Source organism: Pantoea sp. UBA5923, assembly GCF_002431095.1.
Lineage (GTDB): Bacteria > Pseudomonadota > Gammaproteobacteria > Enterobacterales > Enterobacteriaceae > Pantoea > Pantoea piersonii.
The window spans coordinates 883-57,890 of sequence record NZ_DJDN01000043.1 but is presented as its reverse complement, the minus strand read 5'-3'; the positions used below and the strand labels follow the sequence as shown (position 1 = coordinate 57,890).

Here is a 57,008-nt window from a genome sequence, read left to right as displayed (position 1 = left end):
ATAGCGGCACGCCTTTTCGCTGATGCGCGTCAGGGTGGACTCCCACTGCGCCGTCATATCGGGACGCGCCGCCAGCTCCGGCAGCGAATGGATCAACGCCCGCCCCGCAGGGGTTGCGTTGATATAGCGCCCATTCTTTACCAGGAACGCGCGGCGGAACAGCAGCTCGATAATCCCGGCGCGCGTGGCCTCCGTTCCTAAACCATCGGTCGCACGCAGCACTTTCTTTAATTCTTTATCCTGTACAAAGCGGGCGATGCCGGTCATCGCGGACAGCAGCGTCGCGTCGGTAAACGGGCGCGGCGGCTGGGTCTGCTTCGCCAGTACCTCGCCACGCTCGCAGAGCAGTTCATCATTCTTCGCCACAACCGGTAGCGGCGTACCGTCATTCTCCTCGTCGCGCTCTTTGCTGCCCAGCAGCGCGCGCCACCCCGCCTCGGCAAGAAAGCGCGCTTTGGCGACAAACTTGCCGCCCGCGATATCCAGCTCGATCACGCATTTGCGAAAGACCGCGTCGGGACAAAACTGCATCAGATACTGGCGCGCGATCAGGGCATAGACGTTCTGCTCGTTCTCCGTCAGCCGCACCGCGCTGGCGCGGGCGGTAGGGATAATGGCGTGGTGGGCATCGACCTTTTTGTCATCCCAGCAGCGGTTACGGCGATCGGCGCTAAAGTCGTCCGGCGGCGTCATCGCGCCCGCATGCGCCTGAATCGCCTTCAGCACTGCGTGACGACCGGCGAAATGCTCTTCCGGCAGATAGCGGCAGTCAGAACGCGGATAGGTGATCAGCTTATGGGTTTCATAGAGCTTCTGGCAGGTATCCAGCACCGTTTGCGCGCTCAGTCCGTAGCGCTTCGCCGCCTCAATCTGCAGGCTGGAGAGCGAGAAAGGCAGCGGCGCGCCCTCGCCTTCGCGCTTATCGTTATAGCTGGTGACGAGAGCAGGCTGACCTGCGATGCGGGCGACAACGTGATCCGCCAGCGCGCGGTGCAGCAGACGCCCCTCCTCATCCTGCCAGGGTTCGCAGGCGTCGCTGGGCACCCAGCTGGCGACAAAGCGCTGCTGATCCGGCGTCACGATATGGGCTTTTACTTCGAAGTAATCCCTGGGAATGAAGTTCTCAATCTCTTCATCGCGGCGCACCACCAGGCCAAGAACCGGCGTCTGTACGCGGCCGACCGACAGCACGCCGTCATAGCCCGCGTTGCGTCCCAGCAGCGTCCAGGCGCGCGTCATATTAATGCCGTAGAGCCAGTCGGCGCGCGCACGCGCCAGCGCCGAGACGCACAGCGGAATAAATTCGCGGTTTTCGCGCAGGCGGCTTACTGCCCGCTCCACCGCCTGCGGATTGAGGTCATTAATCAGGCAGCGCTGGACGCGGCTGCGTTTTTCCGCCGGTAACTGCAGATAGTCCAGCACTTCATCCACCAGCAGCTGCCCTTCGCGGTCGGGGTCGCCAGCATGCACCACCTCGCTGGCCTGCTTTAGCAGCTTCTCAATCACCTTAAGCTGCTTTGCCACCGAGGGACGCGGCTGTAACTGCCATTTTTGCGGGATAATCGGCAGGTCAGCCAGCGACCAGCGTGCGTAGCGGCTGTCGTAGCTGTCCGGCTGCGCCTGCTCCAGCAAATGCCCGACGCACCAGGTAACGACCTGATCGTCGCCGCAGGAGATAAAGCCTTCGCCGCGACGGTGGGGTTTGGGCAACACATCGGCGATCGCGCGGCCAAGGCTGGGTTTTTCCGCAATAAACAAACGCATGGGTCAGAAAGATCCTTAACTTCAGGCTATGAGGGTCATTCGGCTAACGCGACAGAGGCGCTGCGCTATCTTAGACGTTTCCTGATACGGAGGTAAGCTCTGGCGGGCCACTTCTGGATCGGTCGCACAGGATCCGCGCAACCCGCTCAGCTGTCATATTACGAGAGGAACAGTCAGCTAGAAATAGCTGACGAAAGGCGTGGTGTCGGGATGAACCACGGTAGTGCTGGATTTTAACTGCGGCGTGCCAAGGTAGAGGAAGCCGACGATAGCGTCCTGTTCACGGCAGTTGAAAGCGCTGCGCACGCGCGCATTGTCGGTCCAGGGGCCGCTGCGCCAGATGCCGTTGAAGCCCTGCGCTGCCGCTGCCATCTGCATTGCCATCACCGCGCATCCTGCTGACACCACCTGCTCCCAGCGAGGCACCTTGGGATGCTCTTCGCAATGGGCGATAACGGTGATAATCATCGGCGCGCGGAACGGCGAGCGCGCGGCTTTATCAATCGCTTTATCATCCAGCTGCGCCTCGCGCGCCGCCTCTTCCAGCAGCGCGCTCAGACGATCGCGCCCTTCATTCTCAACGATCACGAAGCGCCACGGCTGCAGCGTGCCGTGATCCGGCGCGCGCATCCCGGCCCGGATAATGTTTTGCAGACTCTCGCCGGCAGGCGCCGGCTCGGTCAGACGCGATGCCGAGCGACGATTGACCAGTAATTCAAGTGCATCCATGGTTTTCTCCTGATGTCATAACGCGTTGGCTAATCCTGGCACAGGCTGATCTTTTGTAACAGTCCGCCGCGATTTCCTGCTGACATTTTCCACGCCGCTCTTTAGGATGAGGGCGTCATGGAAGGCGGAGCCGCGCGGCGACCGCTTTCCGCTAGCGAAAATGGAGAGTCTGATGCGCACATTGTGGCGAATTATTGCCGGTCTGTTCCGATGGACATGGCGAGTGCTGAATTTTATCAGGGAGTTTATTCTCAATCTGTTCCTGATCTTCTTAATTCTGGTTGGCGTCGGCATCTGGCTGCAGGTCAGCGGTTCCGGCAGCAGCTCAACGCCGCTGCAGCAAGGCGCGCTGAAGGTCGATCTTACCGGCGTGCTGGTAGATAAGCCTTCGGTCAGCAATAAGCTGAGCAAACTGGGACGTCAGCTGCTTGGCGCGAGCAGCGATCGCCTGCAGGAGAACTCGCTGTTTGATGTGGTCGATGCTATCCGTCAGGCGAAGAGTGATAAAAATATTACCGGCATGGTGCTGGATCTGCGCGAATTTGCCGGTGGCGATCAGCCCTCTCTGCAATATGTCGGCAAAGCGCTGCGCGAGTTCCGCGACAGCGGCAAGCCCATTTTTGCGCTGGGCGACAGCTATAGCCAGGCGCAATACTATCTCGCCAGCTACGCCAGCAAAATCTACCTTTCTCCGCAGGGCACCGTCGATCTACACGGCTTCGCCACCAACGGCCTCTACTATAAGACGCTGCTGGATAAGCTGAAGGTGAATTCCCACGTCTTCCGCGTTGGCACCTATAAATCAGCGGTCGAGCCTTTCCTGCGTGACGATATGTCGCAGGCGGCGCGCGACGCCGACAGCCGCTGGGTTGGTCAGCTCTGGCAGAACTACCTGAATACCGTGGCGGGCAACCGTCAGATTACGCCGGAACAGCTCTTCCCTGGCGCGGCGGCCGTTATCGCCGGGCTTGAGGCGGTGAACGGCGATACAGCCAAATACGCGCTGAATAACAAACTTGTGGATGTGCTGGACAGCCGCGCAGCGGCCGATCAGGAGCTGGTGAAAACCTTCGGCTGGGATAAAGCCAGCAACGACTATCACAGCGTCAGCATCTATGACTACAACGTTAAACAGCCGACCCAGCAGGATGGCAATATCGCGGTCGTGATGGCGAGCGGCGCGATTATGGACGGCGAGGAGACCCCCGGCAACGTCGGCGGCGATACCACCGCCTCGCAGATCCGCGATGCCCGTCTCGATCCTAAAATCAAAGCGATTATTCTGCGCGTCAACAGCCCTGGCGGCAGCGTAACGGCGTCTGAAGCGATCCGCGAAGAGCTGGCGGCGGCGCACGCGGCCGGTAAGCCCGTCGTCGTCTCTATGGGCGGCATGGCGGCCTCTGGCGGCTACTGGATCTCGACGCCAGCAGATTATATCGTTGCGAACCCCAGCACCCTGACCGGTTCAATCGGTATTTTCGGCGTGATCAATACGCTGGAAAACAGTCTGGACAGCATTGGCGTGCATACGGATGGCGTCGCCACTTCGCCGCTGGCGGACGTGGCCTCTACCAAAGCCTTGCCGACCGAGGTGCAGCAGCTGATGCAGCTGACGATTGAAAACGGCTACCGCAACTTCGTCGGTCTGGTCGCCGCATCGCGTCATAAAACGCCGGAGCAAATCGACGCTATCGCGCAGGGCCATGTCTGGACCGGCAGCGATGCGAAAGCCAACGGTCTGGTGGATGCGCTGGGCGACTTTGACGACGCCGTGAAAAAAGCGGGCGAACTGGCGAAGGTCGCGAAGCCGCAGCTTACCTGGTATCAGGATCAGCCCGGCATGTTCGATATGCTGCTTAACCAGGTCAGCGCCTCGGCGCAGGCTGTGCTGCCGACGACGCTGAAAGCCTGGCTGCCTGCGCCGATGCTGGATGTGATGAGCGCCATGAAGCAGCAGCCTGGCCTGCTGAATAACCTGAACGATCCGCAAAATCGCTATGCGTTCTGTCTGAACTGCGGCGAAGTGCGATAAAGCTCGCAGCCCGGTCGTTGACCGGGCTGCTTTTCCCCTGCTTTCCCCTTATACTGCGCGTTTTACGGCAAGTCTGAGTTTGTGATGCAAAAGAAAAATATCTATGTCGCCTATACGGGCGGCACTATCGGCATGCAGCGCTCTGCGCAGGGTTATATACCGGTCTCAGGTCATCTGCAGCAACAGCTGGCAAACATGCCGGAGTTCCACCGCCCTGAAATGCCCGATTTCACTATTCATGAATACGATCCGCTGATTGACTCCTCTGATATGACGCCTGAAGACTGGCAGTCGATCGCGGAAGATATTCGACAAAATTATGATCGCTACGATGGATTTGTTATTCTGCATGGAACCGATACCATGGCGTTCACCGCCTCTGCGCTATCGTTTATGCTGGAGAACCTGGCGAAGCCCGTAATCGTAACCGGCTCGCAGATCCCGCTGGCGGAGCTACGTTCCGATGGGCAGCAGAACCTGCTTAATGCGCTCTACGTTGCGGCGAATTATCCCGTTAACGAGGTATCGCTGTTTTTCAACAATCAGCTTTATCGCGGCAACCGCACGACTAAAGCGCATGCGGACGGCTTTAACGCTTTTGCGTCGCCGAACCTCTCTGCGCTGCTGGAGGCGGGCATCCATATTCGCCGTCTGAATACCCCGCCCGCACCGCAAGGCCAGGGTCCGTTGAAGGTGCATACCATTACGCCTCAGCCTATCGGGGTTGTCACTATTTATCCGGGTATTTCGGCGGATGTGGTGCGTAACTTTTTACGTCAGCCGGTTAAGGCGCTCATTTTGCGCTCCTATGGCGTCGGCAATGCGCCGCAGAACGCCGAGTTCCTTGCCGAGCTGCAACAGGCCAGCGAGCGCGGCATCGTGGTGGTTAACCTGACCCAGTGTATCTCTGGCAAGGTGAATATGGGCGGTTATGCGACCGGCAACGCCCTTGAGCATGCAGGCGTTATTAGCGGATTTGATTTAACGGTTGAAGCCGCGCTTACCAAGCTCCACTTTTTACTGAGTCAGGAGCTCTCCTGCGATCAGATTCGCGCCAGAATGCAGCAAAACTTGCGCGGTGAACTGACCGAAGACTAATTACGGAGCCACCTGTTATGAAGCAGGCCCTCATTATCATTGATATCCAAAACGACTTTTGCCCGGGCGGTCCGATGGCCGTGCACGAAGGCGATATGACCGTACCGGTCGCTAATCGCTATGCGCGGGAATTTCGCGCCCGAGGCGAATATGTGCTGGCGCTCCAGGACTGGCATCCGTCCAACCATGGCAGCTTCGCATCGGTGTCCGGCGAGCCGGTTTATACGCTGGGCGAACTGAACGGGCTGGCACAGATCTGGTGGCCGGATCATGGCATTCAGGGCTCTGCTGGCGCCGAGCTTCATCCCGGCCTCGATCGCAACCTGATCGACGCGGTGTTTCATAAAGGTCAGGATGTCGATGTTGACAGCTACAGCGCTTTTTTCGACAACGGTCATCGCCGCAAAACCGAACTGGACAGCTGGCTGCAGGCGCGCGGCATCACCCATCTGGTGATGCTGGGGATTGCAACGGACTACTGCGTGAAATACAGCGTGCTGGACGCGCTGGAGCTGGGCTACCAGGTGACCGTGGTGAAAGAAGGCTGCCGCGGCGTGAATCTCAGCCCGGAAGACAGCGATATCGCTTTCGCCCAGATGAAGGCGCAAGGCGCCGTACTGATTTAACTAAATACAATAAGGCCGACGCAACGTCGGCCTTATGCTTAGTGCAGGTTGATACGCGTAATCTCAGTGTCGATGCCGAACTCTTCCTTCAGCTCTCTCTTCGATTTCGTCACCATCTCGCCGCCTTTGCCGATAGTCATATGCTGCGGCGCTTCGTTATGGCGCGCCTGGTAGAGCATAACCAGTTGCATGCAGTTTTCACGTTGCTCCTGGGTCAGCGCCACACCGTCAGGCCATTTGCCGGTTTCTACCGCCGTCGCCAGGCGTTCATACACCTCTGGCGTCATAGCGTCGAGCATGGTTTCAAGCTGTTGCTTCATCTTTTACCCCTGCGTTTCGTCGCCCTGTTCGTCGGTGAAACTCAGCGACGCCGAGTTCACGCAGTAGCGCTCGCCGGTCGGCTGCGGGCCATCTGGAAAGACATGTCCCAGGTGGGCATCGCAGTTGTTGCAGCGGATCTCAATGCGGTGCATACCGTGAGAGTCATCTTCCAGGTAGCGAATCGCGTCGTCGCTGACTGGCTGATAGAAACTCGGCCAGCCGCAGCCGGAGTCATACTTTGTCTCCGAGAGAAACAGCGGCGCGTTGCAGACCAGACAGTGGTAGATGCCTTCCTGTTTATTATGCAGAAGCGCGCCGCTGAAAGGCGGTTCAGTGCCGCGATGCTGGGTAACATAGCGCTGCATTTCAGACAATTGCGCAATTTTTGCTTCGGATGCGGTTTCTTTAGCCATTTGAGTGGTTCCGGAGAGTGTCATTCTGAAAAAATCGACTAATATTCTAACAAACGAATAACATTGCCGGGGCTTTTTTCGTGCTTAGTCGTCAGACTTCTCTTTCGCAGCGTAGATTTGTGACCGCGATCACCTTTTGCTAATGCTATCCCTTTATATTCAGCTCTCGGGTTTTAGCATCATCTCAACACGTTTGTTGCGCAAGCGGTTGCGCAACAAATTATTCCTGTCATGCGGATTGACCTGTCGCAACTATTGACACGATTCCGCTTGACGCCTGGTAAGGTTTTTGTAATTTTACAGCCAACCTTTTATTCACTAACAAATAGCTGGTGGAATATATGACTATCAAAGTAGGTATCAACGGTTTTGGTCGTATCGGCCGTATCGTTTTCCGTGCTGCTCAGCAGCGTTCTGACATCGAAATCGTTGCGATCAACGACCTGTTAGACGCGGACTACATGGCTTACATGCTGAAATATGACTCAACGCACGGCCGCTTCAACGGCACCGTTGAAGTGCAGGACGGCGCGTTAATCGTTAACGGCAAAAAAATCCGCGTTACCTCTGAGAAAGACCCGGCTAACCTGAAGTGGGACGAAGTAGGCGTTGACGTTGTTGCTGAAGCGACCGGTATCTTCCTGACTGACGAAACCGCACGTAAACACATCACTGCTGGCGCGAAAAAAGTCGTTCTGACCGGTCCGTCTAAAGACGACACCCCGATGTTCGTTCGCGGCGCTAACTTCGACAAATATGCTGGCCAGGACATCGTTTCTAACGCATCCTGCACCACCAACTGCCTGGCACCGCTGGCGAAAGTTATCAACGACAAATTCGGCATCGTCGAAGGTCTGATGACGACCGTTCACGCGACTACCGCTACTCAGAAAACCGTTGACGGCCCGTCTCACAAAGACTGGCGCGGCGGCCGCGGCGCATCTCAGAACATCATCCCGTCTTCTACTGGCGCAGCGAAAGCCGTGGGCAAAGTCCTGCCGGAGCTGAACGGTAAACTGACTGGTATGGCGTTCCGCGTACCTACTCCGAACGTATCTGTGGTTGACCTGACCGTACGTCTGGAAAAAGCGGCTTCTTACAAAGAAATTTGTGAAGCGATCAAAGCTGCTGCAGAAGGCGAGATGAAAGACGTGCTGGGCTACGTGGAAGACGACGTGGTTTCTACCGATTTCAACGGCGAAGTGCTGACTTCTGTATTCGATGCCAAAGCAGGTATCGCGCTGAACGACAACTTTGTGAAACTGGTTTCCTGGTACGACAACGAAACCGGCTACTCAAACAAAGTTCTCGACCTGATCGCGCTGGTTGCTAAATAAGCATACCGGTCACGACAGACAATAAGGGCGACTTCGGTCGCCCTTTTTTATCGTAGCAACAGGAAGGATTCGGTTATGCAAGATAAAATTTTCTCCCTGCCGGTGGTGAAGCAAATTACCCCCTATCTCTCGCAGCGCCAGCTTGGCGATTTGCCGGTTATCGTGGTGAGCCATCCCCAGGTTCGTGCTGCGATAACCCTCCAGGGCGCGCATCTGATCGCCTGGCAGCCGAGCGGTGAAAAGCCGGTTATCTGGCTGAGCGAAAAATCGCTTTTTTCAGCGGGTAAAGCCATTCGCGGCGGCGTACCAATTTGCTGGCCGTGGTTTGGCCCGGAAGGCGAACCGGCCCACGGTTTCGCCCGTAATCAGCCCTGGACGCTCTCGGCACACGATGAAAATGACGAGAACGTGATGCTGACGTTTGTGCTGGAAAGTACGGCGCAGACGAAAAAGCTATGGCCGCATGACTTTACCCTTTTCGCCCGTTTCCGCCTGGGCAAGCATTGTGAAATCGAGCTTGAAGCACACGGCGACTTTACCGCTACCGGCGCGCTGCACACCTATTTCCAGGTGGCCGATATCTCTGGCGTTGAGGTGAGCGGACTGGGCACACGCTTTATTGACAAGGTGGACAATAACAGCGAACAGGTCTCGAGCGGCAAACAGACCTACCCAGGGCGCATTGACCGTGTCTTCACGCAGCCGGAAGATTGCTCGCTGATTCACGATAAGCAGGGACAGCGCATTATCGAGGTCTATCACCATCATCACAGCGATGTGGTTACCTGGAATCCAGGCGTTGAACTCTCCTGCAGCATGGGGGATATGGCGAATGACGGCTATAAGACTATGGTTTGCGTAGAGACGGCGCGAATCAATAAGCCGATGCGCAGCGCAGGTGAAAAACCGGCGCGGCTGGCGACCACTTTCCGCCTGCGGCAAAAAGCTTAAAATCTTTCAGGCAAGTCTGGAAGCTAAGGAGTGGGTGACACGGACTGAAGAGCAAAGCGTCCCGCGCCAGGGATGGCGCGGGCCGAGCGGGCAAGGATGCCTTGAGCGACTTTGCGATCGGTCCGTGTCATCCACGACAGCCCTGTACCGGCAGAAATTATGCTTTTGCCTGAACTTTACACCACATCCAGCGCCAGCTTATGTTGCGGCGGCGGAAAGGCCTGGTTGATGCGCGCCAGCTCTTCATCGCTCAGCCTGATCTGCAGCGCGGCCGCATTCTCCTGAACATGCGCCAGCGAGCTGGCCTTGGGAATCGCGATAACACCCTCGTTACGGATAACCCACGCCAGCAACAGCTGCGCTACGCTAATGCCCTTCTGTTGTGCAATCTCCAGCAGCGTAGCGTCAGAGAAGAGTGCCTGACGCAGCCTTCCCGCCTGCGCCAGCGGACAATAGGCCATCACCGGCATTTGATGTTGCTGACACGCCGGCAGGAGATCGAATTCAATTCCGCGCGAAGCGAGATGATAGAGCACCTGATTGGTGGCGCAGGCTGCGCCGCCCGGCTCGCTCAGCAGCTCCTGTAAGTCGTCGACGTCAAAATTAGAGACGCCCCAGCGCAAAATTTTGCCCTGCTGCTGTAGACTCTCCATCGCGCGGATCGTCTCCTCAAGCGGCACATTGCCCCGCCAGTGCAGCAGATAAAGATCCAGCCGGTCTGTGCCGAGCCGCTTCAGGCTGCGCTCGCAGGCATCCACCGCATCCACTTCGCTTGCGTTCCATGGATAGACTTTAGAGACGACAAAAGCGCTGTCGCGTCGTCCACGCAGCGCCTCGCCCACGACCTCTTCCGCCCCGCCTTCCGCGTACATCTCCGCCGTGTCAATCAGGGTTAATCCTGCATCCAGCCCCGCCTGCAGCGCAGCGACCTCTTCACGGCGACGCGCGGCTTCCTCGCCCATATACCAGGTGCCCTGACCAATAGCGGGTAGTCGTGTGTGGTCATCAAAAGCGATCGCTTTGTCCATCTTTTACTCCTGCATCGAATCAGGGCACCAGAATGGTGCCATGGTTAAAATTCCGCCCCATAACGGTGACGTCAGAAGGTATAGCTGATACCTGTCCAGAGCGTGGTCTGCCCGCTTTTGTCGATCATCGGGCTGTCTTTGATCTCGCTATCGAAGCGGGTATAGCGGCCCACCAGGCTGGCGTTCCACTGTGGCGAAATTTGATAGCTTGCGCCCAGCTCGACGTAAGGCGACCAGCTGTCGTCAGGCTGATAGCGGTTAATGCCGGTACGCGCAGCTTCATGGCTGGAGACGCCATAATAGTAGCGGTTCTGATTTGCGCTGTTCCACATGGCGCCAATGCCAGGCGTCAGGCTAAAGTCGCCGAACTCGAAGCGATAGAGGTAGGTCAGATCCCAGATAATGCCGTTGCTGTTGTTCAGCACATCGCCCAGCAGCGCCGTACGAAGGATGCCCCAATCTGCCATATGGCTGTAGGTGGCGCCGCCCATCAGCGTCATACGACGCTTATCGAGGTCTTTCATATCGCCCAGATCGTTATCGCCCGGATCGTACTCCTGCGGCGAACCCAGCAGCGTCAGCGAGAGCTGGTTTTGCGGATCCTTCCACAGGTAATAGCCGCCCTGCAGGCTGTGGAACCAGAAGTTATCGCCTTCATAATTGATAACCGGAAGCGGTAAATAGCGATCCTGTCCGCCACGATAGGGAGACTGGGCGTAAATCACTGATGCGCCTAAAGAGAAGGTTTCAGCAGCAGCGGTATTAGCAAAAAAAAGAGCACAAATAATCGCGCCAGGCGCTTTAAGTTTGAAATGGTTCACAATTTATTTCTTCCATAAATATAAAAATCACTACGAAGTTTAACGATTTTTGCTCGCCTGTTTAACCATTATCTGAGGTGCTCTTTTGCAGAGCGGCTGAAAGCGGCACATCTGCCGGATTCTACTCTCTTTTCCCTTTGGTTGACGCAAGCCTGGCTTTGCAACAATCTGACTTTGTTATTGATATATCGCCAGATAACAAAATTATGCGGAGGAAATTTCCTAAATGCCTTCTACAGTTAAGAGTAAGCCGTAAGACTTTATACGAGCAGAGTGACCATAAGAAGTGTGTACCCCGATAACAATACATCAGGTTGGCATAAGGGTTGCTGTACTCAAATGAGAATATCTTCCGGGAGCTGCATGAGCCTTTAATTACGCTCCTTTACCTGTGCTAAAAATGAAAGGACGGGCATCGCTATGAATATATTCGATCACTATCGTCAGCGTTATGAAGCTGCCAAGGACGAAGAGTTCACACTGCAGGAATTCCTTGCTGTCTGTAAGCAGGATCGCAGTGCATACGCCAACGCCGCAGAGCGACTTTTAATGGCTATTGGTGAGCCAGTAATGGTCGATACTGCGCAGGAGCCACGCCTTTCCAGAATCTTCTCTAACCGTGTGATTGGCCGCTACCCGGCCTTCGAAGAGTTCTATGGCATGGAAGAAGCTATAGAGCAGATCGTTTCCTATCTGAAACATGCCGCTCAGGGTCTGGAGGAGAGAAAACAGATCCTCTATTTACTGGGGCCGGTAGGCGGTGGTAAATCATCGCTGGCGGAGCGTCTGAAAGCGCTGATGCAGCGCGTGCCGATTTACGTTCTGAGCGCCGACGGCGAACGCAGCCCGGTTAACGATCATCCGCTCTGCCTGTTTAACCCGCAGGAAGACGCCAACATTCTTGAAAAAGAGTACAACGTGCCGCGTCGTTACTTAGGCACCATTATGTCCCCCTGGGCCGCTAAACGGCTGCATGAATTCGGCGGCGACATTACTCGCTTCAAAGTTGTGAAAGTCTGGCCGTCGATTCTTGAGCAGCTGGCAATCGCGAAAACCGAACCTGGCGACGAAAACAACCAGGATATCTCCGCGCTGGTGGGTAAAGTGGATATCCGCAAGCTTGAAAACCATGCGCAGAACGATCCCGATGCCTATGGCTATTCCGGCGCGCTGTGCCGCGCCAACCAGGGCATTATGGAATTCGTCGAGATGTTTAAAGCGCCGATTAAGGTGCTGCATCCCCTGCTGACGGCGACGCAGGAAGGCAACTATAACGGTACGGAGGGGATCTCCGCGCTGCCGTTTAACGGTATTATCCTGGCGCACTCCAACGAATCGGAATGGGTCACCTTCCGCAACAACAAAAACAACGAGGCGTTCCTTGACCGTGTCTATATCGTCAAGGTGCCTTACTGCCTGCGGGTTTCTGAAGAGATCAAAATCTACGAGAAACTGCTTAACCACAGCGAGCTGGCTACCGCGCCCTGCGCGCCCGGCACGCTGGAAACGCTGGCCCGCTTCTCTATTCTGTCGCGCCTGAAAGAGCCGGAAAACTCCAGCATCTATTCAAAAATGCGCGTTTATGACGGCGAAAGCCTGAAGGACACCGATCCTAAAGCCAAATCCTGGCAGGAATATCACGACTACGCGGGCGTGGATGAGGGTATGAACGGCCTCTCGACCCGCTTCGCGTTTAAAATTCTGTCGCGCGTCTTTAACTTCGACCATACCGAAGTGGCGGCGAACCCGGTTCATCTCTTCTATGTGCTGGAGCAGCAGATTGAGCGTGAACAGTTCCCGCAGGATCAGGCTGAGAAGTATCTGGAGCACCTGAAGGGCTATCTGATTCCGAAATACGCCGAGTTTATCGGCAAAGAGATTCAGACCGCCTATCTGGAGTCCTACTCTGAATATGGCCAGAACATCTTTGACCGCTATGTGACTTACGCCGATTTCTGGATTCAGGATCAGGAGTACCGCGATCCCGATACCGGACAGCTGTTCGACCGCGAGTCGCTGAATGCGGAACTGGAAAAAATCGAGAAACCGGCCGGGATCAGCAACCCGAAAGATTTCCGAAACGAGATTGTGAACTTCGTGCTGCGCGCGCGCGCGCAGAACAACGGTCGCAATCCTAACTGGACCAGTTACGAGAAGCTGCGCACCGTGATTGAGAAGAAAATGTTCTCTAACACCGAGGAGCTGCTGCCGGTTATCTCGTTCAATACCAAAACCTCCACGGATGAACAGAAAAAACACGACGATTTTGTCGATCGCATGATGGAGAAAGGCTATACCCGCAAGCAGGTGCGTCTGCTGTGCGAATGGTATCTGCGCGTGCGCAAATCGTCATAATCACACCGCGTAAGCACGTTGATGCGCTGGCATTAATACCCATAAGGTCGGGCCGTAGCCCGACCTGCTTACAACGTTTGGGGGAGTTTTATGGCCTACTTCATCGATCGGCGACTCAACGGCAAGAATAAAAGCGCAGTCAACCGACAGCGCTTTTTGCGCCGTTACAAGTCGCAAATCAAACAGTCTATCTCGGAGGCCATCAATAAGCGTTCGGTAACCGACGTTGAAAGTGGCGAATCCGTCTCGATTCCCGTTGATGATATTAACGAACCGATTTTCCATCAGGGACGCGGCGGCAGTCGCCATCGCGTTCATCCGGGCAACGACCACTTTGTGCAGAACGACCGTATCGAGCGGCCTCAGGGCGGCGGCGGCGGCGGCGGTCAGGGCAACGCCAGCCAGGATGGCGAAGGCCAGGATGAGTTTGTTTTCCAGATCTCCAAAGATGAGTATCTCGACCTGTTGTTTGAGGATCTGGCGCTGCCGAATCTGCGTAAGAACCAGCATCGTCAGCTCAACGAATATAAAACTCATCGCGCTGGCTACACCTCTAACGGCGTGCCCGCCAATATCAGCGTGGTGCGCTCGCTGCAAAACTCGCTGGCGAGGCGAACCGCGATGACCGCAGGCAAGCGGCGCATGATGCATGAACTGGAGGAGGCGCTGACGGCGATAGAAAAAGCGGAGCCGGCGCAGCTGCTGGAAGAGGAGCGTTTGCGCAAAGAGATTGCCGAACTGCGCGCGCGCATCGAGCGGGTGCCCTTTATTGACACCTTCGACCTGCGCTACAAAAACTTTGAAAAACGTCCTGAACCCTCCAGCCAGGCCGTAATGTTCTGCCTGATGGACGTCTCTGGATCGATGGATCAGGCGACAAAGGATATGGCGAAGCGCTTCTATATCCTGCTCTATCTCTTCCTGAGCCGGACCTATAAAAACGTGGATGTGGTTTATATTCGCCACCATACGCAGGCGAAAGAGGTCGATGAACAGGAGTTTTTCTATTCGCAGGAAACGGGCGGCACTATCGTCTCCAGCGCCCTGAAGCTGATGGATGAGGTAGTTAAGGAGCGCTACGACCCGGCACAGTGGAACATCTATGCGGCGCAGGCGTCAGATGGCGACAACTGGGCGGATGATTCGCCGCTTTGTCACGAAATTCTGGCGAAGAACATTCTGCCGGTGGTGCGTTACTACAGCTATATCGAGATCACCCGGCGCGCGCACCAGACATTGTGGCGCGAGTATGAACATCTGCAGTCGGTGTTTGATAATTTCGCCATTCAGCATATTCGCGAGCCGGAAGATATTTATCCGGTGTTTCGCGAGCTGTTTCACAAACAGGCAGCCGAAGCCTGATGCTCTGAGCCGGTCTATGACCGGCTTTTTATTTGATCGCACGAATATCTGCTAAAATACCCGCCATTAATCCCCTTGACGAACAATGCCTTTTTTTTGCACATTAAGCCTCAGCTTAAACAGGAAAATCAATTCGTATAATTAAAGTTAACGAGATGACAACTTACTGATTATAGATGTTCTTTTTCAGATGCCCGGCCATTCCCCGCGCCAGCCTTCTTATGATTGTCGTAACCGCAGGAGAGCACATTGAACCACAACATTGTCTATAGCCTTTTTATCATCGGTTCTGTGCTGGTTGCGTCGAGCATCTTACTCAGTTCTTTCTCTTCGCGGCTCGGTATTCCGATCCTGGTAATCTTTCTGGCTTTAGGCATGCTGACGGGCGTCGACGGCATCGGCGGCATCGCCTTTGACAACTACCCCGCCGCCTATCTGATTTCTAACCTGGCGCTGGCCGTGATCCTGCTTGACGGCGGTATGCGCACCAAAGCCAGCTCCTTTAAGGTTGCCCTTGGCCCGGCGCTCTCGCTGGCCACGGTCGGCGTCATGATTACCGCTGGCCTGACCGGCCTGGCCGCTGCCTGGCTGTTCCGTCTCGATTTGATGCAGGGGTTTCTTATTGGCGCGATCATCGGTTCTACCGACGCGGCTGCCGTTTTCTCGCTGCTGGGCGACAAAGGCCTGAACGAACGCGTCAGCTCTACGCTGGAGATTGAATCGGGCAGTAACGATCCTATGGCAGTGTTCCTGACCATTACCCTGATTGAGATGATCCAGAAAGGGGAAACCGGACTCGACTGGATGTTTCTGGTGCATCTGGTGCAGCAGTTCGGTCTGGGCATCGTGCTGGGGCTGGGTGGCGGCTGGGCGCTGCAGCAGCTTATTAACCGTATTAGCCTGGCACCCGGACTCTATCCTCTGCTGGCGCTGAGCGGCGGCATTCTGGTGTTCGCTCTGACCACAATGCTGGAAGGCAGCGGCATTCTGGCGGTTTATCTCTGCGGCTTCCTGCTCGGCAACAGACCGATTCGTAACCGCCACGGAATTTTGCAGACCTTCGACGGTATGGCCTGGCTCAGTCAGATTGGCATGTTTATCGTGCTTGGCCTGCTGGTGACGCCTTCTGATTTGTGGCACATCGCGGTACCGGCGATGATCCTGTCGCTGTGGCTGATCCTGGTGGCGCGCCCCCTGTCGATTCTGGTGGGCCTGCTGCCGTTCCGCGGCTTTACCGGACGTGAGCGTATTTTTATTAGCTGGGTCGGCCTGCGCGGCGCGGTACCGATTATCCTCGCGGTCTTTCCTATGATGGCTGGCCTGGAAAACGCTTCGCTCTACTTTAATATTGCCTTCTTTGTGGTGCTGGTGTCGCTGATGCTGCAAGGCACGTCGCTTGGCTTTGCGGCGAAAAAGGCGCGCGTGGTGGTGCCACCAACGGCGTCCCCCATTAGCCGCGTCGGGCTAGATATCCATCCGGAAAATCCCTGGGAGCAGTTCGTCTATCAGCTCAGCGCCGACAAATGGTGCGTCGGCGCGGCGCTGCGCGATTTACAGATGCCGCGCGAAACCCGTATCGCCGCGCTGTTCCGCGATAATGCGCTGATGCACCCTAACAGCAACACGCGCCTGAAAGAGGGCGATGTTATCTGTGTTATCGGCCGCGAACGCGACCTCCCCGCGCTGGGTAAAATGTTCAGCCAGTCGCCGCCTGTCTCGCTGGATCAGCGCTTCTTCGGCGACTTTATTCTTGATGCTGAAGCGCGCCTGCGCGATGTCGCGCAGATTTACGGGCTGGAGCTGGGAGAAGACACCAACGATCAGCAATCGCTCGGCCAGCTGATAATGAGCCTGCTCGGCGGAACGCCGGTGGTTGGCGACCATGTGGAATGGAACCACCTTACCTGGACAGTGGCGGAAAAAGAAGATAACCGCATCGTTAAAATCGGCGTGCGCGTCGCTGAAGAGCGAGAATAATCCGAGACGCTACGGCTCGATATTCCAGCGGAAACGGCTATGCTCATTATTTGGCCCAGCGAACGGGAGAAAGTTATGGGACACGTCGTTAAAATTGGTCGTTATGAGATAATTGATGCCGAACTCGACAGCGATAATCTGCAGACCGTCAGCATCCCCTGTCAAACCAATCCCGAACTGAGTTATCAGCTCGACGGCTGGGACCACGATACCAGCGTACCCGCATGGATTGATGGCGAACCGGTGGATCTGCAAATAGGGCATTATGATAAACAGCAAGACCAGTGGGTATTAAAAAAACCTGCCTGAGTTAACTTTTCGCCGCCAGCGATCATTCCTGGCGGTAATTCCGAAAAAGCGGTCTGAAATATTTGGTTATTTTCAGCTCTCACGTCATTTTAACCAGAATTTTCAACAGGTTACCCATACAAAACTTTAGGCAAAAATAGTTTTTTCGGATTTGTTCCGTATTAACTCTGTCAAATATCTCCTGCATACTCTTTATCGCTGCTGCAGCTTTTCGTGATAACAATCACGTAATCCAATTATCTTTTCACTGCAGCCTGTATGGCTCTAACGACTGTAATGAACTGAAAACGATTGTTCTGCTTTTTCAGTTGTCCACTCCTGAGCGCGTACTTGATTCTGGTCAGGCCATCTTTTACTTAAGAAAAAAGAGAGCAGGTGTTATGGCAAGTACACTGGTAATGAATGATGCGAGCCGCTCATGGAGCGGAACGCGAAAAAATATCATCGCAAAGCTTGCGTTAAGCTTTTCCGATCTGATTGCCCTTAATCTTTCGCTGTTTTTATCCGCGGCGACTATTCAGGGGATCTGGGGCGATCTGGATGGGTTTATTCCGCCCCATCAAATTGAATATCGTTTTATTGCGCAGTTTGCGCTTTCTGTTTTGTGCACCGCTTATTTCTGGATGCGCATGCGTCACTATACCTATCGCAAACCTTTCTGGTTTGAACTGAAGGAAGTGGTTAAAACGCTGTTCGTCTTTTCGCTGCTGGATCTGGCGCTGATCGCCTTTTCCAAGTGGGATTTCTCACGCATGGTGTGGCTGTTCAGCTGGACTTACGCGCTGCTGCTCCTGCCGCTGATGCGTGCAGGCGTCAAGCGCGCCATTAACCGCGCTGGCCAGTGGCAGAAAGAGACCATCATCATCGGTTCAGGTAAAAACGCCATGGAAGCCTACGCTGCACTGCAGAGCGAAGAGATCCTCGGCTATAACGTGCAGGCGTTTATCAGCACCGACGAAGAAAATACGCCGCCGTCTGTTAACGGCGTGCCAGTTATCAAACAGCAGGATATTAACTGGCAGACCATTGACCGCGACAACGTGCAGTTTATCGTTGCCACTGAATTTGAGCAGCAGGTCGTGCGCGATACCTGGCTGAAATTCCTGTCGAAGATGAACTGCCGATCGATTTCCGTGATCCCTACCCTGCGCGGCGTACCGCTCTACGGCACCGACATGTCGTTTATCTTCAGCCATGAAGTGATGATCCTGCGCGTCAGCAACAGCCTCGCCAAGCGCTCTTCTCGCTTCCTGAAGCGCTGCTTCGACATTGTGGTCGCCTCGCTACTGCTGCTGTTCCTGGCGCCCGTCTTCGGTCTGCTCTGCTATATGGTGAAACGTGACGGCGGCAACGCTATCTACGGTCACGAGCGTATCGGTCAGAACGGCGTGAAGTTTAAATGCCTGAAATTCCGTTCTATGGTGACCAACTCGAAAGAGGTGCTGGAGCAGCTGCTGGCCACCAGCGCAGAGGCGCGCGCCGAATGGGACAAAGACTTTAAGCTGAAAAAGGATCCGCGCATTACCAAAATTGGCGGCTTCCTGCGCAAAACCAGTCTCGATGAGCTGCCGCAGCTGTGGAACGTTATCCGCGGCGAAATGAGCCTTGTCGGGCCGCGTCCGGTTATTGAGGCAGAGCTGGAGCGTTATGCAGGTGACGTCGATTACTACCTGATGGCGAAACCGGGCATGACCGGCCTGTGGCAGGTCAGCGGACGTAACGATATCGACTACGATACGCGCGTCTACTTCGACTCCTGGTATGTGAAGAACTGGGCGCTCTGGACCGATATCGCTATTCTGTTCAAAACCGCGGGCGTGGTGCTGCGCCGCGACGGCGCGTACTAAGGCTCGTCTGGATGCCCGCTTTACGGCGGGCATCGCATTTTTCGCTTTTCTTTTCGCCCCCAACTCATTACCCTTCCCGCTTGTTTTAACAGGACGTTTACCTTCTAGCTTTTATGCAAAAATTTACCCTGATGCTGTTGAGCCTGGTGCTGCTGGCGCCGCTGGGCATCGATCTCTATCTCCCTACCCTGCCCGATATCGCGATCGGCCTGAATACGCCGGTCAGCCTGGTTCAGACCACCATTCCGATCTTTCTGCTGGTGATGGGCTTAGGCCAGCTGGTTACCGGGCCGCTGGTCGATAATTACGGGCGCAAACCCATTGCCTTAGCGGGCCTGGCGCTCTATGTGGCGGGCAGCATCGTTGCGGCGACCGCCAGCAACTGGCCGATGTTCCTCTCAGCGCGGCTGATTCAGGGCTGCGCGGTGTGCTGCAGCGCCGTCGTGGCTTTTAGCGGCGTGCGCGATCGCCTGAGCGGCGACGAAGCGGCGCGCGCTTACGGCTTCCTCAACGGCGCGCTGAATATTGTGCCCGCGCTGGCACCGCTGCTGGGCGGCCTGCTTGCCAGCGCCTTCGGCTGGCGCGCGCCCTTCTGGTTCCTGTGCGCTTACGGCCTGCTTATCGCGCTTATCGTGCTGCTCTGGCTGCCGGAAACGCGGCCCGCCAATACGCTGCGGGTCAAAGGGCTGCCGCTGGCGCAGTATGGCGCTATCCTGCGCCAGCCGCGCTTTCTCGCTTTCGCCTTCGCGAATGCTGGCGCGCTCGGCATGGTGCTGACCTATGTTTCGCTGGCACCGCACGTGCTGATGACGGAAGGCGGCCTGTCGCCGATTCAGTTCTCGTTCGCCTTTGGCGCGAATGGATTCTGGATCATGCTGGTAAGCGCCTTCGTCAATAAAACCATCCGCAAAGCGGGACGACCGTTCTGTCTGGCGATGGGCTTCGTGACGATGCTGGCGGGCGCGCTGCTGCTGTTTGCTGGCATGCATCTGCTGCCGGAAAGCGTGCAGACTCACTGGGCGCTCTATATGCTGCCGGTCGCTATTTCGGTCGCAGGGCTGGCGTTTACCGTTGGCCCAGCCACCAGCTATGCGCTGGAGCCTTACCAGCAGCAGGCTGGCGTGGCGGCGGCATTGCAGGGTTTTATTCAGATGGCGGGCGGCGCGGCGGGCAGCCTTTTGATTGTAATGCTGCCCGTAGCGGAAAAGAGCGCGCTGGCGCTGATGATGCTGGCGGGCGCAGCGCTGGCGTTAATCGCCTGGCGCTGCAGCAAGAAGATGCGCGGTTCGCTGACCGCGCTTAAATAACCTTAACCGGCACGCGGGGCGCAAGGGCGCACATCAGCTCATAGCCTACCGTGCCGGCCGCTTTCGCCACCTGATCGATCTTCACCTGTTCGCCCCACAGTTCGACCTTCGAACCGATGCCTGCCTGAGGGCAAGGCGTTAAATCGACGGTGATCATATCCATCGATACCGCGCCAATCACCTGCGTCATCACGCCATCGACGGATACCGGCGTGCCGTTGGGCGCATGGCGCGGATAGCCGTCGGCATAGCCGCAGGCGACCACGCCGATACGCTGCTCCTGCTGCGCATGATAGCGATAGCCGTAGCCGACGCCATCCCCACGGCTCAGCTGCTGGAGCCCGATAACTTCGCTATTCAGCGTCATGACCGGTTTCAGGCCGGTGCTGGCGATATCCTGCCAGTCGCCGCTGGGCGATGCGCCATAGAGAATAATGCCCGGGCGCACCCAGTCATAGTGTGCTTCCGGATGCCACAGGGTGCAGGCGGAATTGGAAAGCGAACGAGGGATATCCAGCCCTTCGGCGGCGCGCCCGATACGCTGCAGCGGCGCGATCAGCCCTTCCGGGTTTTCCGCATCGGCAAAATGTGCCATCAGCGTGATATCGCCTACGCCTGGCAACGCGCGCAGCTTTTTATAAGCGGCATGCACCTGCTCAGGCCGGAAGCCGAGGCGATTCATGCCGCTGTTGACCTTGAGATAGATGTCTACCGGCGCGGAGAGCTGCGCTTCCGCCAGCGCCTTGATCTGCCAGTTGCTGTGCACGCTGGTCGTCAGGCGATAGCGATCGATCAGCTCCAGATCCTCAGCATGGAAAAAGCCCTCCAGCAGCAGGATCGGTTTGCGCCAGCCGCTGTCGCGCAGCAGTATCGCCTCTTCCATATTCAGCAGCGCAAAGCCATCGGTCTGCGCCAGGCTCTCCCATACGCGGGCCAGGCCATGGCCGTAAGCATTGGCCTTCACTACCGACCAGACGCGCGCGCCGGGCGCCGCCTGGCGCACAACCGCCAGATTATGGCGCAGCGCCTGCTGATCTATGGTGGCGAAAACTGGACGTGACATACTCCCTCTCCCTGAATGTTAACGCGTGGCGTTCGCGTTGCGTAATGGTGAAGATGACGGTGTAAAACCAGGCAGATAGCGGAACACCGACAGATCGTCGGCGGCGATCGCCGGGGTTTTACCGCTGATCACATCGGCCAGCAGCTGACCGGAACCGCAGGCCATTGTCCAGCCAAGCGTGCCGTGTCCGGTATTCAGGTAGAGATTGCTGAGCGGCGTTGGGCCAACGATTGGCGTTCCGTCTGGCGTCATAGGACGCAGACCGCTCCAGAAGCTGGCCTGTTCAATATGACCGCCCTCAGGATAAAGATCCCGGACCACCATCTCCAGCGTTTCCCGACGCGCAGGCAAGAGTTTGTTGTTAAAACCAACGATTTCCGCCATGCCCCCGACGCGAATACGGTTGTCAAAGCGGGTGACCGCCACCTTATAGGTTTCATCCAGGATAGTAGAAACCGGCGCGGCCTCTTGGTTTTTTACCGGAATCGTCAGGGAGTAGCCTTTAAGGGGATAAACCGGAATATCAAGAATATGCTTTAGCAGCGCGGTGGAGTAAGAACCAAAGGCCACCACATAGCTGTCGCCTTTAACGATCTCATCGCCGCACTTAACGCCGTAGATGCGGTTGCCTTCACGCAGCAGCTGATCCACAGGCGTATTAAAGCGGAACACAACGCCCGCCTCCTGCGCCATTTTCGCCAGCTTTTGGGTAAAGAGCTGACAGTCGCCGGTTTCATCATTGGGCAGGCGCAAGCCGCCGGTGAGCTTATGCTGCGTGGTCGCCAGCGCTGGCTCTACGCGCGCCAGCTCATGCGCATGGAGCAGTTCGTAAGGCACGCCCGCCTCGCGCAGCACCTCGATATCTTTGCTGGCGCTGTCGAACTGCTGCTGCGTGCGGAACAGCTGTAGCGTACCGCCCTGACGTCCTTCATAGGCGATGCCGGTCTCTTCGCGCAGCGCCTTCAGACAGTCGCGGCTGTATTCGGCGATACGTACCATCCGGCTTTTGTTCTGCTGATAGTGCTGCATATCGCAGTTGCGCAGCATGTTCCACATCCATTGCAGCTGGAAACTGCTGCCGTCCAGGCGGATCGCCAGCGGCGCGTGGCGCTGGAACATCCATTTGACTGCCTTGAGCGGCACGCCCGGCGCGGCCCAGGGCGCCGCATAGCCGGGCGAGATCTGCCCCGCATTGCCTGCGCTGGTCTCCAGCGCGGCATCGGGCTGGCGATCCAGCACCGTCACCTGATGCCCTGCGCGCGCCAGATACCAGGCGCTCGCCACGCCAACCACACCACTACCTAAAATTACTACGTGCATATCGCCCCCACCGGCAAATTCAAAAGCATAATTCACTAGACTACAGGGCAATATCAGCACATTACCAACGGCCGACAGAAGCCCTTACCTCATTAACTTATTTCACATGTTTTTCACTTTTTCGAACACTAAAATCTTATGGTTGGGTCAAAATCAGTAACTTATGCCTTTTTTTAACCGTTCTTAGCAGTTAATAATAGCGTACCCGGCAATATTCACTTATTTCAGGAGAATAAGTTGACGCCATACAATCCACTTATAAACAGCATTTTATCCCGACTTTACGCCATTCAGGATGACATCAGCTCATCAAATGCTTTTCCGCTTATTTTCAGATGATTTTCTGCCGAATAATTCGATTGAGTTCCGCTTTCAGATAGGTAACAGTGGGCTATCATTGAAGTGTTCACTCCGTTTTTGGGGTTCTCTTTCTTAGGGACGAGCCTTGAAATTACCGGAACCGGCTGCTCGCATCGGGCAAGCCTGTTTGCAAAACAGAGGTGCGCTATGACGACAATCTTTGACGATCCGATTAAGGACAGCAAACGACTCAGCGATGGACCGGACTGGACATTTGATTTGCTCGATGTCTACCTTGCGGAAATTGACCGCGTAGCCAAACTCTACCGACTCGATACCTATCCCCACCAGATTGAAGTGATTACCTCTGAGCAGATGATGGACGCCTACTCCAGCGTGGGTATGCCCATTAATTACGCTCACTGGTCGTTCGGTAAAAAGTTTATTGAAACCGAGCAGCGCTACAAACACGGACAGCAAGGGCTGGCGTATGAGATTGTTATTAACTCCAATCCCTGCATCGCCTATCTGATGGAAGAGAACACCATGACCATGCAGGCGCTGGTGATGGCGCATGCCTGCTACGGCCACAACTCTTTTTTCAAGAATAACTATCTGTTCCGCAGCTGGACTGACGCCAGCTCTATCGTCGATTACCTGCTGTTTGCGAAAAAATATATCTCCGACTGTGAAGAGCGCTTCGGTGTTGAAGAGGTCGAGCGTCTGCTGGACTCCTGCCATGCGCTGATGAATTACGGCGTCGATCGCTATAAGCGACCGCAGAAAATCTCCTTGCAGGAGGAGAAAGCGCGACAGAAGAGTCGTGAAGAGTATCTGCAAAGCCAGGTGAATACCCTGTGGCGCACGCTGCCGCGCCGCGAGAAAGAAGCGGTACACGTCGAGGCGGCGCGCTACCCGTCGGAGCCGCAGGAAAACCTGCTCTATTTTATGGAGAAGAACGCGCCGCTGCTTGAGCCGTGGCAGCGCGAGATCCTGCGCATTGTGCGTAAGGTGAGCCAGTATTTCTATCCGCAAAAACAGACGCAGGTAATGAACGAAGGCTGGGCGACCTTCTGGCACTACACTATCCTCAATCATCTTTATGATGAGGGCAAAGTGTCGGAGCGCTTTATGATCGAGTTCCTGCACAGCCACACCAACGTGGTGTTTCAGCCGCCCTATAACAGCCCCTGGTATAACGGCATCAATCCTTACGCGCTGGGCTTCGCGATGTTCCAGGATATCAAGCGCATCTGCCAGTCGCCGACGGAAGAAGATCGCTACTGGTTCCCGGATATCGCCGGTTCCGACTGGCTGGAAACCCTGCATTTCGCTATGCGCGAATTCAAGGACGAGAGCTTTATCAGCCAGTTCCTGTCGCCGAAGGTGATGCGTGATTTCCGCCTCTTTACTGTGCTGGATGACGATCGCAATAACTATCTGGAGATCGCCGCCATTCACGATGAGGCAGGCTATCGCGCGATTCGCCAGCAGCTCTCCGCGCAATACAACCTGAGCAATCTGGAGCCGAATATTCAGGTTTATAACGTCGACCTGCGCGGCGACCGCTCGCTAACGCTGCGTTACGTACCGCAAAGCCGCACGCCGCTCGACAAGAGCCGCCGTGAAGTAATGAAGCATGTGCACCGGCTGTGGGGGTTTGATGTGATCCTTGAACAGCAGAACGAGGATGGCAGCGTTGAGCTGCTGGATCGCTGTCCGACGCGCGGCAACGCGCTTTAAGGTCTTCGCAAGAGGAAAACCGGACACTGTCCGGTTTTTTTTCAGGCCGCATTCATGCTAACGGAGTGGGTAGCCTCAACAGAAGAGCAAAGCGTCCCGCGGCAGGGATGCCGCGGGCCGAGCGTGCAGGGATGCCTTGAGCGACTTTGCGATCTGTTGAGGCTACCCGCGACAGCGCCTGTTTTACCGCTATAAAAAACCGGACGGCGTCCGGTTTTCTGTTTTTAACGTTTGCTGCCCAGGTCATCCGGCATGCTTTTCTGCATACTGTGCCAGATTTCGCCGCTCCGACGACCGTATTCGCGCACCGCATCAACAATTTGCTCCTGCGATGGTTCTTTCACGCACAGCGCTTCAAGCCGCGAGTAGAAATTGCGCGCCAGCTCACGCGCTTCAGGGTTTGAAAAATAGTGACGACCTACACGGGTATAGAGCCCTTTCAGGCCATTCAGGATCAGTCCGTAAATCGGGTTGCCGGAAGCAAAAGCCAGACCGCGGAATACGCGATAATCGAGTTCGGTATAGGCATCAGCCTGATCATCGATACCGGCGACGCTCTCCAGCACCGCGCGGGCTTTATCGGGATGATGACGTAGTGCGCGGCTGATAAAGATAGAGGCGATATTGGTACGCACCGACAGCAGGTTATCGATCAGCACCGGCACGCTGTCATGGTCAAGTCGCGCCAGCGTCTCAAGGATATTCAGCCCGGACGTTTCCCAGAAGTCATTCACGCGGGTGGGTTTCCCGTGTTGAATCGTCAGCCAGCCGTCTCGCGCCAGGCGCTGCAAAACTTCACGCAGCGTGGTGCGGGTTACGCCGATAAGTTCAGAAAGCTCACGTTCAGCGGGAAGGATTGATCCAGGAGGAAAGCGACTGTTCCAGATGCTTTCAATAATATACTCTTCAGCAAATCCCGCAGGGCTCTGCGCCTTAATGACCATAGCGATGTTTTCTCGTTGCTTTCTTTGTCGATATGGCACTCATCATACCAGACGCCCTGGGCGTGTTATAGACCGCACAAGGATTAAAAGCGCGCGCTGGCGCAAAAACCGGCAGCCGTACGCAATCCTGTAAGACGAGATTGCGCCCTGCTGTTTCGCTTATTACCCTGTGGCCATTCTCTTCATCCCGTACAGGACTTTTGCCATGGAAATCACCTGGGGCCAGGCGCTGCACCGCAACTTTCTCGGGCAGTCGCCCAACTGGTACAAAGCGCTGCTGCTAGCGTTTCTGGTTATCAATCCGCTGATCTTCTTCCTGGTCAGCCCGTTTCTCGCCGGCTGGCTGCTGATTGCCGAGTTTATCTTCACGCTCGGCATGGCGCTGAAATGCCATCCATTGCTGCCCGGCGGTCTGCTGACGCTGGAAGCGATTGCCATCGGCATGGCCAGTGCCGAACAGGTTAAACAGCAGCTGGCGGGTAATCTGGAAGTGCTGCTGCTGCTGATCTTTATGGTAGCCGGCATCTTTTTTATGAAGCAGCTGCTGCTGTTCATGTTTACGCGGCTGCTGCTGTCGCTGCGTTCAAAAGTGCTGCTCAGTCTGACCTTCTGTCTGGCGGCCGCCTTTCTCTCTGCATTTCTTGATGCCCTGACCGTGGTCGCCGTGGTGATCAGCGTCGCTGTCGGCTTTTATCAGATCTACCACCGCGTCTCTTCCGATCCCGGCTATGCCGCAGAGGAGCATCATCAGCGCGCCACGCTGGAGCAGTTCCGCGCCTTTCTGCGCAGCCTGATGATGCAGGCGGGCGTCGGGACTGCGCTGGGCGGGGTAATGACCATGGTGGGCGAGCCGCAAAACCTGATCATCGCCCATGCCGCAGGCTGGGATTTTGTCAGCTTCTTCCTGCGCATGGCGCCGGTAACGGTGCCGGTGCTGCTGGGCGGTATTCTCACCAGCCTGCTGGTAGAGCGCTTTCGCCTGTTCGGCTACGGCGCGACCCTGCCGGATGAGGTGCGTGCGATTCTGCTACAGAGCGAACGTGAGGCAGCGACGCAGCGTACGCGCCAGGATCGGCTGAAGCTGTGGATTCAGGCGGCTATCGGTTGCTGGCTTATCGTCGCGCTGGCGCTGCATCTGGCGGAGGTCGGCCTGATTGGGCTGTCGGTGATCGTGCTCGCCACCTCGCTGTGCGGCGTAACGGATGAGCATACTATCGGCCAGGCCTTTACCGAAGCGTTGCCCTTTACCGCTCTGCTGACGGTATTTTTAGCCATCGTCGCCGTCATAGTCGAGCAGCAGCTCTTCAGCCCGCTTATCGCCTTTGTCCTCCAGTCCGATCCGCACGCGCAGCTCAGCTGGTATTACATCTTTAATGGACTTCTCTCGTCGATATCAGATAACGTTTTTGTCGGATCGGTATTTATCAACGAGGCGAAACAGGCTTTCAGCCAGGGCGCGATCGATCTGCAACAGTACCAGCTGCTGGCCGTCGCCACCAATACCGGCACTAACCTGCCATCGGTCGCGACGCCAAATGGCCAGGCGGCGTTTCTGTTTCTGCTCACCTCCGCGCTGGCGCCGCTGATACGCCTCTCTTATGGCCGTATGGTGTGGATGGCGCTGCCCTTTACCCTCGTGATGTCGCTGACAGGCTATTTTTGCATCCGCTGGTTGCTGGTACCCTTTACGGCAACGCTGTTGCACTGGGGCTGGCTTGCCGCGCCACCGATGTAAATTCTGCTCTGGATCAGGTTAAGTCGGAATTGAGCACGATTTTACCTTGATGCCGGGCTGGCACCGCCGCGCTTTTGGTTTACACTGCGTGGCATTACCGTTTACAGGGAAAGCAAGATGTTGCGATATCTGAATCAATGTTCGCGCGGCCGCGCCGCCTGGTTACTGCTGGCGATAACGGCGCTGGCGCTGGAGCTGGTGGCATTATGGTTCCAGCATGTTATGGACCTGAAGCCGTGCGTAATGTGTATTTATGAACGCTGCGCGCTGTTTGGCGTCATGGGCGCGGGCGTCGTCGGCGCCATCGCGCCTAAATCGCCGCTGCGCTGGGCTGGGCTGGCTATCTGGATCTACAGCGCCTGTGAAGGACTGCGGCTTTCGTATGAACACACTATGCTGCAGTTGCATCCCAATCCGTTTACGACCTGCGATTTTGCCGCGCGTTTTCCCGGCTGGCTGCCGCTGGACAAGTGGCTGCCCTCGGTGTTTGTCGCCAGTGGAGATTGCGCCGAGCGCAACTGGGACTTTCTGACGCTGAGCATGCCGCAGTGGATGATAGTGATTTTCGCCGCCTACCTGATCGTGGCGATCGCGGTGCTGATCGCTCAGCCGCTCAAGCCAAAACGCCGCGATATCTTCTCCCGCTAAAAACAGAACAGGCTGCCTGGGCAGCCTGTTTCCTGTTAACCGTTGCGGTCGGGCCGATCGATAATATGGTCTTCCCAGTCGCGCACTTCACTTTCCCGCACCGCGATATAACGCACCGAAATGCGCTGCGAGTGCATCGCAGATTTTGAACCGCTCAGCAGCGGATGCCATGCTGGCAGCGCTTTACCCTCGCCCAGCAGACGATAGGCGCAGGTGCGCGGCAGCCAGTTAAACTGCGTCATATTTTCACGCGTCAGCTTGATGCAGTCCTCTTCATATTCAAAGCGGCGCTCATAGTTGCGGCACTGGCAGGTTTTGATATTAAGCTGATTGCAGGCGACGTTGGTGAAGTAAATCTCATCCGTGTCGGCGTCCTGCAGCTTATTAAGGCAGCACTGGCCGCAACCATCGCATAAGGATTCCCACTCGTCGTCGTTCATTTGATCGAGGCGTTTAGTCTGCCAGAAAGGAAGTTCACTCATGATGGCTGCGTCCGGGTTAATCACAAAACCGCACCTTATATCGGGTCAGGCGCGGCGTTGCAAGCATTACAGCACGCGCGTGCTGATGCCGTGTCCGGCCAGCGACACTTCCAGCGTATCGCCGGAGCGTAACGGACCGACCCCTTCCGGCGTGCCGGTCAGCACCACGTCGCCGGCGCGCAGGGTGAAATACTGGCTCATATGGGCGATCAGCGGCAGGATCTTGTGGATCATATCGGACGTTCTGCCGTGTTGGCGCACTTCGCCGTTCACCACCAGCTTCAGCTCGGTATCCTGCGGGTCGCCCGGAAACTCCGCTGAAGGAATAAAGCCGGAAAGCGGACAGGAGTTATCGAAGCCCTTGGATTTTTCCCACGGCTGGCCCGCTTTTTTAAAAGTCGCCTGCAAATCGCGCAGCGTCAGATCAAGCGCCACGCCATAACCGGCGATCGCTTTCGCCACATGATCTTCGCTCGCCTGTTTCAGGGTGGCGCCAATCAGTACCGCGAGTTCAACTTCATGGTGAACTTCACCAAAAGCGGATGGAATAGAGAGCGGCTGGCGCAGATCGCAAATTGCCGTTTCCGGCTTAATAAAAACCACCGGCTCGGTTGGCGTAGCGCTGCCCATTTCCTTAATGTGTTTCGCATAGTTGCTGCCGACGCAGACCACTTTGTTGACCGGATAATCCAACAAGGCGCCCTGCCAGTTACGATGCTGATACATGCTAATCCCCTGCTCTGGTTTATGTGATGCCAGCCACGCCGGCACGTTGATGTTTGCGGTTCAGCGGATCCTTCGCCCGCCGTAACGGCCATAATAAGATGCTTTAGCAAAGATTAGTGTGCGTAAATTGTCAAAAAAGGGTGAATATATGCTGCCGGAGCGGTGAATTTATCACCAGTCAGGGAGCAATAAAGAATAATGAACAGTAAAAGGCGCGGTAATCGCGCCATTATTTTGCTGGAAATAGTTATATATAATTATGCTGAAGAAGCAGGGACTACTGATTATATTTACAGATGAATCTGAATTAATCTTTTTTTGCCGATTCAAGGTGAACTTTCAGCAAACTTTCTACCGGCGGCGGCATTTGTAAATAATAGCCTTGATCGCTAAGCGCCTGTTTAACTTTATTGATGTCTGCGTTGGCCAGCCGTTCGCGGCCATCCAGCTTCAGCACCATCGCCAGCTGCGGCTTGCCGAAGCCGCGCAGCAGTTCCTCAGGCACGCGGGAAAAATCGTCCTTTTTTTCAACATAAAGATAAGTCTGGTCACGGGTCGGGCTTCGGTAGATCACACAAAACATATTTTTTACTCGAATAAACCTGGATGGTGGCTTGCCTGGAAATAACAGTAACTATAACATGCTTGCAGAACTTCGAATATTCACCGGATGGACTGAAATGATGATTTTATCGACGTTTGTTCGCCGGGCGAGAAAACAGGACTGAGTGGGACAGATGTCACAAACGCCAATCGAATTCAAAGGTAGCAGTTTTACCCTGTCTGTTGTTCATCTGCACCATCCCGAACCTGAAGTGATTCGCAAGGCGCTTCAGGACAAAATCGATCAGGCGCCGGACTTTTTAAAAAACGCGCCGGTGGTACTTAATGTGGCGGCGCTCAACGGCAACGTCAACTGGAAACAGCTCCAGCAGGCGATTGCCGCGACCGGATTGCGTATCGTTGGCGTCAGCGGCTGCAAAGACGAGGCGCTAAAGCGCATGATCGCCCGCGCGGGCCTGCCTGTTCTGGCGGAAGGCAAAGAGAGCATCAAGCGCAGCGAAGCGCCCGCACCGGAGGTTCAGCCCGCCGCGCCCGCAGAACCGATGGCCAGCAAAACGCGTATTATCACGACGCCGGTGCGTTCCGGGCAGCAGATTTACGCGCGCAATGCCGATCTGATCGTCACTAACAGCGTGAGCGCCGGCGCCGAGCTGGTCGCGGACGGCAATATTCATATTTACGGCATGATGCGAGGACGCGCCCTGGCTGGCGCCGGCGGCGATCGCAACAGCCAGATTTTTTGCACCAACCTGGCAGCAGAGTTGGTCTCCATCGCTGGCGAATACTGGATCATGGATCAAATCCCGGCGGAATTTTTTGGTAAAGCCGCGCGCCTGAGCCTCGCAGAAAGCGCGCTGACTATCCAGACACTTAATTAGGCCCCTTTTCTTCTGTTAAGGAAATCAATATTTATGGCACGCATTATTGTAGTTACATCCGGTAAAGGGGGCGTTGGCAAGACCACGTCAAGCGCGGCCATCGCCACCGGTTTAGCGCAAAAAGGCAAAAAAACGGTCGTTATCGATTTCGATATTGGTCTGCGTAACCTCGACCTGATCATGGGCTGCGAACGCCGCGTGGTTTACGACTTCGTGAACGTCATTCAGGGCGATGCCACGCTGAACCAGGCGTTGATTAAAGACAAGCGCACCGAGATGCTGCACATTCTGCCCGCTTCCCAGACCCGCGACAAAGATGCACTGACCCGCGAAGGCGTGGAAAAAGTGCTGAACGACCTGGCCGCGATGGATTTTGACTTTATCGTGTGCGACTCCCCGGCGGGGATTGAAACCGGCGCGCTGATGGCGCTCTACTTTGCCGACGAGGCGATTATCACCACCAACCCGGAAGTCTCCTCGGTGCGCGACTCCGACCGCATCCTCGGTATTATCGCCTCTAAATCCCGCCGCGCTGAAAACAGCCTCGAGCCGGTTAAAGAGCACCTGCTGCTGACCCGTTATAACCCTGGCCGCGTTAATCGTGGCGATATGCTGAGCATGGAAGACGTGCTTGAGATCCTGCGCATTCCACTGGTTGGCGTTATTCCGGAAGACCAGTCGGTGCTGCGCGCCTCTAACCAGGGCGAACCAGTGATCCTCGACACGAATTCCGATGCCGGCAAAGCCTATGCTGATACCGTAGATCGGTTACTCGGCGAAGAACGTCCCTTCCGCTTTATTGAAGAAGAGAAGAAGGGTTTCCTGAAACGCCTGTTCGGGGGATAAACCATGGCATTACTCGATTTCTTTTTATCCCGGAAGAAGAACACTGCCAACATAGCCAAGGAAAGGCTGCAGATTATCGTGGCAGAACGCAGAAGGGGCGACAGTGAGCCCCACTATCTTCCGCAGCTTAAGCGCGACATTCTGGAAGTGATTTGCAAGTACGTGAAGATCGACCCCGATATGGTCACCGTTCAACTTGACCAGAAAGGCGATGATATTTCTATTCTGGAGCTGAACGTGACGCTACCGGAAACGGAAGAAGCGGCCAAATGATTGTGTGCAGTTCCTGATGTTCCCCTGCTTCTGAGCAGGGGAATGTTTTCTGTCAGAACTGAGCCAGAATAGCCTCGATGCGGGTTTTAAACAGATCGCCGCGCCAGCCTGCCAGCAACTCCGGCACGCGCGTTTGCGGCTTAAGCCCCCAGTACTGGCTTAATACCTGGTTGATTTGACGACGCGACGCCAGCAGCTCCTGACTGAAGCCGGTTTCCTGACTCACTTCCTGCACCAGCGCTTTTATCGCCTTAAACACGTTCTTGTAGTGCGGATGATCCACCAGATTGCCCAGCGGCGGCGGCAGCGCCTCTTCCGGCAGCGCCTGCGCGTCAGCCACCAGCGCCAGCAAGGTTTTTCCGTGGAAGCGGATTTCATGGCCCGACAGGCCGAGGTGATCCAGCTCGCCCATTGAGCCAGGCATAAAGCGCGCCACTTTCCACAGATTCTCTTCGCGCACCACGAAATTCACCGCCATATCTTTTTCGCGCGCCACGTTGAGACGCCATGCGGCGAGCAGCTGCAAAGCCGCCAGCTGACGAGGACGCAGCTGCCAGGCGTTAGTGATCTCGCGCCAGGCTTCCTGCGGCTGCAGCACGTCGAGACGACGCTGGCAGAGCTGTTCGCACTCGCTGAGCGCCGCGGCCATATTGCCCGCCTCTTCGGTCATGGTCATCAGCTGCTGCGCGATAGGCAGCAGATAGTGCACATCCGCCGCGGCGTAGTCGCACTGACGCTGAGTCAGCGGACGCGCCAGCCAGTCGGTGCGCGATTCGCTCTTATCCAGCGTCGTCTGGGTAAAATGCGCCACCATGGCGGCAAAGCCCCATGAAAGCGGCTGACCGCTGAACGCCGCCAGAATCTGCGTGTCGATCATCGGCTGCGGCAGCACGCCGAAACGGTGCAGAAATACCTCAAGATCCTCGCCGCCCGCGTGCAAGAATTTTGTCACCTGCGTGTCGCTCAGCAGAGCGATAAAGGGCGTCCAGTCACTGATAGTTAATGGATCGATCAGCACCAGCTGTTCGCCATCAAACAGCTGGATCAGCCCCAGCTGCGGATAAAAGGTGCGGGTGCGGACAAATTCGGTATCCAGCGCGACAGCCGCATGCTGGCGCGCCTTCTGGCAAACGGCGGCCAGTTGCTCATTTTGGTCGATCAGCGAATAATTCAAATCTTGTTTTCACCGCGACAGACTGCGCGCGGCGCTCCATCTCATCATCAATAAAAACGCCGGGCTTCGCCGGCGTTCAACCAGAAATCTTATGGCCTCAGCTTGCGCTGGGCCGGGCTTCATCACGCAGTTCGCGCCGCAGGATTTTGCCCACGTTACTTTTGGGCAGCTCGTCGCGGAACTCGATAATTTTCGGCACCTTGTAGCCTGTCAGCTGGCGCCGACAATGGTCAAGAAGCTCCTCTTTGGTCAGCGAAGCGTCTTTTTTCACGATGCAGACCTTTACCGCTTCGCCCGACAAATCACTTGGCACGCCGATCGCCGCCGCTTCCCGCACTTTGGGATGCTGCATTAAGACATCTTCAATCTCGTTGGGATAGACGTTAAAGCCTGAGACGAGGATCATATCTTTTTTGCGGTCGACGATGCGGATAAAGCCTTGTGGGTCAACGGTAACAATATCGCCGCTGAGGAGCCAGCCATTTTTCAGCACCTCTTCAGTGGCGTCCGGCCGCTGCCAGTAACCCGCCATCACCTGCGGACCGCGGATCCACAGCTCGCCCGGCTCGCCGGGAATCACATCGTTGCCCTGATCGTCCACCACGCGCACATCGGTTGAAGGCACAGGCAGGCCGATGCTGCCGGTATGCTCGGTAATGTCATAGGGATTGACCGAGACCAGCGGCGAACATTCCGTCAGACCGTATCCTTCCAGCAGATAGTGGCCGGTGAGCTTTTCCCAGCGCTCCGCTACTGCCTTCTGCACCGCCATACCGCCGCCTGCCGAGAGACGCAGCGTCGAAAAGTCGAGCTTATTAAACTGCGCGTCGTTCAGCAGCGCGTTAAATAGCGTGTTGACGCCGGTAATCGCCGTGAAGGGAAACTTCGACAGCGACTTCACGAAGCCGGGAATATCGCGCGGATTGGTGATAAGCAAATTCTGGCCGCCCAGCTCCAGGAACAGCAGGCAGTTCACGGTCAGCGCAAAAATGTGATAGAGCGGCAGCGCGGTGACCACATTCTCTTTGCCGTCACGCAGCAGTTTGCCGTAGGTCGCTTTGGTTTGCTCAAGATTGGCCTGCATATTGCGATGGGTCAGCATCGCGCCTTTGGCAATGCCGGTCGTGCCGCCGGTATATTGCAGGAACGCCAGGTCGCCATTAGAGACGTCGGGACGTTGATAAGGCATCGACTCGCCCTGCTGCAGCACGTGGCGAAAGCTCACCGCGCCCGGCAGATGGTATTTGGGCACCATCTTTTTAATATATTTAACGACAAAGTTAACCAGCGTGGCTTTAACCGGCCTGAGCTGGTCGCCAAGGCGCGTAAGGATAACGTGTTTGACCGCCGTTTCTGCCACTACTTTTTCCAGCGTGTGGGCAAAGTTAGAGACGATGACGATGGCGCTGGCGCCGCTGTCGTTAAGCTGATGCTTGAGTTCGCGTGGCGTATAGAGCGGATTAACATTTACGACCACCATGCCCGCGCGCAGCACGCCAAACAGCGCCACCGGATACTGCAGCAGGTTCGGCATCATCAGGGCAACGCGGTCGCCTTTTTTGAGTCCCAGGCTGGACTGCAGGTAGGCGGCGAAAGCCCGGCTCTTTTGTTCAAGCTGCCGATAGGTAAGAGGCTGCCCCATGTTAATAAAGGCAGTCTGGTCGGCGTAGCGCTGTGTGGCCTGTTCAACTAAATCGACCAAAGAGGTATAACGATCCGCATTAATTTCGGCGGGCACATCTGCCGGATAGCGTTTCAGCCAGACCTTGTTCAAGGGTTCACCTCGATTTATATATTGTTTTTCCATTGCACCCTCAACACCCAGCCAGTTAACAATATTTTAACTCATTGTACCAGTTTGCCCGATTCGGCCTGCTGAGGTTGCGAAGCGCATCACTAATTTTCGTGCCGTTTTCAACGGCAATAAAAAGCCCGGTCGCGGCAGGCGCGGCCGGGCCTGAATAGCGCATTAAACGCCTATTCCGTCAGAATAGTTTCTACCTGAGCGGGTCCGCTGTTCATTCCCCAGTAGGGATTTGGCCCCCAGTAGCCGGGGTGATGGCGCGACGGGCCATACCAGATCCAGGGATCGATCGGCTGCGGCGGCGTGTTGATCTGCTGCGTCAGATGCCAGCGCTGATAGCCGCGTACATCGACGACCACAAAGTTATAGCTGGCTGCGCCGATAGTCCCCTTCTCGGTTCCCTTGATGTTGCCCAGTACGGTAACGTACTGATTGTTAACATCGGTGGGATCGACGAAGTTATTGATATCGGCATAAATACGCCCGACGGACGCCGCGCCTAAACGCGGGCGGGCGCTGTCGTCCAGCGGCTGGGTGGCGATCTCCAGCCGGGTTTTGCCGTTAAGGTTGGTTACCTTAACCACTTTGCCGCCGAAGCGTGATTCCTGCCCGACATAGAGCGACGGGTCGTTCATCACCCGGACCAGATCCTGCTGGGGAAGCGCGGAGCTTCCTTTAATCGTATCCGGCACCGTTACGCATCCGCTGAGCAGCAGCGCGCACGCTAACAAAACACCGGACATTCCTTTATGACATACTGACATAGGCATTCTCCTAAAAGATGTTTGTTAGACTGGAGCGACCGCAATAAGTTGCGCCGCAATCAGCGGCCCGGCAATTTTTTCCACGCCACTTCGTTGCGCAGATAGGTCGGTTCAGCGTGCTCAGGCTGAACGGTCTCGCTCCGCTGCCACGCCTGCTGCGCCAGCGGCAGCATATCTTCTGCGGCAGGCAGCTCGACGCCGCTCTCCCTGAGCGTTAAGGCATGACCCTGCTGCAGCTGCGGCCAGGCCTGCCAGCCAGTGCCGGCAGTAAACCATTCACCCTCCAGCGCCTGCATGCGCGCCAGCGCCGTTTCCGGCGACAGCACGCTTTCGCTGGCTTCGCCCTGCCACACGCCCTGCGCGTCGCGCTGATACTCGGCCCAGTAGACCTCGCCCATACGTGCGTCGATCGCCGCCAGCACGCGCGTTGCGCCCTGCTTACGATAAGCGCCCTGCGCCAGCGTCGCCAGCGTCGAAATGCCGATCATCGGCAGCATCGCGCCCAGCGCCAGGCCCTGCGCGATACCGATGCCGATACGCACACCGGTAAAGCTGCCGGGACCGCGGCCAAACGCCAGCGCGTCGAGCGCCGTCAGCTCCAGCTGCTGCGCATGCAGCAGCTCTTCGACCAGCGGCAGAATACGCTGCGTATGGTCGCGCGGCGCAATTTCAAAACGGGCATCGATCTGCTGCTGATTAAGCAGCGCGGCTGAACAGGCTTCTGTCGCAGTGTCCAGCGCCAGGATTCGGGAAGACATAACAACCTCGGGTCATTCAAAACGGCGCGCATGTTAGCACAGCCAAAGGAAAATTACTGTTTCGCCTGCTGCGTGAAAGCGATGGCGCGCGCCAGATCGCGGGTGCGCGGCGTCGGCGGCAGGCTGTTGAGAAACAGCGCGCCATAGGGACGCGACACCAGCCGCTGATCGCAAATCACCAGCACGCCGCGATCGTCCGTGTCGCGGATCAATCGCCCTACGCCCTGTTTCAGGGTTATCACCGCATCCGGCAGCTGAACGTCGCTGAAAGGATCGCCGCCGCGCAGGCGACAGTCCTCCATCCGCGCTTTCAGCAGCGGATCTTCCGGTGAGGTAAAGGGCAGCTTGTCGATAATCACCAGCGACAGCGCGTCGCCGCGCACATCGACCCCTTCCCAGAAGCTGCTGGTCGCCACCAGCAGGGCATTGCCCGCCTCGATAAATTGTCTGAGCAGCTGGCCTTTGCTGGTTTCGCCCTGCACCAGCACCGGCAGCGTCATACTGGCGCGAAACTCCGCCGCCAGTTCGCGCATCATCAGGTGCGACGTACAGAGAAAGAAACAGCGCCCTTTATTGGCGTCGATCAGCGGTTTCATCATGCGCGCCAGCTGGCGCGCGCCGCCGGGCCGGTTCGGCTCAGGCAGATTGCGCGGCACGCAGAGCAGCGCCTGACGCGTATAGTCGAATGGGCTGTTGAGGATCAGGGTCTTCGCCGTACTGACGCCTAAACGGTCGGCGAAATGATGCATCTCTTCATTCACCGCCAGCGTCGCGGAGGTGAAAATCCATGCCGCCTTACGCGCATCCATCACCTCGCGGAACCGTTCCGAGACGGAGAGCGGCGTTAAGGCCAGCGTAAAATGACGCGAACTGCACTCATACCAGTAGCTGTAGCCAGGCTCGTTGACGGCGCGTAGCCGCTTGAGCCGTCCCCGATAGAGCGCGGCGCGCTCAAACGCGGCGTCCAGCAGCGCCGAGCGTCCCAGCGACATTTTTATCACGTCGTAGCATAGCTCAAGCGCGTCATCGAGCAGCGTAAACATGCGCTGCACATTATTGTCGGCAAAGAGTTCGCGCAGATTGCCGCGATAGCCCGGCTCACCCAGCGTCAGACGGAAATCCTGCGCGCACTGCGCGAGGCGATCCGCCGCTTTCTGCAGCTGCTGCACGTCGCGTACTTCAGTGCGGTAGGCGATGATAATGTCCTTCGCCAGATCGAGCAGCTGGCGGCTGGAGATCTGCTGACCAAAATACTGGCTGGCGATATCGGGGAGCTGATGCGCTTCATCGAAGATCATCACGTCAGCTTCAGGGATCAGCTCCGCGAAACCGCTCTCTTTCACCACCAAATCGGCGAGAAACAGATGGTGATTGACTACCACGACGTCGGCATCCATCGCCCGTTTGCGCGCCTTGACCACAAAGCAATCTTTATAGAGCGGGCAGTCGCTGCCGAGGCAGTTATCATTAGTGCTGGTGACCAGCGGCCAGATGGGACTGTCTTCGGTTACACCGCCGCAGCTGCTGATATCGCCATCAACGGTTTGCGACGACCAGCCGCGCAGGGTCACCAGATCGCCCAGCGCCTGTGCGTTGAGATCGCCGCCCGCCATCGACTGCTGCTCAAGCCGCTCCAGACAGAGATAGTTAGAGCGGCCTTTCAGCAGCGCGGTTTTACCGGTGAAGTTAAGCGCCTTCGCGATGGTCGGCAGATCGCGGCCGTAAAGCTGATCCTGCAGCGCTTTTGAACCGGTTGATACAATGACTTTCTTTCCGGCGCGCAGTGCAGGAGCAAGATAAGCGTAGGTCTTACCCGTACCCGTCCCCGCTTCCACCACCAGTTCGCCGCTGGCCTTAACCGCCTCTTCTACTGCCTGCGCCATTTCACGCTGCGCCTCGCGCGGCTTAAAGCCGGCAATCGCCTGCGCCAGCGCGCCTTCTACTGCAAAATCGTCCGCCACACTTCCTCACCCGTTTCGGCAAAAACACTGTAATTATGTCAGTATTCCGCTGGCCGCTCCACAACTGATGACAGCGCACCCCGGGTTATGCCAGGCTATCAACTGGAAAAATAAGGAGAAACAATGACCATTACCCGTATCGACCCCGAACATCGCATGTCCGAAGCCGTAATTCATAACGATACTGTTTATTACACCAGCGTGCCGGAAAACCTCGACGCCGACGCCGAGGCGCAGACTGCCAACGCGCTGGCGGTAATTGACGCCCTGCTGACGCGCGTCGGTTCGGACAAGAGCAAGATCCTCGACGCCACGATTTTTCTGGTAGAAAAGGAAGATTTCGCGGCGATGAATCGCGCGTGGGACGCCTGGGTATCGCCCGGCAATGCGCCGGTGCGCTGCACCGTTCAGGCCGGACTGATGAACCCGAAATATAAAGTAGAGATTAAAATCATCGCGGCGCTGTAAGTATACGGGCCGCGTCGGGCGTTACGCCTCGTCTTCGTCATCTTCGAAGCGCGCCCGGATCCGTTCGCCCTGATGCGTCTGACGGATCTCCTGCGCGACCAGAGTAATCGCCTCTCCGCTGGACATGCCGCCAGCCATCAGCTCCTGAATCCGCTCTACCGCCTGCTGCTGCTGTTCGTGGCTAAGTGCCGGTAAACCTGTAAACATTATTCACTCCTGGTTGCGAGGCGGGCACCGTTCCATGCGGAACAAACAGGTGCCAGCCGGGGAAAAATATGTCAGGCTAACGCCCTCATTGATCTCTGATTTTTGCTGGATAATGGTCTCAACGCTCAGTCTACACTATACGCAGGATGCGCTCAGCGCCTATTTCGCTCGGCTTTCTCACCTTCCCTGGGCGATGCTGCTCACCTCCGGCAACGCCGATCATGCCGATAATCGCTTCGATATGCTCACCGCCGATCCGCGCGCCACGCTGGTGACCCAGGGCGACGTCACAACGCTTGAAACGGACGGCGCGCAACATCGCTCCTCTGAGGATCCGCTGCGGCTGGTGCAGCAGCAGTGCGACGCGCTGGGTATTCATCCCGCCCGCCGTGACGACTTACCGTTTCAGGGCGGCGCGCTCGGCCTGTTCGGCTACGATCTCGGGCGACGCTTTGAAAATCTGCCGCAGCATGCCGCAGACGATCTGACCACGCCTGATATGGCGATCGGCATCTATGACTGGGCGCTGATCGCTGACCACTATCTGCAACGCCTGACGCTGGTGTCGCTGGGCGATGCGCAGGCGCGGCTGCGCTGGCTGCAACAGTGGCCCGCGCGTGACGCGGCGCCCTTCTCGCTCACCAGTCCCTGGCGATCCAACCTCAGCTATAGCGACTACGCCGCCCGTTTCCAGGCGGTGCAGGACTATATTCAGGCGGGCGACTGTTATCAGGTGAATCTGGCGCAGCGCTTTCAGACGGGCTATCAGGGCGATGAGTGGCAGGCGTTCTGCCGACTCAACGCGGCCAACCGCGCCCCTTTCAGCGCCTTTTTACGTCTGCCCGACAGCGCTATTCTCAGCCTGTCGCCGGAGCGATTTTTATCGCTAAAAGGCGATGAGATTGAAACCCGGCCGATTAAGGGCACGCGACCGCGCCAGGCCGATGCGGAAGCCGACCGGCTTGAAGCGCTGGCGCTGGCGCGATCGGAAAAAGATCGCGCCGAAAATCTGATGATTGTCGATCTGCTGCGCAACGATATTGGCCGCGTCGCCGCGCCAGGCTCCGTCAGCGTGCCGGAGCTGTTTGTGGTAGAGCCTTTTCCGGCGGTGCACCATCTGGTCAGCACCATTCGGGCGCGTCTGCCGCCAGCGCTGCACGCCTGCGATTTGCTGCGTGCCTGTTTCCCCGGCGGCTCCATTACCGGCGCGCCGAAAATCCGCGCGATGGAAATTATCGACGAGCTGGAACCGCATCGCCGCAATGCCTGGTGCGGCAGCATCGGCTACCTTAGTCTCTGCGGCCGCATGGACACCAGCATTACCATCCGCACGCTGATCGCGGAGCGGCAGCAGCTTTACTGCGCGGCGGGCGGCGGCGTGGTCGCCGACAGCGAGCTGGACGCGGAGTATCAGGAAACCTTACACAAAGTCAGCCGCATTTTGCCTGCGCTTTCCGGAGACGAACCATGCAGCCGTTAACGCTCGATGCCTTTGTTACCCGTTTTATCCTGCAGCAGCCGGAAAAACCGCAGCAGCGTCCCGCCGGTCGCCAGGCCGCAGTGCTGGTGCCGATCGTCGCGCGCGAAACGCCAGGACTGCTGCTGACGCGCCGTTCGCGCGAGCTGCGTAAGCATGCCGGTCAGGTCGCCTTTCCAGGGGGGATGCAGGATGACGACGACGCCTCGCTGGTGGCCACCGCGCTGCGCGAAGCGCAGGAAGAAGTTGGCATCGATCCCAATAAGGTGAAGGTGCTCGGCCAGCTTGCGCCCGTCACCAGCAGCACCGGTTTTCGCGTCACGCCGGTAGTTGGCATTATCTCCTCTGAGATTGCGCTTCATATCAATCCCGACGAGGTAGAAAGCGCGTTTGAAATGCCGCTGGAAGAGGCGCTGCGGCTTAACCGCTACGCCTCGCTGGAGGTGCATCGCGCTGGTCTGCGTCATCCGGTCTGGCTCTCTGTGTATCAGGAGTATCTGGTCTGGGGCATGACGGCTGGCATTATCCGTTCCCTGAGCCAGCAAATCGCGTTCTGACGCCCGCTTCGTCTCATCTTCCCCGTGAAACTGCCCGCTGTGAGCTTGCTCTCAGCATAACTATTTCTCGCCTGAAAGATTAGTTTATTTCATGCGAAAAGGCGCTCATTTACCCGGGCCCACGATTACTATTAGCGCCATAAACTGCCCCGGCAGAGATAAAAATTTTTTTGTGAGGAGTGTCGCCTGTGATTAGTGTTTTTGACATGTTCAAAGTGGGCATCGGCCCGTCGAGTTCCCATACCGTGGGACCGATGAAAGCAGGTAAAGAGTTTGTCGATCTGCTGATTGAACAGGGAAAACTTCAGGAGGTGACGCGCATTGCCGTGGATGTTTACGGCTCGCTCTCGCTGACCGGCAAAGGCCACCATACCGATATCGCCATTATTATGGGACTGGCGGGCGCTTCCCCGGCCACGGTAGATATCGACAGCATTCCGGCCTTTATTAAAGATGTTGAGCAGCGCGAACGCCTGTTGCTGGCTAACGGCGCGCATGAGGTAGACTTCCCGCGCGAAGGCGGCATGGTGTTTCGCAGCGAAAACCTTTCGCTGCATGAAAACGGCATGCGCCTGCTCGCTTTTGCGGGCGATCTGCTGATTTTAAGTAAAACTTACTATTCGGTCGGCGGCGGCTTTATCGTCGATGAAGAGCACTTTGGCCAGTCGACGCTGGATGAAGTGAGCGTGCCCTGGCCTTTCCATTCGGCTAAAGAGCTGCTGGCGCACTGCCGGGAAACCGGTCTTTCCCTCTCCGGTCTGGTGATGAAGAATGAGCTGGCGCTGCACTCGCGTGACGAGATCCGCGACTACTTTACCGACGTGTGGCAGACCATGCAGGCCTGTATCGATCGCGGGCTGAATACCGAAGGCGTGCTGCCGGGCCCGTTGCGCGTACCGCGTCGCGCCGCGTCGCTGCGCCGGCTGCTGACCTCGTCGTCGAAACACTCTAACGACCCGATGAACGTGATCGACTGGGTTAACATGTTCGCGCTGGCGGTCAATGAAGAGAACGCCGCTGGCGGCCGCGTCGTGACCGCGCCAACCAATGGCGCGTGTGGTATCGTGCCTGCGGTGCTCGCCTATTACGATCACTTTATCGAAACTGTTACTCCCGATATTTTTACCCGCTATTTCCTCGCGTCGGGCGCCATCGGCATCCTTTATAAGATGAATGCCTCTATCTCCGGCGCGGAAGTTGGCTGCCAGGGCGAAGTGGGCGTGGCCTGTTCAATGGCCGCCGCCGGACTGGCCGAACTGCTGGGCGGCAGCCCGGAACAGGTCTGCGTCGCGGCGGAGATCGGCATGGAGCACAATCTCGGCCTGACCTGCGATCCGGTTGCCGGTCAGGTTCAGGTGCCCTGTATCGAACGTAACGCTATCGCCTCGGTGAAAGCGATCAATGCCGCCCGTATGGCGCTGCGCCGCACCAGCGAACCGCGCGTTTCGCTCGATAAGGTAATCGAGACGATGTATGAGACCGGCAAAGATATGAACGCCAAATACCGTGAAACATCGCGCGGCGGACTGGCGATAAAAGTCCAGTGTGACTAATGTTCCCGTACCGCCTGTTTTTTAAGCGACCGTGAGGAAATACGTCCTGAACCCTACCTCATCGCACTGAATAACGTTAGAGTAATAATTCGCGCGGCCTTTTCAGGCCGCGCGGTTTTTTCACTACCGCTTTTTTATAAAGCATGGCTAAACCTTACCCGGGCCTTGCCGATAACATCCCCGTTATCCTGCTTCAATTTAGTGTGTGGAAGGTGGTTACTGATGCTTTTGGCCCAGCAATATGTTGGACAGTTTCGCCGTAAGCGACTCTTTATCGCGTTGGTGATCGCCGCTGTGGTTTTAATTCTGACGCTGGCATTTCGTTTTTTTGAAGAAAAGTCACGTATTGAGCAGCAGTCGCTCAATTTTGCCGATAACGCCATTCAGCGCTTTGACCGCATGTTTTCGCCGCTCGACGTCTCGGCGAACAATACGCTTGGGCTGGTGGGTGTGCCCTGCCAGGATGTGCGTTTCCCGCTTATTGAGAAAATTTCCGCGCTGCAAACCGTACGCGCCATGCTGCTGGTTGAGAATGACACCATCTACTGTTCCAGCATCTACGGGCCGCGCGCTATTCCTTTCAGCCAGACCTATCCGGAGCTGGCGTTTAATAATCAGCGTATGATGCTGACGGTCGATAACTATCTGCTGAAGGGCTCGCCGATCCTGCTGCTGTGGACACCAAAAACGCTCGACAACCGCTCCGGCATTTTGCAGGTGATCAATATCGAGCTGATGAGCACTTATCTGCTGGAACCGCAGCTTCCCTGGGTAGAGCGGGCTATTTTTAGCGTCGGCGGAGAGAGCCTGGAGTATGGTAATCCGCTGATTGAGCCCGCCATGCCGTCGGAGGATGAAGTCAGCTACGATCAGGGCTCGCTGCGCTATCCCTTTTCTATTACGTTGTATGGCCCTTCTCCGGCGCGTCTGGCGCTGTCGACGCTGCCGTCGCAGCTGCCGCTGGCGCTGCTGCTGAGCCTGCTGATCGGCTATATCGTCTGGCTGGCAACGGCGAATCGCATGAGCCTGAGCTGGCAGATCAGCTACGGCATTACCGCCAATGAATTTATGGTTTACTGCCAGCCGCTGATTAATGCGCAAAGCGGCGACTGCGACGGCATTGAGCTGCTGCTGCGCTGGCATAATGCGCGGCAGGGCTGGATCCCGCCGGACGTGTTTATTCCGCTGGCCGAGCAGCAGAACCTTATCGCGCCGCTGACGCGCTTTGTAATAGAGAAAGCGGTGGCGCAGCTGCCAAATCTGCCGCGCTGCCCGTCGTTCCATATCGCTATTAACGTAGCCGCCAGCCACTTTCGTGACCATGCTATCGTCGACGATCTGCAACAGCTGTGGTGGCCAGCGAATCCGCTGCCGAAGCTGGTAGTAGAGCTGACGGAGCGCGACGCCCTGCCGGTGGTGGATCAGAAGGTAATTTCGCAGCTGCACAGCATCGGCGTGCGTCTGGCCATTGATGATTTCGGCACCGGCCACAGCTCGCTCTCCTATCTGAAAGATTTGCAGCCCGACGTGCTGAAGATCGACAAGATTTTTACCGCCGCGATCGGCACTGACGCCATTAACGCTACGGTGACCGATATGGTGATTTCGCTGGCGCAGCGTTTAAACATCAGCCTGGTGGCCGAAGGAGTCGAAACGGCCGAACAGGCGGCCTATTTGCGCGAGCGCGGCGTGGATCTGTTGCAGGGGTATTATTACGCGCGTCCGATGCCGATAGAGGATTTTCCCGCCTGGCTGACGCAGCATCAGGCGCAGCTGCTGAATGGCGTCCCTTAATCTCTTTCAGACGGCAAACAACGTCACCCGCGCTAGCGCCCTCACCTCTAAGCAGTAAAAACGGCGCCTTAGCGCCGTTTTTATTTACTGCTCTTCTTCCTCATCCTCGTGCGGCCTGTCTTTCGTCACGCGCACCAGGTCGACGCGATAATCGGTCGCCTCAAGAATGGTGAAGTGTAGCGGCGGCAGATCGATCACCTCGCCCGGCAGCGGCAGTTGCCCTTTCTGAGCAATCAGCAGTCCCGCCAGCGACGCGTGATCTTCATCCGGATCAACCAGGTCGTTTACGTCGAACAGCTGCTGTAGCGAATGCAGGTCAGTGCCGCCCTTTACGATCCAGCCGTCGCCGTCGGCGATAATTTCCGGCGTTTCATCTTCGTCCGGGAACTCGCCAGCAATAGCCTCCAGCACGTCCAGCGGCGTAATCAGCCCCTGCACCACGCCGAACTCGTTGGTGACGATAACGAAGCTTCCCCTGGCGCGACGCAGCACGCCAAGCAGATTAATCGGGTCGAGCGTTTCAGGCACCACAAGCGCGGGAGACGCGGCGGCAAAGGTCGCTACATCCATACCGTGTTCAATCGCCACCAGCAACTCTTTAGCGCGCACCACGCCAACGATCTCGTCCAGCTCGCCGCGACACACCGGGAACAAACTGTGCGGCGTATCCAGCAGCTGAATGCGGATCTCATCCAGCGGGCGCTCAGCGTCAACCCAGGAGATTTCGCCACGCGGCGTCATAATGCTGCGGATAGAGCGCGACGCCAGCGTCAGCACGCCGTTAATCATATAGCGCTCCTCATCCTTAAAGGCCTCCTGCGGCATCGCCTGCGTGACAGGCGACTCCTCGCTGGTGGCGGGCTGCGCCGGGCGCTGACGTCCGCCCATCAGTCGCAGAATCGCCTCGGCGGTGCGCTCACGCATCGGACGATGCGCCTGATGACGCATAAAGTTACGGCGCGCGATCTGGTTAAACAGCTCGATCAGGATAGAGAAGCCGATCGCCGCGTAGAGATACCCTTTCGGAATATGGAAGCCAAACCCTTCCGCCACCAGCGACAGGCCGATCATCAGCAGGAAGCTAAGACAGAGCACCACTACGGTGGGATGCGCGTTGACAAAATTGGTCAACGGCTTCGAGGCCAGCAGCATCACGCCCATCGCAATCACCACTGCCGTCATCATAATCGGCAAATTGTTCACCATGCCCACCGCCGTGATCACCGCATCCAGCGAAAATACCGCGTCAAGCACCACAATCTGTATCACCACTGCCCAGAAGCTGGCGTAGTTGCGATTCCCCTGATGCTCTAACTGACGGTTCTCCAGCCGCTCGTGCAGCTCCATCGTCGCCTTGAACAACAGGAATACCCCACCCACCAGCAGGATCAAATCACGCCCGGCAAAGCTAAATTCGCCTACGCTAAATAACGGACGCGTCAGCGTAACCATCCATGAAATCAGCGACAGCAGGCCCAGACGCATCACCAGCGCCAGCGACAGGCCGATCAGGCGCGCTTTATCGCGCTGTTTCGGCGGCAGCTTGTCAGCAAGAATGGCGATAAATACCAGATTGTCGATGCCGAGCACGATTTCAAGTACGACAAGCGTGAGCAAACCGGCCCAGATTGAGGGGTCGAAGAGAAATTCCATCATTGACTCCTGAACGAAAGGCAGACTGAACGATATCGTGTCAGCGTCGTCTGGCGACGTGACAGAAAGGCAATCGGGTGAACTACGGAAACGCCGTCAGGCGTGAAAGCAGGCGCGAAGGTGCGCATTAAAGTGGTTAAGCGACGTCGGTGACGATCCATAAAGGTGGGCTGAAACCCGTTACTCCTGAGTAATAAACAGATCGCTAATGTAACAGGCTCGCAAATTACGTCAAAAAATTTTCTTTCATTTACAAATGATTCAGCGGGAAAGCGAAATTAAACAGGGCCTGGCGCGAGTTCGACCCTCTGATAGCTGACGGGCGTCACATAAATTATTTTTTCGCGCACTAAAATAAATCGCGACTCACCGATTCATGTAAGACACCTGGGGAATGATTCATTAATTCAGATGGTTTGAACGCGTTTATCCGAAGATAACCGTAGCGATAACTCATAACGATTCGTCAGCTCCAGACGAATTTCTTTAGCGAACGGAGGTAGCAAGTGACCATTGCGATAGTAATTGGTACACACGGCTGGGCAGCCGAACAACTGCTTAAAACCGCAGAAATGCTGTTGGGCGAGCAGGAGAACGTCGGATGGATCGACTTTGTGCCCGGCGAGAATGCAGAAACGCTTATCGAAAAATATCAGGCGCAACTGGCAAAGCTGGATACCACGAAAGGCGTGCTGTTCTTAGTCGACACCTGGGGAGGAAGTCCTTTCAACGCCGCCAGCCGCATTGTGCTGGATAAAGAAAATTACGATGTTATCGCCGGGGTCAATATTCCGATGCTGGTTGAAACCCTTATGGCGCGTGACGACAACCCCTCGTTTGTCGAGCTGGTCGGCATTGCGGTAGAAACGGGCCGCGAAGGCGTTAAGGCGCAAAAAACGCAGCTTGCCGCGCCCGCTGCGCCTGCCGCTGCGCCAGCAGCAAAAGCTCCGGCAACGCCGGCACCACCGCTGGCGCCGGGCGAACATATGAAAATCGGCCTGGCGCGTATCGATGACCGCCTGATCCATGGTCAGGTGGCAACGCGCTGGACCAAAGAGACCAACGTTGCGCGCATTATTGTGGTCAGCGACGAGGTGGCGAAAGATCATGTCCGCAAAACCCTGCTGACGCAGGTCGCACCGCCCGGCGTGACCGCACATGTGGTGGACGTCGACAAAATGGTGCGCGTCTGGAACAACCCGAAATATGGCCGCGACCGCGTCATGCTGCTCTTTACCAACCCTACCGACGTGCTGCGCGTGGTTGAACAGGGTGTCGATATTAAATCGGTCAATATCGGCGGCATGGCGTTTCGTCAGGGAAAAACGCAGGTTAACAACGCCGTATCGGTCGATGAAAAAGATATCGCGGCGTTCCGCAAGCTTAATGAACGCAACATTGAACTGGAAGTCCGTAAAGTTTCCAGCGATCAAAAACTGAAAATGATGGACCTGATCGCGAAGGTCAATGCGTAAAACGCCGCTGGCTGCGCCTGCGGGCCAGTTAACGCTATCCTCCTGAGGAGAAGGGATATGATGGAAATAACCTCGCTACAAATCATCCTGATATTTATCGTCGCCTGTATTGCGGGTATGGGTTCGATTCTGGATGAGTTTCAGTTTCACCGTCCGCTGGTCGCCTGTACCCTGATCGGGGCCGTACTCGGCGATATGAAGACCGGCATTATTATCGGCGGTACGCTGGAGATGATCGCGCTGGGCTGGATGAACATCGGTGCCGCCGTGGCGCCCGATGCCGCTCTCGCCTCAATCATCTCTACCATTCTGGTTATTGCCGGTGGCCAGAGCGTCGGCGCAGGTATTGCGCTGGCGATCCCGCTGGCTGCGGCGGGTCAGGTGCTGACAATTATCGTGCGTACCATCACCGTGGCCTTCCAGCATGCGGCCGACAAGGCGGCGGAGAAAGGCAACCTGACGGCGATTTCGTGGATCCACGTCTCGGCGCTGGTGTTGCAGGCGATGCGTATCGCCATTCCGGCGCTGATTGTGGCAATCTCGGTCGGCACCAGTGCGGTTCACTCTCTGCTCAGCTCCATTCCTGAAGTCGTCACCAATGGTCTGAATATCGCGGGCGGCATGATTGTCGTGGTCGGTTACGCGATGGTCATCAATATGATGCGCGCAGGCTATCTGATGCCGTTCTTCTATCTCGGCTTTGTTACCGCGGCCTTTACCAGCTTTAACCTGGTGGCGCTGGGCGTCATCGGCGTCGTCATGGCAGTGCTCTATATCCAGCTGGCACCGAAATATAACCGCGTAGCGGGTGCGCCTGCAGCGGGTCCGGCAAACAACGATCTCGATAACGAACTTGACTAAGGAACAGGTGACAACATGGTAGATACAACTACAACGCAAAAAAAACTCACCCCGGGCGATATTCGCGGCGTGTTTTTGCGGTCGAACCTGTTTCAGGGTTCATGGAACTTCGAGCGTATGCAGGCACTGGGTTTCTGTTTCTCAATGGTGCCGGTCATTCGTCGTCTCTATCCGGAAAATAACGAGGCGCGTAAGCAGGCGATTAAACGCCATCTGGAGTTCTTCAATACGCATCCCTACGTGGCCGCGCCGGTGCTGGGCGTCACCATGGCGATGGAGGAGCAGCGCGCAAACGGCGCAGCCATCGATGATGCCGCTATCAACGGCATTAAGGTTGGCCTGATGGGGCCGCTGGCTGGCGTTGGCGACCCGATTTTCTGGGGAACCGTACGGCCGGTATTCGCCGCGCTTGGCGCAGGCATCGCCATGAGCGGCAGCCTGCTCGGCCCGCTGCTGTTCTTTGTGCTGTTTAACCTGGCGCGTATGCTGACACGCTACTACGGCGTGGCGTATGGCTATCGCAAAGGGATCGATATCGTTAGCGATATGGGCGGCGGCTTCCTGCAGAAGCTGACGGAGGGCGCGTCAATTCTTGGCCTGTTTGTAATGGGCGCGCTGGTGAACAAGTGGACGCACGTTAATATCCCGCTGGTCGTATCGCGTATTACCGACCAGACCGGGAAAACCACCGTGACCACGGTTCAGACCATCCTCGACCAGCTGATGCCGGGCATCGTACCGCTGCTGTTGACCTTCGCCTGTATGTGGCTGCTGCGTCGTAAGGTCAACGCGCTGTGGATTATCGTTGGCTTCTTCGCCATCGGCATTTTTGGCTACTGGATCGGCCTGCTTGGCCTGTAGTTCTTTCGCCGGGCGCGCTGCGCCCGGCCACTTCCCCGCTTTTTCGACGCATCGCCACAGGAGAATGTGATGACACTAACGGACGGGCTCATCGCGCTCTGCATCGCCGCGCTGCTGCTTTTTTCTCTCTATAACGACTTTATCCTGCCGCGCCGCAAAGGCCCGACGCGTTTAAGCGTGCCGCTGCGACGCAGACACAAGATTGACAGCCTGATATTTATCGGGCTGCTGGTGATTTTACTCTGGAATAACGTCTCCCATCAGGGGCCGCAGCTAACAACCACCCTGCTGATGGTACTCTGCTTTCTCGCCTGCTGGCTGTTCTGGCTGCGTCGGCCAACTCTGCTGATGAAGGGCGAGGGATTGTTCTATAGCGGCGTATGGATAGCCTATGCGCGCATTCAAAGCATCAATCTGTCGGAAGACGGCATTCTGGTGATGCAGCTGGAACAGCGCCGCCTGTTGATCGCTGTGCAGCAGCTCGACGATCTGGAACGCATCTACAACACGCTGGTAGAAGCGCGCTAATCGCGCCGCCACAGGGTCAGACGAAAATCAGCGTCACACTCAAAGGTTTTCGTCGCCTGCAGCTCACCCCAGACCGAAGGCTTCGCGCGCCAGGCGAAAGGCGTCATCTGCAACAGCGTCGCTGCCGCGTCCCCGCTCAGATGCATCGCATAGCGCAGCGACTGCTGGGTCTCTTCGCTGAATCCGTTATAAAGTTTCTCTTCAGGCGCATGGAGCTGCACTTCGCGATAGATCAGCGCCTTGAACTGTTGCAGGTGGTGCGCGCCTGGCGTCACCGTCAGCAGCACGCCGCCGGGCTTGATTACGCGCGTCAGCTCCGCCTCGTTGCAGGGCGCGTAGATGCGCACTACGGCATCCAGCGAGGCATCGGCAAAGGGCAGGCGCTGGCTTGAGGCAACGCAAAACTGCACGTCCGGATAACGTTTCGCCGCCAGACGAATCGCGTTTTTAGCAATATCCAGCCCGTAAACCTCTGCGCCGAGCGTACTGAGCGCTGAGGTGTAATAGCCTTCGCCACAGCCAATGTCGAGCAGCGCGGAAGCGTCCTGCAGCTTTTCGCGCAGCAGCGCCACCACGCCGTCGCGCAGCGGCTGATAGTGCCCCGCCTGCAGAAACTCCCGTCGCGCCTGCATCATCTCTGCGCTATCGCCAGGCTCGCGTGAACCTTTATGCTGAACGGGCAGCAAATTAAGATAGCCCTCTTTCGCCTGATCGAACTGATGACGGTTTTCACAGCGCCAGCTGCGATTTTCAGGCTGCAAAGAGAGATGGCAGAGGGGGCAGATCAGCAACATAGGGACTCCATTAACAAGAGCGCCGCAGTTTACTCCGTTCGCTGCCGTACCGAAAGCGCAAAGAAAAAGCCCCGGTCAGATGACCAGGGCTTTACAGGATTCGTTTTCAGTGGTGCATGGCACCGAGCTGGCACGAAATCAGATAGCGGTTACGTTGACTGCAGCCGGGCCTTTCTGGCCGTCCTGAATTTCGAACTCAACGCTTTGGCCTTCAGCCAGGGTTTTGAAACCGTTGCCCTGGATAGCGGAGAAGTGTACGAACACATCTTTGCTACCGTCAGCAGGGGTAATAAAACCAAAACCTTTAGACTCGTTGAACCACTTAACCTGACCTTTAATCTTTGCCATTTTGCAAATTCCTTAGAGTGTTTATTTTGCCCGGAGGCAGACCTACAGAGAAACCAGAGACGTTACTGAATGAGGCACTAATTAAGGTTCGGCAAGGAAGCGGTATTCAACGTCAACGTTTTTACTCGTAACTTCTTTACTGAAGATGCCATACATAAACAGAACTGTACCTCGTTTGACCCACGAATTGTTATCACATATCCGCAAATTAATGGCAAGGCATTTTTAATCGGCGATGGACGCGCTGCACAAAATTTGCGAAGCAGTGACACACTTTGTTCATTTTGGTACATAACCTGACCATGCCGTAGCCGAAAAAGCAATAACCATCAACCTGCGACGATACGAATAACTCTAGCGGATAACCGCCTCGTCGTCCAACCTTGCTCACTGTAACGGATTAATTTAAAGATAAATTATTGCATTAATATGGCATTCTTTTTTCTTAAGCGAAACCGTAACCTAAAGTGCGGCGGCCTTGTTTCCTTTTTAACGACAGAGTATCCCCCTTTTCACTGGCACCGATAATAAATGCTTTTGCACCAAAATCAGGAAAATAAAAGATAACTCTGCCCCAATTAAAAGCAGAGGCACGCTTATTACTTATTACTATTTATTCTTTAATCCCGGATAAAATATCTCTTCAACCTAAAGCCTGCCGTAGATGAATCATCGTTATTTAGGATTTTTCCTGGTTAATATTCTCCAGGCTACGGCTCTCCCCTATTCTCCATGGCGCAAAGCGTCCATTATCTTCCCCGCTGCGCTGGATGGCGCACATTAATTCCGCAGGCGGTTCATCCAGCGATTCGTCAGCCAGCTCGAATACGCCCCAGTGAATGGGCAGGGTTAAAGGCTGACCGATTAGCCGCCATAATGACACCGCCTGGTCAGGGTCCATATGGCTGCTCGCCATGAACCATTTCGGTGCATAAGCGCCGATGGGCAAGGCAGCCAGATTGAACGGACCAAGCCTGCGTGGAATCTCCGCCAGATTTTCAGAAAAACCGCTGTCGCCAGAGAACCAGAAATTCAGCGCTTTGCTGCGCACCACCCAGCCGCACCATAAAGAGCGGTTGCGATCGTGCAGCGTACGCATGCTCCAGTGACGCGCCGGAACGGCGGTCAGCGTCAGATCCGCTTCCTGCTGGCTTTGCCACCAGTCAAGCTGGCGAACGTGGCGCGCGCCGCGCCGTTTAAACCACTTTTCCAGCCCCAGCGGCACCAGAAAGGTGACGTCCGGGAAACGCCGGATAATGCGCTTCACGGTGGTGAGATCGAGATGGTCGTAGTGATTATGTGATATCAGCACGTAATCGAGTCGCGGCAGCTGATGGATATTCAGCGGCGACGGCGATTTACGCTTTGGCCCGGCAAAGGGCAACGGTGAGGCGCGCGCAGAGAGCACCGGGTCGATCAGCAGATAGCGCTGGCTAAGGCGCAGCAGCAGCGCCGCATGGCCTAACCACCAGATCCGGTCGTCAGCGCCAGCCAAATCGGCCGGTTGCCACCACTGCGTTCTGAAGCCCTCATAGCCCGCCTGGGGCGGAAAAGGCAATCCCTGCGCTTTGCGCTCTTTGCGCCAGCGGTCAAGATCGCCCGGCTGGCGGAGATCGGGTTCCAGATTGCGGAAGCCTTCAGGGGTATGGTGCGCTTTACTGGCATCGTACCAGGGATTTCGCCAGGCCATGTTGCCTCCTTGCCAGAGTGGGGAACGTTAGCGTTCCGGGATCATGCGAATAAAATCGCGCTTCTCTTCCGGGTCCTGCTTTTCCTGCTCGCCGCTCTGGTTCTCAACCAGACGGCGCAGCAGCGCGTTCTGTTTTTTCTGTTCTTCCAGCAGGTGGCTCAGCAGCTGGATCTGTTCGCTGGCGCGCACGCTGGCCCGGTTAACGAAAAACCAGACGATAAACGCCACAATGATAATTATTGCCAGTACGCTATAGCTAAACAGCGGACCAGAAGTTGCGGCTAACTCGTTCATAACTGCCTCAAAAACGAAAAAATATTAATGGCCTCGATTCTACCTGCTGCGCGCGCGGCTGACCAGGCTATGCGCCTGAAAGCAGAATTCCCTGACGGCCTCGCTTTCGGCAATCTCCGATCGCTTCAGCAGACAAAGCGAGGCAAGCTGTTAATATTACGGGCCGCAGCAAACAGTGGACAGCTGCGTTATGTATCACATGGAGAACAAAATGAAACTTTTTATTCGGGCCATCTTGCTCATTGTCGTAATCTGGATCGCCATGCTGTTTACCGGCTACGGCGTGCTGACCGGCAGCACGAAGAATGCGGCGGGCCTGGGTCTGCAGTGCAGCTATCTAACCGCGCGCGGTCTGATTACCGCCCAGTATCTACATACCGACAGCGGCGTCATCGGCGTAACAGATTGCCCCCTGCTCAGAAAGAGCGGCGACGTGATCGATAACTAAGAAACAGGCCGCTTTGTATCCGCGCGGTTGTCAGAGAGTAAAGCGGGCATTTGCCCGCTTTTTTATCAGAAGGGGTAGTCGTGATAGCCCATCTCAGCGGAGAGCGTACGCGCCGCGCGATGCAGCATAGCGACATAATCGCTTTTCGCCTCTTCCGAGAAGCGAATCGTCGGGAAAGAGATGCTGAGTCCGGCGATGACCACGCCGAAGCGGTCAAAAACCGGCACAGCGATACAGCGTAACCCCTCTTCCTGCTCTTCGTTATCTTCGCCGAATCCCTGTACCTTCACCTGATCCAGCACCTCGAGAAGCGCTTCGCGCGTAACGATGGTGTTAGCGGTGCTGCGCTTAAACTCGACCTCTCTAAGAATATCATTCACCTCTGCGCGGTCGCGCCAGGCGAGCAGCACTTTACCGATGGCCGTGGTGTGCAACGGGTTGCGGCGACCGATGCGCGAATACATACGCAGGTTATAGAGCGAGTCGATTTTGTGGATATAGACAATGCTGTCCTCTTCCAGCGCCCCAAGATGAATTGTTTCTTTGGTCAGGCGGGAAAGCTCGCGCATCTGCACGTCCGCGCTGCGGATCAGATCGACGTTCTGCAGCGCTTTCGCGCCCAGCTCAAACAGCTTCAGCGTCAGGGAGTATTTTTCACTCTCTCCTTCCTGAGTGACGTAACCCAGCGCCTTCATGGTCTGCAGGAAGCGGTAAACGGTACTTTTCGACATCATGACGCGCTGCGCCAGCTCAGTAATACCGTGATCGCGCTCCTCGCCCAGCGCCTGAAGAATGCCGAACACCTTCATCACGGAGGAAACGGCATCGGGTTGTTTATCGTTTTCACTGGCGGCCATCACGCACCCTTTTTTGAAATTGTTTTAATAAAATCGGAACAGAGGGTGAATATAGCGCGTCCCCGCATGCAGCACCATTGCCTGTCACTGAACGACATAATTTAGCCGCGACTTTTAGTCTAAAGGCGGTGCGTTTTGGCAGTGGATTCATTAGCATGTTCATATTCACCCACTTTACTTGTCTCGCTATGTCCCCTACACCTTTTCAGGACGGCCTTCCCGTTCCGCAACGCTATGGCGCGATTTTTACCATTGCCCTGGGCATTATGATGGCAGTGCTGGACGGCGCTATCGCCAACGTGGCGTTGCCGACTATCGCGCGCGAGCTTCATGCCAGTCCCGCGCAGTCCGTCTGGATCGTTAACGCCTATCAGATCGCTATCGTCGCCTCGCTGCTGTCGCTCTCTTTTCTGGGTGATATGCTGGGCTATCGTCGCGTCTATCAGGTCGGTCTCGGCCTGTTTATCCTTACCTCAGCCTTTTGCGCCCTCTCCTCTTCGCTCTCGATGCTGACCCTGGCGCGCGTGCTGCAGGGTTTTGGCGGCGCGGCGTTGATGAGCGTAAACACCGCGCTGATCCGTATTATCTATCCGCAGCGCCATCTGGGACGCGGCATGGCGATTAACTCCCTTGTGGTAGCAGTATCAAGCGCCGCCGGGCCGACGGTCGCCGCGGCGATCCTCTCCTTCGCCAGCTGGAAATGGCTTTTCCTGATCAACGTGCCGCTGGGCGTCATTGCGCTCTGGCTGGCGCTGCGCTTTTTGCCGGAAAACAGCCAGAAAGCGAAAGCGCAAAAATTCGACGTGCCGAGCGCGCTGATGAATGCGCTCTTTTTCGGGCTGCTGATCTACGGGCTGACCGGTTTCGCTCAGGGAGAAAGCCCTGCTCTGGCGCTGGCTGAGGTGGTAGTGCTAGCGGTAGTCGGCTGGTTCTTTGTGCGCCGTCAGCAGCGGCTGGCGGTGCCGCTGCTGCCGGTCGATCTGCTGCGTATCCCGCTTTTTAGCCTGTCGATCTGCACCTCGATCTGCTCTTTCTGCGCGCAGATGCTGGCGATGGTTTCGCTGCCCTTTTTCCTGCAAAACGTGCTGGAGCGCAATGAAGTCGCTACCGGCCTGCTGCTGACGCCCTGGCCGCTGGCGACCATGGTGCTGGCACCGATTGCCGGACGTTTGATTGAGCATATTCATGCCGGGCTGCTCGGCGGTATTGGTCTGGCGCTTTTCGCGGCGGGGCTCTTCCTGCTGGCGTTGCTGCCCGCCCAGCCGCAGGACTGGGATATTATCTGGCGGATGGCGCTGTGCGGGGCCGGTTTTGGCCTGTTCCAGTCGCCCAATAACCACACCATTATCTCTTCCGCTCCGCGCAACCGCAGCGGCGGCGCCAGCGGAATGCTGGGAACGGCGCGTCTGCTGGGTCAGAGCAGCGGCGCGGCGCTGGTGGCGCTGATGTTCACGATGTTCGATCAGAACGGTACGCACGCCTCGCTGATTCTGGCGGGACTCTTCTCCAGCGTCGCCGCGCTGTTCAGCCTCTCGCGCCTGTCGCAAAAGCGCGCCGCAGCGCAGTAGGTCACATCAATAAAAAAGGCGACTCCAGGGAGTCGCCTTTTTCTTTGGCTCTGCGATTACTTCAGGTACTGGCCGCTGCGTAGCGCTTCGATACGCTTATCCAGCGGCGGGTGCGACATAAACAGCTCGCTCAGGGATTTGTTTTTGCCGTTGATGCAAAACGCCATCATGCTGCTCGGCTCCTGCGGTTCGTAGCTGGTTTTCAGGCGCTGCAGCGCGGCGATCATCTTCTCGCGTCCCACCAGCTTCGCTGAACCGGCGTCGGCGTGGAACTCACGGTGACGCGAGAACCACATGGTGATGATGCTGGCCAGAATACCGAACACCAGCTCCAGCACCGTCGCCACGGCGAAGTAGACCAGCGGATTGCCGTTGCCGCCCTCTTCGCCGTCACGGTTGCCGGACAGAAAGCCCGACGCCACCTGCGCGATAATACGCGAAATAAAGATCACGAAGGTGTTCACGATGCCCTGAATCAGCGTCATGGTCACCATGTCGCCATTAGCGATATGCGCGATCTCATGCGCCAGCACCGCCTCCGCTTCGTCACGGCTCATGTTCTGCAACAGACCGGTGGAAACGGCAACCAGCGACGCATCACGCCGCGCGCCGGTGGCGAACGCGTTAATATCGGGCGCATGGTACACAGCGACCTGCGGCATAGCGATGCCCGCCTGCTGCGCCTGACGGCCAACGGTCTGCATCAGCCAGCGTTCCGTTTCATTCCGGGGTTGTTCAATCACTTCACCGCCGACCGAACGCAACGCCATCCACTTCGACATCAGCAGTGAAACAAACGCACCGCCAAAGCCAAACAGGCCTGCCATAATCATCAGGCCCTGAACACTGCTTGACTGGATCCCTGTCAGGCTGAGGATCAGCCCAAAGACCAACATCACAGCTAAGTTGGTCACCAGGAAAAGAGCAATACGCATCATAAAAGTTAATTTTCCTCAGTTGTTCATGCGCTGACTGCGCGGATCCTTATCCTAGGGTCATCGCGCCGCATTTCAAGCGACCTTAACCTTTAAGTGCCTAAAAAGACATAACTTTACATTTAGTCACGCTTTCCTCTCGCAGGCTGGTTTCAGCCACCGCTCCCGATCCTCAGGGCAAAAAAAAGCACCGCGGCGCGGTGCTTTTCAATCCCTTGCGCTTACTGCGCGGCGGGAGTGGACGCAGCAGGCTGTGATTTATCCAGCTGCGCCAGATCGTTGGCGATTTTCACCGTCTCGTCGAGGTAAGGATCGGGCTCTTTATAATCCTTCGGCAGATCGTCCAGACTCTTCAGCGGCTTTTTGCCTTCCGCCTGATA

General features: G+C 56.5%; 55 protein-coding genes (1 of these 55 running past the window's edge). 28 read left to right on the top strand and 27 right to left on the bottom strand.

All coding sequences use genetic code 11. From position 1 onward, the window contains the following. On the bottom strand, window positions 1-1,764 hold the 5' portion of the coding sequence (locus B3797_RS10690; protein ID WP_311791064.1) for a DNA topoisomerase III. Its footprint begins 156 nt before the window's first position; only the first 1,764 of its 1,920 coding nucleotides appear in the window; it begins with the start codon at window positions 1,762-1,764; its stop codon lies beyond the left edge, outside the window. Window positions 1,765-1,941: 177 nt separating this feature from the next. Next, the gene (locus tag B3797_RS10685; RefSeq protein ID WP_311791063.1) at window positions 1,942-2,493 is read right to left on the bottom strand and encodes an NAD(P)H nitroreductase; all 552 of its coding nucleotides are present in this window, start codon (window positions 2,491-2,493) and stop codon (window positions 1,942-1,944) included. A gap of 172 nt (window positions 2,494-2,665) precedes the next feature. Between B3797_RS10685 and sppA the strand changes: the two genes are divergently transcribed. The 3 genes from sppA to pncA all read left to right on the top strand — a co-directional run bounded on the left by sppA (window position 2,666) and on the right by pncA (window position 6,249). Continuing rightward, window positions 2,666-4,525 carry a signal peptide peptidase SppA gene (gene sppA, locus B3797_RS10680; protein WP_311791062.1) on the top strand — a complete coding sequence of 620 codons (1,860 nt, stop codon included), beginning with the start codon at window positions 2,666-2,668 and terminating at the stop codon, window positions 4,523-4,525. Between the two features lie 84 nt (window positions 4,526-4,609). Further along, the gene (ansA, locus tag B3797_RS10675; RefSeq protein WP_311782274.1) at window positions 4,610-5,623 is read left to right on the top strand and encodes an asparaginase; all 1,014 of its coding nucleotides are present in this window, start codon (window positions 4,610-4,612) and stop codon (window positions 5,621-5,623) included. 17 nt (window positions 5,624-5,640) lie between these two features. Next, window positions 5,641-6,249: a bifunctional nicotinamidase/pyrazinamidase gene (gene pncA, locus B3797_RS10670; RefSeq protein WP_311782275.1), complete on the top strand. Its 609-nt coding sequence runs from the start codon at window positions 5,641-5,643 to the stop codon at window positions 6,247-6,249. 38 nt (window positions 6,250-6,287) lie between these two features. Here pncA and B3797_RS10665 read toward each other — a convergent pair whose 3' ends face one another. Next, on the bottom strand, window positions 6,288-6,569 hold the full coding sequence (locus B3797_RS10665; protein ID WP_311791061.1) for a YeaC family protein: 282 nt from the start codon (window positions 6,567-6,569) through the stop codon (window positions 6,288-6,290). Between the two features lie 3 nt (window positions 6,570-6,572). Then, the gene (gene msrB, locus B3797_RS10660; protein ID WP_311782277.1) at window positions 6,573-6,983 is read right to left on the bottom strand and encodes a peptide-methionine (R)-S-oxide reductase MsrB; all 411 of its coding nucleotides are present in this window, start codon (window positions 6,981-6,983) and stop codon (window positions 6,573-6,575) included. A gap of 341 nt (window positions 6,984-7,324) precedes the next feature. On the opposite strand from msrB, the gene gapA reads away from it, so the two are divergent. Then, entirely contained in the window at window positions 7,325-8,320 is a 996-nt protein-coding gene (gene gapA / locus B3797_RS10655) for a glyceraldehyde-3-phosphate dehydrogenase (protein ID WP_120453972.1), read from the top strand. A 75-nt stretch (window positions 8,321-8,395) separates the two neighbouring features. Next, window positions 8,396-9,271: a D-hexose-6-phosphate mutarotase gene (locus B3797_RS10650; RefSeq protein WP_311782278.1), complete on the top strand. Its 876-nt coding sequence runs from the start codon at window positions 8,396-8,398 to the stop codon at window positions 9,269-9,271. Window positions 9,272-9,447: 176 nt separating this feature from the next. Here the strand turns inward: B3797_RS10650 and B3797_RS10645 are convergent, their stop codons facing one another. Next, window positions 9,448-10,299: an aldo/keto reductase gene (locus B3797_RS10645; RefSeq protein WP_311791060.1), complete on the bottom strand. Its 852-nt coding sequence runs from the start codon at window positions 10,297-10,299 to the stop codon at window positions 9,448-9,450. 71 nt (window positions 10,300-10,370) lie between these two features. Continuing rightward, window positions 10,371-11,120 (bottom strand): MipA/OmpV family protein, encoded by a 750-nt coding sequence (locus B3797_RS10640; RefSeq protein ID WP_409373230.1) that lies wholly within the window; start codon window positions 11,118-11,120, stop codon window positions 10,371-10,373. A gap of 420 nt (window positions 11,121-11,540) precedes the next feature. Here B3797_RS10640 and yeaG point away from each other — a divergent pair, with 420 nt between their 5' ends. The 6 genes from yeaG (at window position 11,541) to B3797_RS10610 (ending at window position 20,277) form a co-directional block, all read left to right on the top strand. Further along, window positions 11,541-13,475, top strand: a complete 1,935-nt coding sequence (yeaG, locus tag B3797_RS10635; protein ID WP_311782280.1) for a protein kinase YeaG — start codon at window positions 11,541-11,543, stop codon at window positions 13,473-13,475. 90 nt (window positions 13,476-13,565) lie between these two features. Beyond that, on the top strand, window positions 13,566-14,837 hold the full coding sequence (locus B3797_RS10630; protein ID WP_311791059.1) for a YeaH/YhbH family protein: 1,272 nt from the start codon (window positions 13,566-13,568) through the stop codon (window positions 14,835-14,837). 249 nt (window positions 14,838-15,086) lie between these two features. After that, window positions 15,087-16,814 (top strand): potassium/proton antiporter, encoded by a 1,728-nt coding sequence (locus B3797_RS10625; RefSeq protein WP_311782281.1) that lies wholly within the window; start codon window positions 15,087-15,089, stop codon window positions 16,812-16,814. Between the two features lie 75 nt (window positions 16,815-16,889). Continuing rightward, window positions 16,890-17,123 (top strand): DUF1480 family protein, encoded by a 234-nt coding sequence (locus B3797_RS10620; RefSeq protein WP_311791058.1) that lies wholly within the window; start codon window positions 16,890-16,892, stop codon window positions 17,121-17,123. 380 nt (window positions 17,124-17,503) lie between these two features. After that, window positions 17,504-18,970 carry an undecaprenyl-phosphate galactose phosphotransferase WbaP gene (gene wbaP, locus B3797_RS10615; protein ID WP_120453958.1) on the top strand — a complete coding sequence of 489 codons (1,467 nt, stop codon included), beginning with the start codon at window positions 17,504-17,506 and terminating at the stop codon, window positions 18,968-18,970. Window positions 18,971-19,083: 113 nt separating this feature from the next. After that, entirely contained in the window at window positions 19,084-20,277 is a 1,194-nt protein-coding gene (locus B3797_RS10610; RefSeq protein WP_311782282.1) for a multidrug effflux MFS transporter, read from the top strand. Here the strand turns inward: B3797_RS10610 and dadX are convergent. Both dadX and B3797_RS10600 read right to left on the bottom strand, forming a co-directional pair. Beyond that, window positions 20,270-21,340 (bottom strand): catabolic alanine racemase DadX, encoded by a 1,071-nt coding sequence (gene dadX / locus B3797_RS10605; RefSeq protein WP_311791057.1) that lies wholly within the window; start codon window positions 21,338-21,340, stop codon window positions 20,270-20,272. The genes B3797_RS10610 and dadX overlap by 8 nt on opposite strands. Window positions 21,341-21,358: 18 nt before the next feature. After that, the gene (locus B3797_RS10600; RefSeq protein WP_311791056.1) at window positions 21,359-22,660 is read right to left on the bottom strand and encodes a D-amino acid dehydrogenase; all 1,302 of its coding nucleotides are present in this window, start codon (window positions 22,658-22,660) and stop codon (window positions 21,359-21,361) included. A 507-nt stretch (window positions 22,661-23,167) separates the two neighbouring features. Between B3797_RS10600 and B3797_RS10595 the strand changes: the two genes are divergently transcribed. Then, window positions 23,168-24,703: a SpoVR family protein gene (locus B3797_RS10595; protein ID WP_311782284.1), complete on the top strand. Its 1,536-nt coding sequence runs from the start codon at window positions 23,168-23,170 to the stop codon at window positions 24,701-24,703. A gap of 224 nt (window positions 24,704-24,927) precedes the next feature. Here the strand turns inward: B3797_RS10595 and fadR are convergent, their stop codons facing one another. Further along, entirely contained in the window at window positions 24,928-25,647 is a 720-nt protein-coding gene (gene fadR / locus B3797_RS10590; protein WP_311782285.1) for a fatty acid metabolism transcriptional regulator FadR, read from the bottom strand. Window positions 25,648-25,852: 205 nt separating this feature from the next. Between fadR and nhaB the strand changes: the two genes are divergently transcribed. Both nhaB and dsbB read left to right on the top strand, forming a co-directional pair. Then, complete coding sequence (gene nhaB / locus B3797_RS10585) at window positions 25,853-27,382, top strand: sodium/proton antiporter NhaB (protein WP_311791055.1); 1,530 nt, start codon at window positions 25,853-25,855, stop codon at window positions 27,380-27,382. Window positions 27,383-27,499: 117 nt separating this feature from the next. Further along, window positions 27,500-28,030, top strand: a complete 531-nt coding sequence (gene dsbB / locus B3797_RS10580; protein ID WP_311791054.1) for a disulfide bond formation protein DsbB — start codon at window positions 27,500-27,502, stop codon at window positions 28,028-28,030. 35 nt (window positions 28,031-28,065) lie between these two features. Here the strand turns inward: dsbB and B3797_RS10575 are convergent, their stop codons facing one another. From B3797_RS10575 to B3797_RS10565, 3 genes are all read right to left on the bottom strand, one after another. After that, window positions 28,066-28,512 carry a YcgN family cysteine cluster protein gene (locus tag B3797_RS10575; RefSeq protein ID WP_311791053.1) on the bottom strand — a complete coding sequence of 149 codons (447 nt, stop codon included), beginning with the start codon at window positions 28,510-28,512 and terminating at the stop codon, window positions 28,066-28,068. A 66-nt stretch (window positions 28,513-28,578) separates the two neighbouring features. Continuing rightward, window positions 28,579-29,238, bottom strand: coding sequence for a fumarylacetoacetate hydrolase family protein (locus tag B3797_RS10570; protein WP_311782288.1), 660 nt, complete (start codon window positions 29,236-29,238; stop codon window positions 28,579-28,581). A 307-nt stretch (window positions 29,239-29,545) separates the two neighbouring features. After that, a complete protein-coding gene (locus B3797_RS10565; protein ID WP_311782289.1) occupies window positions 29,546-29,821 on the bottom strand; it encodes a YcgL domain-containing protein in 276 nt (91 codons plus the stop codon). A 154-nt stretch (window positions 29,822-29,975) separates the two neighbouring features. Between B3797_RS10565 and minC the strand changes: the two genes are divergently transcribed. Genes minC through minE form a run of 3 tightly spaced genes read left to right on the top strand, consistent with a single transcriptional unit; the run spans window position 29,976 to window position 31,799 of the window. Beyond that, entirely contained in the window at window positions 29,976-30,680 is a 705-nt protein-coding gene (gene minC / locus B3797_RS10560) for a septum site-determining protein MinC (RefSeq protein WP_311782290.1), read from the top strand. 33 nt (window positions 30,681-30,713) lie between these two features. Continuing rightward, window positions 30,714-31,526 carry a septum site-determining protein MinD gene (gene minD, locus B3797_RS10555; protein ID WP_120453937.1) on the top strand — a complete coding sequence of 271 codons (813 nt, stop codon included), beginning with the start codon at window positions 30,714-30,716 and terminating at the stop codon, window positions 31,524-31,526. Window positions 31,527-31,529: 3 nt separating this feature from the next. Further along, the gene (gene minE / locus B3797_RS10550; RefSeq protein WP_033746630.1) at window positions 31,530-31,799 is read left to right on the top strand and encodes a cell division topological specificity factor MinE; all 270 of its coding nucleotides are present in this window, start codon (window positions 31,530-31,532) and stop codon (window positions 31,797-31,799) included. A 52-nt stretch (window positions 31,800-31,851) separates the two neighbouring features. On the opposite strand, the gene rnd is transcribed toward minE, so the two are convergent. The 5 genes from rnd to B3797_RS10525 form a co-directional block, all read right to left on the bottom strand. Continuing rightward, window positions 31,852-32,973, bottom strand: coding sequence for a ribonuclease D (gene rnd / locus B3797_RS10545; RefSeq protein WP_311782291.1), 1,122 nt, complete (start codon window positions 32,971-32,973; stop codon window positions 31,852-31,854). A gap of 97 nt (window positions 32,974-33,070) precedes the next feature. Then, window positions 33,071-34,747 carry a long-chain-fatty-acid--CoA ligase FadD gene (gene fadD / locus B3797_RS10540; protein WP_311782292.1) on the bottom strand — a complete coding sequence of 559 codons (1,677 nt, stop codon included), beginning with the start codon at window positions 34,745-34,747 and terminating at the stop codon, window positions 33,071-33,073. 203 nt (window positions 34,748-34,950) lie between these two features. Next, window positions 34,951-35,541 (bottom strand): Slp family lipoprotein, encoded by a 591-nt coding sequence (locus B3797_RS10535; RefSeq protein WP_120453931.1) that lies wholly within the window; start codon window positions 35,539-35,541, stop codon window positions 34,951-34,953. 59 nt (window positions 35,542-35,600) lie between these two features. Further along, complete coding sequence (gene tsaB, locus B3797_RS10530; RefSeq protein ID WP_311791052.1) at window positions 35,601-36,299, bottom strand: tRNA (adenosine(37)-N6)-threonylcarbamoyltransferase complex dimerization subunit type 1 TsaB; 699 nt, start codon at window positions 36,297-36,299, stop codon at window positions 35,601-35,603. A 53-nt stretch (window positions 36,300-36,352) separates the two neighbouring features. Beyond that, window positions 36,353-38,260 (bottom strand): ATP-dependent DNA helicase, encoded by a 1,908-nt coding sequence (locus B3797_RS10525; RefSeq protein WP_311791051.1) that lies wholly within the window; start codon window positions 38,258-38,260, stop codon window positions 36,353-36,355. Window positions 38,261-38,383: 123 nt separating this feature from the next. On the opposite strand from B3797_RS10525, the gene B3797_RS10520 reads away from it, so the two are divergent. After that, window positions 38,384-38,728 (top strand): RidA family protein, encoded by a 345-nt coding sequence (locus tag B3797_RS10520; RefSeq protein WP_126690358.1) that lies wholly within the window; start codon window positions 38,384-38,386, stop codon window positions 38,726-38,728. Between the two features lie 21 nt (window positions 38,729-38,749). On the opposite strand, the gene B3797_RS10515 is transcribed toward B3797_RS10520, so the two are convergent. Next, window positions 38,750-38,935 carry a YoaH family protein gene (locus B3797_RS10515; protein ID WP_311782296.1) on the bottom strand — a complete coding sequence of 62 codons (186 nt, stop codon included), beginning with the start codon at window positions 38,933-38,935 and terminating at the stop codon, window positions 38,750-38,752. Between the two features lie 109 nt (window positions 38,936-39,044). On the opposite strand from B3797_RS10515, the gene pabB reads away from it, so the two are divergent. The 4 genes from pabB (at window position 39,045) to B3797_RS10495 (ending at window position 44,316) form a co-directional block, all read left to right on the top strand. Continuing rightward, entirely contained in the window at window positions 39,045-40,415 is a 1,371-nt protein-coding gene (gene pabB / locus B3797_RS10510; RefSeq protein ID WP_311791069.1) for an aminodeoxychorismate synthase component 1, read from the top strand. After that, the gene (locus B3797_RS10505; RefSeq protein ID WP_311791050.1) at window positions 40,403-40,969 is read left to right on the top strand and encodes a CoA pyrophosphatase; all 567 of its coding nucleotides are present in this window, start codon (window positions 40,403-40,405) and stop codon (window positions 40,967-40,969) included. Before pabB ends, B3797_RS10505 begins: the two co-directional genes overlap by 13 nt. Before the next feature lie 188 nt (window positions 40,970-41,157). Further along, window positions 41,158-42,522 (top strand): L-serine ammonia-lyase, encoded by a 1,365-nt coding sequence (sdaA, locus tag B3797_RS10500; protein WP_120453920.1) that lies wholly within the window; start codon window positions 41,158-41,160, stop codon window positions 42,520-42,522. Window positions 42,523-42,744: 222 nt separating this feature from the next. Continuing rightward, window positions 42,745-44,316, top strand: coding sequence for an EAL domain-containing protein (locus B3797_RS10495; protein WP_311791049.1), 1,572 nt, complete (start codon window positions 42,745-42,747; stop codon window positions 44,314-44,316). An 84-nt stretch (window positions 44,317-44,400) separates the two neighbouring features. On the opposite strand, the gene B3797_RS10490 is transcribed toward B3797_RS10495, so the two are convergent. Next, complete coding sequence (locus B3797_RS10490) at window positions 44,401-45,969, bottom strand: TerC family protein (RefSeq protein ID WP_311783002.1); 1,569 nt, start codon at window positions 45,967-45,969, stop codon at window positions 44,401-44,403. A gap of 506 nt (window positions 45,970-46,475) precedes the next feature. Here B3797_RS10490 and manX point away from each other — a divergent pair. From manX to B3797_RS10470, 4 genes are all read left to right on the top strand, one after another. Then, on the top strand, window positions 46,476-47,444 hold the full coding sequence (manX, locus tag B3797_RS10485; protein WP_311791048.1) for a PTS mannose transporter subunit IIAB: 969 nt from the start codon (window positions 46,476-46,478) through the stop codon (window positions 47,442-47,444). A 60-nt stretch (window positions 47,445-47,504) separates the two neighbouring features. After that, entirely contained in the window at window positions 47,505-48,305 is an 801-nt protein-coding gene (locus B3797_RS10480; RefSeq protein WP_033747932.1) for a PTS mannose/fructose/sorbose transporter subunit IIC, read from the top strand. 15 nt (window positions 48,306-48,320) lie between these two features. Beyond that, window positions 48,321-49,166 carry a PTS mannose transporter subunit IID gene (locus B3797_RS10475; protein ID WP_120453912.1) on the top strand — a complete coding sequence of 282 codons (846 nt, stop codon included), beginning with the start codon at window positions 48,321-48,323 and terminating at the stop codon, window positions 49,164-49,166. A gap of 69 nt (window positions 49,167-49,235) precedes the next feature. Further along, the gene (locus tag B3797_RS10470) at window positions 49,236-49,694 is read left to right on the top strand and encodes a DUF986 family protein (RefSeq protein WP_311782300.1); all 459 of its coding nucleotides are present in this window, start codon (window positions 49,236-49,238) and stop codon (window positions 49,692-49,694) included. On the opposite strand, the gene rlmA is transcribed toward B3797_RS10470, so the two are convergent. The 5 genes from rlmA to B3797_RS10445 all read right to left on the bottom strand — a co-directional run bounded on the left by rlmA (window position 49,691) and on the right by B3797_RS10445 (window position 52,820). Continuing rightward, window positions 49,691-50,488, bottom strand: a complete 798-nt coding sequence (rlmA, locus tag B3797_RS10465) for a 23S rRNA (guanine(745)-N(1))-methyltransferase (RefSeq protein ID WP_311791047.1) — start codon at window positions 50,486-50,488, stop codon at window positions 49,691-49,693. The genes B3797_RS10470 and rlmA overlap by 4 nt on opposite strands. A 138-nt stretch (window positions 50,489-50,626) precedes the next feature. Beyond that, complete coding sequence (gene cspE, locus B3797_RS10460) at window positions 50,627-50,836, bottom strand: transcription antiterminator/RNA stability regulator CspE (protein WP_003852684.1); 210 nt, start codon at window positions 50,834-50,836, stop codon at window positions 50,627-50,629. An 81-nt stretch (window positions 50,837-50,917) separates the two neighbouring features. Next, the gene (locus tag B3797_RS10455) at window positions 50,918-50,992 is read right to left on the bottom strand and encodes a DUF2627 domain-containing protein (protein WP_370661853.1); all 75 of its coding nucleotides are present in this window, start codon (window positions 50,990-50,992) and stop codon (window positions 50,918-50,920) included. 523 nt (window positions 50,993-51,515) lie between these two features. Further along, entirely contained in the window at window positions 51,516-52,526 is a 1,011-nt protein-coding gene (locus tag B3797_RS10450; protein ID WP_311791046.1) for an MBL fold metallo-hydrolase, read from the bottom strand. A 27-nt stretch (window positions 52,527-52,553) separates the two neighbouring features. After that, window positions 52,554-52,820, bottom strand: coding sequence for a YebO family protein (locus tag B3797_RS10445; protein ID WP_311791045.1), 267 nt, complete (start codon window positions 52,818-52,820; stop codon window positions 52,554-52,556). 211 nt (window positions 52,821-53,031) lie between these two features. On the opposite strand from B3797_RS10445, the gene B3797_RS10440 reads away from it, so the two are divergent. Then, the gene (locus B3797_RS10440; protein ID WP_311782304.1) at window positions 53,032-53,268 is read left to right on the top strand and encodes a YobH family protein; all 237 of its coding nucleotides are present in this window, start codon (window positions 53,032-53,034) and stop codon (window positions 53,266-53,268) included. Between the two features lie 65 nt (window positions 53,269-53,333). Here B3797_RS10440 and kdgR read toward each other — a convergent pair whose 3' ends face one another. Further along, window positions 53,334-54,125, bottom strand: a complete 792-nt coding sequence (gene kdgR / locus B3797_RS10435; protein ID WP_311791044.1) for a DNA-binding transcriptional regulator KdgR — start codon at window positions 54,123-54,125, stop codon at window positions 53,334-53,336. A 188-nt stretch (window positions 54,126-54,313) separates the two neighbouring features. Here kdgR and B3797_RS10430 point away from each other — a divergent pair, with 188 nt between their 5' ends. After that, on the top strand, window positions 54,314-55,693 hold the full coding sequence (locus tag B3797_RS10430; protein ID WP_311791043.1) for an MFS transporter: 1,380 nt from the start codon (window positions 54,314-54,316) through the stop codon (window positions 55,691-55,693). A 56-nt stretch (window positions 55,694-55,749) separates the two neighbouring features. Here the strand turns inward: B3797_RS10430 and htpX are convergent, their stop codons facing one another. Then, window positions 55,750-56,631, bottom strand: coding sequence for a protease HtpX (gene htpX, locus B3797_RS10425; RefSeq protein WP_120453895.1), 882 nt, complete (start codon window positions 56,629-56,631; stop codon window positions 55,750-55,752). 218 nt (window positions 56,632-56,849) lie between these two features. Continuing rightward, window positions 56,850-57,008, bottom strand: a 159-nt coding sequence (locus B3797_RS19590) for a hypothetical protein (protein ID WP_414693065.1), incomplete at its 5' end; no start/stop codon positions are given.

Coding starts and splice junctions, on each gene's coding strand:
- B3797_RS10450 (WP_311791046.1), bottom strand. CDS start 52,526: ATGGCCTGGCGAAATCCCTGGTACGATGCCAGTAAAGCGCACCATACC.
- tsaB (WP_311791052.1), bottom strand. CDS start 36,299: ATGTCTTCCCGAATCCTGGCGCTGGACACTGCGACAGAAGCCTGTTCA.
- dadX (WP_311791057.1), bottom strand. CDS start 21,340: ATGTCACGTCCAGTTTTCGCCACCATAGATCAGCAGGCGCTGCGCCAT.
- B3797_RS10445 (WP_311791045.1), bottom strand. CDS start 52,820: ATGAACGAGTTAGCCGCAACTTCTGGTCCGCTGTTTAGCTATAGCGTA.
- yeaG (WP_311782280.1), top strand. CDS start 11,541: ATGAATATATTCGATCACTATCGTCAGCGTTATGAAGCTGCCAAGGAC.
- B3797_RS10430 (WP_311791043.1), top strand. CDS start 54,314: ATGTCCCCTACACCTTTTCAGGACGGCCTTCCCGTTCCGCAACGCTAT.
- B3797_RS10650 (WP_311782278.1), top strand. CDS start 8,396: ATGCAAGATAAAATTTTCTCCCTGCCGGTGGTGAAGCAAATTACCCCC.
- rlmA (WP_311791047.1), bottom strand. CDS start 50,488: ATGTTGCTGATCTGCCCCCTCTGCCATCTCTCTTTGCAGCCTGAAAAT.
- B3797_RS10515 (WP_311782296.1), bottom strand. CDS start 38,935: ATGTTTACAGGTTTACCGGCACTTAGCCACGAACAGCAGCAGCAGGCG.
- B3797_RS10520 (WP_126690358.1), top strand. CDS start 38,384: ATGACCATTACCCGTATCGACCCCGAACATCGCATGTCCGAAGCCGTA.
- B3797_RS10565 (WP_311782289.1), bottom strand. CDS start 29,821: ATGTTTTGTGTGATCTACCGAAGCCCGACCCGTGACCAGACTTATCTT.
- minE (WP_033746630.1), top strand. CDS start 31,530: ATGGCATTACTCGATTTCTTTTTATCCCGGAAGAAGAACACTGCCAAC.
- B3797_RS10600 (WP_311791056.1), bottom strand. CDS start 22,660: ATGCACGTAGTAATTTTAGGTAGTGGTGTGGTTGGCGTGGCGAGCGCC.
- B3797_RS10630 (WP_311791059.1), top strand. CDS start 13,566: ATGGCCTACTTCATCGATCGGCGACTCAACGGCAAGAATAAAAGCGCA.
- dsbB (WP_311791054.1), top strand. CDS start 27,500: ATGTTGCGATATCTGAATCAATGTTCGCGCGGCCGCGCCGCCTGGTTA.
- gapA (WP_120453972.1), top strand. CDS start 7,325: ATGACTATCAAAGTAGGTATCAACGGTTTTGGTCGTATCGGCCGTATC.
- B3797_RS10480 (WP_033747932.1), top strand. CDS start 47,505: ATGGAAATAACCTCGCTACAAATCATCCTGATATTTATCGTCGCCTGT.
- B3797_RS10595 (WP_311782284.1), top strand. CDS start 23,168: ATGACGACAATCTTTGACGATCCGATTAAGGACAGCAAACGACTCAGC.
- htpX (WP_120453895.1), bottom strand. CDS start 56,631: ATGATGCGTATTGCTCTTTTCCTGGTGACCAACTTAGCTGTGATGTTG.
- B3797_RS10610 (WP_311782282.1), top strand. CDS start 19,084: ATGCAAAAATTTACCCTGATGCTGTTGAGCCTGGTGCTGCTGGCGCCG.
- pncA (WP_311782275.1), top strand. CDS start 5,641: ATGAAGCAGGCCCTCATTATCATTGATATCCAAAACGACTTTTGCCCG.
- minC (WP_311782290.1), top strand. CDS start 29,976: ATGTCACAAACGCCAATCGAATTCAAAGGTAGCAGTTTTACCCTGTCT.
- nhaB (WP_311791055.1), top strand. CDS start 25,853: ATGGAAATCACCTGGGGCCAGGCGCTGCACCGCAACTTTCTCGGGCAG.
- B3797_RS10470 (WP_311782300.1), top strand. CDS start 49,236: ATGACACTAACGGACGGGCTCATCGCGCTCTGCATCGCCGCGCTGCTG.
- minD (WP_120453937.1), top strand. CDS start 30,714: ATGGCACGCATTATTGTAGTTACATCCGGTAAAGGGGGCGTTGGCAAG.
- msrB (WP_311782277.1), bottom strand. CDS start 6,983: ATGGCTAAAGAAACCGCATCCGAAGCAAAAATTGCGCAATTGTCTGAA.
- B3797_RS10575 (WP_311791053.1), bottom strand. CDS start 28,512: ATGAGTGAACTTCCTTTCTGGCAGACTAAACGCCTCGATCAAATGAAC.
- B3797_RS10495 (WP_311791049.1), top strand. CDS start 42,745: ATGCTTTTGGCCCAGCAATATGTTGGACAGTTTCGCCGTAAGCGACTC.
- sppA (WP_311791062.1), top strand. CDS start 2,666: ATGCGCACATTGTGGCGAATTATTGCCGGTCTGTTCCGATGGACATGG.
- B3797_RS10645 (WP_311791060.1), bottom strand. CDS start 10,299: ATGGACAAAGCGATCGCTTTTGATGACCACACACGACTACCCGCTATT.
- B3797_RS10685 (WP_311791063.1), bottom strand. CDS start 2,493: ATGGATGCACTTGAATTACTGGTCAATCGTCGCTCGGCATCGCGTCTG.
- B3797_RS10490 (WP_311783002.1), bottom strand. CDS start 45,969: ATGGAATTTCTCTTCGACCCCTCAATCTGGGCCGGTTTGCTCACGCTT.
- fadR (WP_311782285.1), bottom strand. CDS start 25,647: ATGGTCATTAAGGCGCAGAGCCCTGCGGGATTTGCTGAAGAGTATATT.
- B3797_RS10505 (WP_311791050.1), top strand. CDS start 40,403: ATGCAGCCGTTAACGCTCGATGCCTTTGTTACCCGTTTTATCCTGCAG.
- ansA (WP_311782274.1), top strand. CDS start 4,610: ATGCAAAAGAAAAATATCTATGTCGCCTATACGGGCGGCACTATCGGC.
- B3797_RS10475 (WP_120453912.1), top strand. CDS start 48,321: ATGGTAGATACAACTACAACGCAAAAAAAACTCACCCCGGGCGATATT.
- cspE (WP_003852684.1), bottom strand. CDS start 50,836: ATGGCAAAGATTAAAGGTCAGGTTAAGTGGTTCAACGAGTCTAAAGGT.
- B3797_RS10665 (WP_311791061.1), bottom strand. CDS start 6,569: ATGAAGCAACAGCTTGAAACCATGCTCGACGCTATGACGCCAGAGGTG.
- B3797_RS10620 (WP_311791058.1), top strand. CDS start 16,890: ATGGGACACGTCGTTAAAATTGGTCGTTATGAGATAATTGATGCCGAA.
- B3797_RS10535 (WP_120453931.1), bottom strand. CDS start 35,541: ATGTCAGTATGTCATAAAGGAATGTCCGGTGTTTTGTTAGCGTGCGCG.
- kdgR (WP_311791044.1), bottom strand. CDS start 54,125: ATGGCCGCCAGTGAAAACGATAAACAACCCGATGCCGTTTCCTCCGTG.
- B3797_RS10570 (WP_311782288.1), bottom strand. CDS start 29,238: ATGTATCAGCATCGTAACTGGCAGGGCGCCTTGTTGGATTATCCGGTC.
- B3797_RS10440 (WP_311782304.1), top strand. CDS start 53,032: ATGAAACTTTTTATTCGGGCCATCTTGCTCATTGTCGTAATCTGGATC.
- wbaP (WP_120453958.1), top strand. CDS start 17,504: ATGGCAAGTACACTGGTAATGAATGATGCGAGCCGCTCATGGAGCGGA.